Genomic DNA, 57,671 nt, shown 5'->3' on the forward strand with positions numbered 1-57,671 from the left:
ACAATTGCAATCCTTGCATCGCCTTATCAATCCGGACGTAAGCGCCTTCATCCTTGTCTTCCGCATAGCCGACCTTCAAGGCCCGTTGCCCGGCCTTGTCTAGCTGTGCAAGCAGCCTTTGTTCGAATCGCTCCTTGCTGATCTTCATCGGCAAGTCTTCTATGGATCGCTCAGTGCTTCCAAACTGGTAGTGGACCCGCACGCCGCTTGGCAGCACCTCGTAGCTTATCTGCTTGTGTGCAACACTATCCGTGAAGGAATTTACGGTGCTGCTCTGTCCGAGGCTGTTGAAGAAGCTGAGCTTCGTTTGTGATGACAAAAGGTCTTTGTTTATCCCGGCAGCAACCCCATCCTGCTCACGATCTGCAGGATTGCTGCGCCAGATCTGCCCGCTCTGCGTGTGAATCACTGCAATCTCGGCAGTCTCTTCGTTAATGAACAACTGCAGCGCAGCATTCTGCGCAATACCTACCATGCCGGGAAGGCGGACATCGCTGAACGATGATTTCAGTTTCTCTCCGGGAGGCAGGGAGGGAAAGTCCGTCTGATCAGCGGCAGTCACTGTCTCGTGAGCGAGCGGTGTTGGCGAGAATTGACAACCGCCCAGAAGCAGACTGCCCGCGAGCAGCATTCCTGTTATTTTTTTGGCTACGGTATAATTCATAACAAATTCCTCCTCCCTTAGCCCCGAAGCACTAATTCCTGATAGATGGTTACGACAAACGATACAATCTGCTGTACAAGACTGAAGAATAACAGGCACAGAAATGCCATAAACGCCATCGCCACAAGTGTCAGCAACATCGTGAGCACCGTTTTGGCTGGTGTGTACTGATGAACCGTCATATTCCCTACAAATAACAGATATACCGTCCACGCAATGGCAAGTGCATTGGAGAAATAATAAAAGGCAGTTTCCTGCGCAGAGATCACAAGACTCAGCCAGATCCATGGAAAATGAATGAGTAACAACGGTACCAGTGCAAAGCACGTTGACATGAAAATCTCGGAGAACTTGCCTTCCCCGTCCATCAATGTGGTTAACGACCAGTTAGCCACACACCAAAACAGTACCGGTATAATGACATATAACATTTCGAGCAGACTGTTCAGGTACTTTGGATTACTGAGATTAATGAGAAAACCGCTGTACTGGGCATGCAAAATTTTGGTGATGACCAGAAGCACCAGGATCATGAAAGCAATCAGCAGTGAGTTTCTCTGGTTCCGTTCATACTTCAATTCCCAGTATCCGTCAAACGGATGAAAAATCAGATGCAGCGGGTACTGGTATAGTTGCTTACTTGATGCCTGCATTCGTAGTCCTCCTTTTCTGCCTGCGAACAATGATGACGGTGACAATCGCAGCGACAGCCAGGAATATACCGGACATCATCCATGAAAAATGCTCACGCATCAGCTCTTTGCGGTACAAAAGAAAAGCTTTGGAATACCCTTTGGGCTCCATGCTGCGCTTGAAATATTTCGCAGACTCGGCGTATTCCTTCTGACGAAGCAATGCTTTGCCAATTCCCGCATACGCATATTCCAAGTTAGCGTTCATCTCGGCAGCTTGGGCAAACAGCACCGAAGATTGATCTTCATCACCGTTATAGTAGCTGCGCACCGCTTCGTGGAGTGTACGTCCGTATTCAGTTGTTTGAAAGACGGTGATTTCACCCAGCGCTTTATCCAGAACTAACATCCGGTCTCCCGCACGTTCCAGGGCAACAGGTGTATTAAACTGGCCCAGCCGGTTCCCGATGCCCCCATAAATATGGAGCAGATATCCGTCTCCATTGTAGGTAAAGATTCGGCCCTTGCTGGAATCCAGTACGGAATACATGTCACTGTCACCCACATCCACATCAATCAGGCGGGATGGCCCTGCTTCTTGGGTATACAGCAAATCACCCTGCGGAGTCTGATAGCCTTCTCTGCGCAAAATGTCTGTACCCTGGGCATTCAGCTTCTTGACCGGATCTTTGCCGCGATCCCCGCTAGTGGCGTAGATGAAGCCCTCTTCATCCATATCCAGATTGGTAAATTCCGTTGGAGTGAACATCACCATCTGGCTCCGCTGCTCCCGTGTTGCAAACCGTTTCCACAGATACTCCACCGGGTCCACCTGAACTCTGTTCGCTCCAATGAAGGAAGAGAACGTACCATCGGCGCTGAACTCCATGAATCCATCAAATACGCCTTCGGCCATGACGTAGATACGCTCCCCTTTGTCCATAACAATCCGCATCGGTTTAAACTGGAAGTCTGCTTTTAACAGATCCGATTTTGGTTCAGACACGATCTTGACCAGCTTCCCCTGTTCATCCAGATGCACCACCCGGTGATTATCCGAATCAGCGACCAGCAGATGGCCTTTTTCCGTGACGTACAATCCCTGTGGATTTTTAAAATGATCTTCCTTGCCTTCCTGCTCAAATGAATCAATCGTCCGTACCAGCTTGAAGTTGCGATCCATCTCAATGATGCGGCCATTGCCCGAATCGAGCACAAAGACGTGCTGATTGGCGGTAACATGCATGTCACTTGGCTCTTTCATAGGAGTTGTGTTCAGCTTCTTGCCGGTGATAATGGTTGTTGCCTCATATGCCGCCGGTGAAGGAACTGCGTCACCCCAGAAGGAATAATGATACGCATCCGTTTTACCGTCTGCATTCACGTAGGGCGCCTCTTGAACGAACAACAGGAGGCAGATCATGCCCATGATGATCGATTTACGTTTTTTCCATGTGCTTCTCCGCACCTCGCTGCCTCCTTTCTACTCTTTCATGCCCGAAGTGGCCATCGTCTGCATAACACTGCTCTGAGAGATGATAAACAGAGTGATCGGTACGATCATCAGCAGCAAAGCAACAGCCGCACCTACACCAGCTCTTGCAATCCCTCCCTGCACAATCTGACTGAGCGCATAATGCAGCGTTTTGAGATTTTCACTGTAAATGAAACTCCCGCCATCCGTTCCCCATAACGCTGGAAACTGCAGGATCATGAGCGTGAGCCATGCCGGCTTCACATTGGGCATCACGATGCTCCAGAATATCCGGTATTCATTGGCTCCATCGATTTTGGCTGCCTCCAGCAAAGCATCGGGAATCTGCTCCATGAACTGTTTCATCAGGAAAAGTCCCAGCGAGAACGCAAGTGATGGCACAATAATGGACGCATGAGTGTTAATCCAGCCAAGCCAGGACATGACCATGTAGTTCGGAATCGCCGTAACATGCGGCGAGAACATCAGGGACAGAATGACAATGGTGAACAACACTTTGGAACCCGGAAAACGATATTTCGCCAGCGGATAAGCCGCTGCAGATGCAAGCAGGATATGCCCGGCTGTGCCAAGTATCGTAATGAGCAATGTGTTGGCAATATAGCGGGATAACGGCACCCACGAATTGCCCATGAGGTTGATCAGATCGGCAAAATTCTCCGTTGTCGGATTGTTCACCCAGAAGCGCGGCGGGAAAATAAACAGCTCATCCAGCGGCTTGAATGCATTGTTGACAGCATAGATGAGCGGAAGCACCATAAAGGAGCCGAACACGCCCAGCAATGCAAATAACATCAGGCTGACGGTAAATGACCGATTAAGCCTTTTTGGCATGCCAAACACGGCACGTACTTTGCTGGTCATCGTCATTCACCTATCTTTCTAAGCATTTTTTGCGTGAAAACGTTTGTACCCAGCATCAGGGCAAACAGAACCGTTGCGATGGCCGAGGCATAGCCCATCTCGAAACGAATGGTTCCGAAGTCCATCAGATGTGTGACAACTGTGTGTGCCGCATAGTTTACGCTCGGGAAACCTGCCAGTGCGATGGAGATCTCAGCTACGGCGAAGGAAGCGGTAATCTGCATTACCGCACCAAACATCAGCTGCGGTCTCATCGAAGGCAAGGTGATGTACCAGAGCTCCTGCCAGCGATTTTTGATCCCGTCTACGGTTCCTGCTTCAACCAGAGAACGATCAATGGTTTGCAATCCTGCAATAAAGGCCAGGAAGCTGGTTCCCAGGCTCAGCCACAGCTGTACAATAATGACGATTGCCAGTACATACTTCTCGTCTGCGAGCCATTGGATCGGTTCCAGTACGACGCCAAGGCGCATCAGGAATCCGTTCATATACCCGTAGCTGTCACCCGAGAAGATGATCAGCCAGATGAAAAAGACGTTGCCCGATATGGATGGGGCATAGAAAACCAGCGTCATGACCGCCCGAATTTTAGGAGACAGCTCATTGATGATCCACGCAAACAAAAAGCAGGCTATATAACTGAGAGGGCCTGTAATTACGGCAAAAAGCAGCGTGTTTTTGAGCGCGATCAGAAATACGTCATCGTTCAGGAAAAGCCGGGAATAGTTCTGCCAGCCGACAAATCGCGGCAGCTCCAGCATATTGAAGTGAAAAAAGCTGAGCCCGAGTGAAATGCCGACCGGAATGACAGTAAACATGAAAAAAATCAGCATAAACGGTGCCATCAATACGTAATAATGCCTGCTGAGATACAGATCCCGCTTCAATAGGGACCACCAGCCGACCTGGCGGGTATGGACGGCAGGAGCGGCGGCTGTCTTGGTAGTTTTAGCTTGCAACCGTTACCCTCCCTTTCCTCTATTTCAGATTAAATTCTTTGCGTTTCAACTCTATTTCATCATCAATGTACAAGACATAATCCGATAAGGCTTCACGCGGATTTTCATTAGCATTGACAACCTTACGGAAGGCGTTGTCCAGATGTCGTCCCGTGAAATAACCTCCAGGAAGCTGCGGGATTCCCTGTACCCATTCCCATTGTTTCTCGAGATTTTGATAATCCTTCACAGGCCAAGGCAATTGCTTCAAGGCTTCGATATTGGCCGTTGGGTAACGGGCAGCCGCTCCCATAAGACCTTCCATTTCTCTCCCGTATTCAATCTGGGTCTGATCATCAGTCCACCACTTCATGAACTTCCACGCTGCTTCCTTGTTGTCCGCATTTTCGAGCATCATCACCGCACTCGTAGCGCTGGCCACTTCATGCCGTATGGATCCATCCGGAAGCTGTGTACCCGGAACAATCGTAAAGTCCCAGAGATTGCGGATTTCCGGAGCCATAACTGTCAGCATGTTATACGTGGTGTAATCAGCAATTCCGATCGGCATTTCCCCTGTACGGAAGCGGTTCGGAAAATCGGCTTTGAGCGGAAACTTGTAATTGGTATAAAATTGCGTCCAGCGTTTGAACGCGTCCATTGAAATCTCCGAATCCAGTGCACTTTTCTTCTGGTCTTCGGTGTAGAACGTTCCGTCATTCTGATATAACAACATCGCAAAGGTTGAATTCGGAACCAGGTTGGCATTGTTCAGCGTATCCTCTATCGGCAGATAAAACTCCATGTTATGCTTCTGCAGCACGGCGATGGCGTTATATACGTCTTGCCACGTTTTCGGCGGTTCGAGGCCCAGTTCATTCAGAATATCTTTGCGGTAAAAGAGCATTGGAAAATGCTGTTGCTCTGGAAGGGCATATACCCCGTCGTTGTAGCGGTAAGGCGTCAATCCGCTTTCACGGAACCTGCCCGAAATTTCCTCGAAATCGGGGAACTGGCTCAGATCCGCTGTTGCATTCCTCATCGCATAGTTCACCGGAATGTCTTCGCCCATCTGCATGGCTACATCCGGTCCTTCCCCCGAGAGTGTTGCGGGCAGCAAAATATTCGGCGGAACGAGACGTAACTGCACAGATACATCCGTATCCGGGGTAAACGAATCGTCGATCATGCCTTTCAGTACTTGGGCCTGATCTCGTCCGGTTGTGATCCATACGGTGATGGCATCCTTCTTTTGTTCCACGTTGCCAATGCTGTCGTAATCTTCGGTATACGAGGCAACATATGCACCCAGTTCGTGCTTCACCTGCTGGACGGTGCTCGCTTCCGCTTTTGGCAGCGATTCACCCGGCGGAGATACGACAAGGTAATCCAACGTAATCGGCTGTTCACGTACCGATAGAATCCATGTGCCGAGACCACCTACGTTAATTTTGAACGTATCCAGCCGTTTGGGAACCGTCTCTGGTCTGGCCGCCATATCTTCAAGCTGCAATACCATAGCGTGCAGTACGGCCACTTTGTCACTTTGCTCACCCGTGGCCTTTTCCAGGTAATCTGCAACGGAACGCAAGGTGTCAGCTTGTCGTTCAAACACCTCCATCATCTCCGGAATACGCCGTTCCAGCTGGTAATCCCGCAGTGGGTCCGGACTGTTGGAGGTAATCATTAATATTTTGCGATACATCTCATTCAGTTCCAGCACGCTGGATTCCACGGTCCGCAGCAGCGGAGCGATGTCGCCAAGTGTAACCGTCATTCGGATTCGATGTTTTCCTTTTTCCAGATGAAACTGATATGGCTGATCTTCTCCCGAACCCAAGACCTGAGTTTGCCAGGCCGGGCTGTAGTTAAATCGAATGCGTTTCATTTCCTTAAACGGAACTTCGCCGTTAATCGTCAGACTGCGGGTGGCATAGATGCCACGCAATTGATCCTGTTTCACCTTAAGCGCCAGTTGATACAGTCCGTCTTCAGGCACGTCAATTTCCCATTCAATCCATTCGCCCGGCAGTTTCCAGTTAATGCCCCCGATGGCGTTCATCCGAATTTTCGATACATTATAAGGCTCGAGTGAAGGACTTGATCGGTCCGAGATTGGTGCCAGTGTAGGAGATGATTTGCTAACAGCTTCCTCCCCCTGAACTTTCAGCATGACAGGAGCCGATTGTTTCAAACCGAGTGAGGCATAGGTTTGCTCCAGCTCTGCATAGGAAGGAACTTCGCTTTCTTGATATAGCTCAATATAATCGATCGCCATGCTTTCTCTTAATGAAGTAAGCGATAACTTCTGACTGCCTTTTTCAAAATAAAACTGAAACGGTTCCTCGAAGTACCCTGCGCTGTCCTTGAAGGAAGTCAGCTGCCATTCGGGCTGTTCCACTTGTCTTGGTCTAAGCTCGTTGCCACGATCGTCCTGCCGGACGTTGTCCTCGCGATTCCCCCATACCCTGTCAAACAGAAGAATATCGGCCCCTCTGAACGGGACCTTACCATTAAGCTCAAGCCTGCGTTCGATCCCGGAGCTTTTGCCTTCTACGGGATAATAGTGAATGCGAATGTTGTACAAACCGCTCACTTGAACGGGAACATCCCAGCGAATGGTTCCAGTTTCCGGCGTAATTACGGCATTTCCGTCTAATCCGGCGTACCCTTGCACAACCTCAAATTCTCCATCCTCTGCCTGAACATAAGATTCGCCTTCGATGCGTACAATTTCATCCGGTTTGGCCGTATTATCATTAGCAGTCAGATAATGCTCATAACTGAATGAATCCTCGGTTCCCGATACCGCCTCAAAGTCCTCAAGCGCATGTACCGTTCCCGGATTACGATCCCGCGATGGATATAGTGTCCATATGGAGAGCACCAAGGCCAGGACAAGCACCAGGATTAGTCCCTTTTTCTTACGTGACCGCATGTTTGAATGTATCCCCTTTCCTGTAAGCGTTGAGAGAACTGAACGATTGACTAACCCGGACAGACCGCACCTTCACTGGTGCGTTCTGCCCGTGTAACGTGATACTTATTTGTAAACCTCATCAATCGCAGCCTGGAAAGGAGCCTTGTATTTCTCGATCAGCGTAGATACGGATACCCCTTCTTTGAGTTCCCCATCAAAATCCCAGAACGGCAAGGACGGGAATGTGTTATGGTCGAGAACCAACATACCTTCCGCAACCTCTCTGGCGTTGTTGATATCTGCTTCATCGGTCAGATGTGTCTCCAGTGTGGATTGTCCTGGATACTCATAGATCGATTCGATCTCATTAATTTTCTCCCAGATGTACATCAGTTGTTCCGGATTCTCTACTGCTTTTGGAATCGTTATAGCTTGGTAACGTGACTCACCGGAGTGATACGCTGTTGCACTTGGACCTTTTGGAAACGGTACAAAACCAATATCGTAGTCCTTCATATCCGTCATAATACCTTCAACTTCGTACATGGCACCTGAATACATCAAGGTGTTGCCTTGACGGAAGAACGTGGATGGCTCTGTCCAATCGCCGCCCTCAGAAGCTCTACCGACCTTCTCGGTAGCCAGTTTGGACAGGAAGTTCAACGCTTCTTTCGTTTTTGGATCTTCCAGGTTCTGCTTATCCTCTTTGGTCAGAGAAGCCTCGTTGGAATACAGAATCGGTTCCAGCAAGCCCGTTTGAGCGAGTCCCCAAGTGTCTAGCTTGCCATCATTGTTTCGATCCTTGTTCGCTTGCTTGGCAACGCTGATAAACGTATCCCAGTTCCATTCATCGGCATCCACATACTCCTGAAGTGGCTTCAAGCCGAGCTCTTGCATGAGTGTGCGATTATAGAAAATCCCGTTGATAAACGAGGACTGGTCCTCGGTAAAGCCGTAACCTTTGCCTTCATACTGCATGTATTCCTTGGTTGTTTTCTGGTTGAATACCTTGTCGTTTTTAATATAATCATCCACCGGCCATAACAGATCCTGTTTGGTCAATGCCGGAATGGCATAGTTTTTGCCCAGTCTAACCAGATCGCCAAGCGGTTCACCGGCCATCAGGGAAGCAACTACTTTTTCCTGATATTCACCAAAATCGATGGAAACATATTCAATATTAAAGTTGTGTTTTTTCTTCAGCGCTTCGAGATTCTCAAGGCGTTGAATGTTGTCCGGGTTGTTCCCCTGTATTTCCATGTCCCACCAAGCAACAACCTTGATCGTTCTGCCACCCATGTCAAAGTCCATTTCTGGCGTGGAGTTTTCATTCTTTGACTCGGTTTCCGCGGGTTTTTGTTCCTCCTGTGGTGTTGTCTTTTCCGGCTCGGGTTGAGCGGTAGGTGCAGAACTGCATGCAGCAATTACCAACAAGACCGCAAATACCAGGCTCAGTAGCATGAACTTGTTTTTTCTCATCGTCTTCCCCCCTGATTGTCGTTTGCTATCACAGTGTATCGTTCAAATGAAAGCGCAAACAACCTGCCGAAATACAGATGTTTACCCGGGCTGAATATAGATTTGCGTAATTTTGCACGAGCAAAGTGCATTATAGGTTTTAATTGGTAAAGAAATGCACTGTCTACAAAAATATGCACATTGTATGCGCTTTCTTTTATTACCATAATGAAATTAAGTCAAATTTCAGTTAATCTAGCGCATTACAATTCAGCAGAAGGTGAGGTATTGCTTCATGTATGATATTTTACTTGTGGATTTCAGCCGTCGTTTGTGCGGAGAGTTGCAACAGATGTTGCTACGGAGCAAAGCTCAATATACTATCGCAAATTGTGTGTTCTCATCGGCCGAGGCTTTGACCGCATTGTCAGAACGAGACTTTTCCCTTGTTATGGTACATACAGAGAGGTTTGATACCGCGGGGCTCTGGTTATGCAATGACATCCGAAAAAAAAGTCAGATACCTATCCTCCTGATGGGTGGAAGAGATCACTTCAGGTTTGTACGCAAAGCCCTGACGTATCAGGTAAATGATTATCTCCCGTATCCTGTTAGTCCTTCTTCTTTACTTAACAGTCTGCATGGACTTAGGTCCCACCTTGAAACCGACCCGGCACACAAAACGTCGTCGTTCTTCAAAACACCCGTTCAAATGAACGGTAAACCCATGCACTCCAGTCATGTTATTCGTATCGTTAAGGCCTATGTACGGGATCATCTGAGTGATGAAATCACGCTGAAGAAGATCTCTGACATGCTTCATTTTAACTGTGCGTACCTTGGACAGAAGTTCAAGCTGGAAGAGAAGATGTCTTTCAATGATTATATGCTCCAGCAACGTATGGAAAAGGCACAGCAGTTGTTGTCTTCCACGAATCTGCGAATATATGAGATTGCTATTGAGGTAGGTTATAAGGATATTGATTGGTTCTATAAAAAGTTCAAAGCGTATGCCGGATCGAGTCCCAATGCTTATAGAAGACAAAAAATCCACACGGCCTAAAGGTGGATCGCCGAATCGGTTTGTTTATCAATTAGATAATAACCACAAAAAAACGCAGGATGTATTCTACTTCCTGCGTTTTTTTGTGGTTGTTTGGGTTTGGTCAATTCCAGAGTATTCACCGTTAACGTACCAAAAGGGATTCCCGGTATTCTTGGGGAGTCATTCCCGTTATTTTCTTAAAAAGTCGGGTAAATGAATGGGCAGCCTCGTACCCCACTTGAAGTGCGACCTCACGCACCATAAGATTTGTGTTCTGAAGCAATTCTTTGGCTTTCCGTATTCGGCAGTCGTCAATGAACTCTGACACGTTTATTCCCATTTCCTGCTTAAAGAATCGTGACAGATAGGATGGATTAAAATGATGGAGTTCTGCCAGTCTCACCAGAGAGAGATCTTTCTCCAGGTTCTCCTTGACGTAACTGCATAAGGAATGAATGATAACGTTAGCACGTTCCTGCTCATTTGATCTTTTGTAGCGGACTAATTCATCAGCAGCACGATATAGAAATTGTACTGCATCCTTCATGCATGTATACTCCCCTAAGTGCAGCAAGCTTCGTTGATCCGGGATCTTCTGTTGAAGACCCCAGCGATTGATCGTTGAATGCAATAATAAGGCCAGATTGTAGTATGTCTCCATGGCACGTTCCATCGTAATATCCTGTTGCATCAGTTCTCCTGCAAGCTCCTCAAATATATCGTAAAATGGCTGAATTCGTCCCGTTTCCAAATATCCTGACATAATCTCGATCCGGTTTGAGATCCGCATGGATTCTTTGGGTACATCAGATGAGAGATCATTGCGATGATCCGTGAGTACCATGGATACACCATCCCCAATTTTCATCCACTGGAGTAATCTCAGACGTTCATATTGTTTGGTTAACTCGGACCAATTGCAGCTGCGACTACTTAATGAAAAAGCAATGGATACGCCGAGTGATACCATGCATGCTTCCTGTACCAGTTCTAGTGTACCTTCTAGAAATCGCACAAGTTTATCATTTGTCATCTCTTCCTCCTGCTTCGGCTGAAGCAGCCAGATCGTATCCCCATAATGGTCCGTTACACTTGCGCACACTGTACGCTCATTCATCAGAGAAGAGCCGATAATGCGCACAGACTCTTGAACTTGTGTGAGGTCCGAACCTTTTTCTGGCAGATTATTGAACCGACCCAGTATGAGATAAACAGGCGAGTTGATCTGTAATCTTATATCTCGTTTGGATAATTCGTCCTGCATATCCATAGTAGAATCTATAACCGCCGTACAGTCTTGAAGTAACTTCCGTAAATACTCTTTTTGCTGTATCAGTGCAAGCTGCGAATTAACTTTATGAGAATGTTCCAACAACTCAACCATGCTGTGACTTTGCCGGATCTCTTCCATCACTTCTTCTACAACAGACATCACCTTGTCATAACCTTCCGTTTTGAGCAAGTAACGCACATTAGCCATCTGAAAAGCTTGATATGCATATTCAAAATCGCTATGTCCTGTAAGAAAAATGACGCGACAATTCGGCCAACTGGCTTGAATCCGCTCTGTCAGTTCCAACCCACTCATGCCCGGCATACGGATGTCCGTTAGAACAATGTCAATTCTCGACCGTTGCATCCAGGTCAATGCTTCTGTTGCAGAGTATGCCTTACATACATCAAGCTGGTCGGGTATATGTCTGGCGAACGTTTCATAGAGACTATCCGTAATAATCTCCTCGTCATCTACAATCAAAAGTCGATACATTCGTTTTCCCCCTCTTTCCACTGGATTCGAATTGTGACTTTTAACCCTTGCAGTTCACTTCTGGATAGGAAAAGGCCACTTCCTTCTCCATACGTCAGGACCAGACGTCGATGAATATTTATTAATGCCGTCATTTCGTCTGTACCTCCATCCTTATGCAAACGATGTTGAAGAGTTTGAATGTGTTGCTCTTCCAATTCATTTCCATTATCCTCTACGGTGATCTCGGCATATGAACCTTCCATATTAAACCCAATAATTAGAAGACCGGAGTCCGTATTCTTTTCAAGGCTGTGTTCGTAGGCATTCTCAATAATAGGTTGAATAATGAGTCTGGGAACTTTAATATGTTCCATCTCAGCAGGTAGTGGCCCAAAATCAACTTTGATTCGTCTGGAGAATCGTAATTGTTGAATCTCTGTATAGATTCGTGAATGCTCAACTTCCACTTTCAACTTCACATGATCTGTTTCATTCCGGGTAATGAACCTGAAATACTCTCCAAGCATGTTCGTGAATTGCTCAATACGTTCGGTTTCTCCTGTCCTTGCCAGTGAATTCAGAATAAAGAAGCTATTGTACAGAAAATGAGGATTAATCTGCGATTGGAGCTGTTTCAACTCGGCCCGCTGCATCATCAGTGTTTTCTTAAAATCTCGATCGATAAGGGATTGAAGATTTTCAATCATTAGATTGAAACGGGTGTAGAGGAAGCCAAATTCATCCTTTCGGTTATGCGCAATGGGGACATCAAGCATGCCTCCCTCCATTTTTTTGAATCTTTTCACCAACAACAGCAACGGGATATGAATCAACTTGTAACTTGAATAGAGATACGCCGTGATGGCAACAAATGATGTAATTGCAAACAGCCAAGCCCAATGATAGAACTTGCTAAGTGGCTTCGTAACAATTGCCTCGGGTAGATATGTAGCTACGGATAAGCCCAGGGAGTCCATATGCAACTGACTAACATGGTACATGGTGTCCCCCACCTTCATCCGAAAGCCATCAAGTGTACCCTTTACACTGTGCTCACGGTAATTCGCGAGAATAACACTAGCTTGTTGTTTATCTGTGATGGCATGCCCCGTTTTGTCCTCAATCAGAAACGTTGAACTCTCCGGGTACAAATTAAGCCGTGTGAGTTCATTCTGAAAATGGTATGTATCCAGCTCCACCTGAATGACAAAAAGCGGGGGTTCTCCTCTCGTGCCTGTCAGCCTGACGGCATTTAAGTTCAAGGCGTCCTCTTTCACCGTGAAACGTGTACCTTTTCCTTGCATGCCTGAACTGAAATATAGATAAGAACTTTTATCGAAATCATCGATGCCTTGGATCGCGGATATACTCTTGCCAACAGAAGGGATATGTACATGAACGTTTTTGATATAAGCAGTGCTATTCTTGAATGAAGCGAGTCGTTCAGTCAGGTAATTTAATGTATCACGCCGCTCAACCTGATCCATCATGTCCCAGAGAATCGCCAGACGATTGAGTTTTCGATCCTCAACGATATCAAACTGCTGTAATTCCATCCATTCTATCTCTCTGTTCAATTCCACCACATATTGATTCAACCGTCTCTCCGTTGACAACGATATCTCCTGGCTTGCATTGTCATAACTCCAATGATACAGATACACGCCAAGAAGAATAAGAGGAAGCACAAATACCAGATAGGTGATTATTAATCGCGCAAATATACTGTTAAACCATGATTTAGCAGGGATCTTGATCAATACATTCACCTCCAATGCCAAAGGCTGAGTGGGTTCCTTGTATGAATAAAGTGAACATTAGCGCTCCTTTGGCTTGGTGGCGCGAAACCACGCGTTAACCTCCGATGTGATCTGATCTCCCCCCAGCTTGCGCCAGTTCTCAACGAATTGATCAAACTCATCTATCGACCTGCCTAGAATAATGTTCATATAGGCTTCAAGCTGAAGATCCCGAAGAATAATTTGTCGATCAACCATCGTGTCCGTAATTCCGCCCGTGAATTGATCATAGAGAAGTTGGCCGTTCTTCTCGTAAGAAGCTGCAATGCTAAAAGCACCCAAAGGCCCATAGGTTTGTTTCCAACCCCAGCCGCTCTCTACATCTTCCAATTCATAGGCCACAATGCGTTTGTGAATGGCGAGAGCTTCATTCTGCAGAGCCGAGAAGTCTCCTATACTTCTGGCATCCCGAATTTGTTTGTATGCATCTATATTTTTATTACCGGGAAAAGGAGTTACCGGTGAAAGCATCCACACAGCTCGGGAGTCGTCATTGTAGTATGTTTCATACTGTGCCTGATCCCCCCAGTTGATGTCCAGATGCAGATTCATGAGCTTTACAACAACTTCCGGATTAGAGAATCCCTTTTTTACAGCAAAGTATTGCCCAGTGTTGGAACGTAGCGGTACGAACAGGTTCCGGTCCGACTTGGCAACAATGGGATATGCCTGCCATTCTACATCTATACCTGTATCTTTATCACGGGTGCTCTGAAGCATAAAGGATGTCCACTGTTCGCCGTAAAGCATCCCTATTTTTCCATCTTGAACTAGACGAAACGCCTTGTTTCCACTTTTATAACCAAAATCCGGATCAAGTTGGCCTTCACGATACAACGTTTGCAGTACTTTCAAAGCCTCCCGAACTTCAGGCTGTATACCTCCGTAAGTGAGGTTTCCTTCTGCATCTTTAACCCATATATTAGGGTAGGCACCATAGCCGGACATGAACCCTGCAGCTCCCATAACTGGATCCCATAGATGGTTCGTTAGCGCAAGTCCGTACGTATCATGCTCTCCGTTCCCGTCGGGGTCCTTCTCTGTAAACGCTTTCGAAACCTGGAGAAGCTCTTCCATCGTTTCAGGCGGCCGTAGCCCCAGTTGCTCCAACCAATCGCTTCTAATCCACAGGTACTGCGCTGTCTCAATGGAGGAAGATGATTCGGGAATAGCCATGAGTTTGCCATCAATGGTTGCCGCATCAAATGCGCCTCTTCCCTCCGCCTCCAATATACTCTTTGTAAGTGGGGAAGCATACTCTTGGTACACATGGGTTAAATCTTCGATCATTCCAGCATTGCTCAGTTGTCTAAGTTGATATGGATTAACTTTCACCACATCTGGAAAACGTCCTGCAGCGAGGGATACACCCAACTTCTGATTGTATACATCTCCATTAGCAGTCCAGTCATAGTGAATTTGAATACCTAGCTCTTTCTCATACAAACGAGTCCAGCGATTATCCAGTATCGTCTCACCAGGTAACTGACTAATCATGCGCTCAAGGTCATCTCCCGTTTCCCTGACAAAAGAGACCACGATGGGAGGAGAATACCTCTCAAACGTAGCGGGAAGTTGAATCTGCTGCCCATCTTGCTGCGGATGATGTTGTTTGCTATTACCTTCGGTATGACCTGCTGGTATGGATACAGCAAGGAACAGAATGAAGGTCCATCTTGTTATGTCCAGACATCTCTTATACATGACGACATGCCCCCAGTTCGGTTTGAACAACTCTCTTCTCTCTGTCAACTTTAATCCATATCATTGTACAACAACTTGTACTCATTGAATACGAAAAGCCGCCGTTGGGCGGCTTTTACGTATTTTCATTGTTTCTCATCAGGATTAATCACGCGATATTCAAAATTCGAAAAGTCAGCTGTTCCTCCAGCTATTTCAGTTGAATATACAAACAACCCTGTTCGGCAACCCATAAAATGATCCAGTTTATATATCATTTTGTGGACAATCCCTATATCTCTCCATTCAGTTCCATCGAAATAGGCAAAAGAGCACTCATCCAGATTGTTCTCAAAATTTCCGAATGCTTTTAGTTTAACTACTGAATCTGATACCGGGATACGTTCATGTTCAGTGGCTGGCTTCTGGTCGATCAGATTGCCAAATATGGTGGAATCCTCACTATCTCTGGCATGCATGACCAAGTAAAACTTGTTATCCTGCTTCGTAAGAGCGATCATACCGTACGAACCGATCAGAAAGCACAATCCGGCATAATCCCCATCATTCAGACGACTGCCATCAAGCGTAACTATTGATTCGGAAGCAGGCCCCATTGAACGCTGGGTTAGTGTGTTGACCGCAAACGTCAGATTTGGGCTGATCTGTCCCGTTCGAACACGATACACTCCCGGTTTCTCTGTAACGGACCAAAGTTCATGATTAGGTGTATGATTCCATTGCCAAAAATCACGGAGGCGGATGCTTCCATCTTCCTCGGGTTCATAATTGAAACTGTCGCTACCTACTAACGAGTTATAACGGTGCTCTGGTCTCGTGCTCGGGATATCAATCTGTTTCGGCGCTTTGCTTGCAAAGACCGGTTTACCTTGATCAAAGTGTAGCGGAACCAAAACAGGAACCCGGCCAACAGCCCCATGATCCTGAAACAGCATTGCATACCAGTCTCCATCCGGCGTATCGACGATACCGCCCTGAGCAACACCTGAATTGAAATAATCCATATCATCATTGAATACTTCTCCACCAGTGAAGACATCTTCCAGAGAGTCTGCCATATAAAACGCCTGTGTTCTCCGTCCGGAAGCTTTCGTTATATGAATCAGGAATACAATATATTTCCCATTGATCTTGTAGAAATGTGCCCCTTCATAACCAAGGTGATGAGGCTGCTCGTCTTTTACGATCATACGATGCACTCCACCAGGTTTGGGCCCGGACAAATCAGAGCTTAATTCGGTCAGATAAATCTCGGTATTACCGTACACGAGATAGGCTCGTTCATCATCGTCGAAAAATAAGGAGCAGTCATGGTAAAACCCTTCGACTACTTGTTTCTTCCAAACTCCCGAGATGGTGGGGGACGTATACAAGTATGTCTTACGAGTATCATTTGCAACAAAGATCACATAGAACATCCCTTGATGATAGCGGAGCGATGCAGCCCACATGCCTTTGCTATAAATATGCTGACCATCCACCAGCCGTTGGGCAGGTGTATCGTCCAATGTGTCGTATACATATGTGGCAACTTCCCAATGGATCAGGTCATATGAACGCAGGATGACACATCCCGGCATCATATGCATGGTTGTACTAACCATATAATATGTGTCCTCTACACGAATAACGTCAAGATCCGGGTAATCGGCCCAAATAATCGGATTAGGATACATGCTTCAATTACACCTCGTTTTTTCTGTTAAACTTCCATTCTCTTAAAAGGATGCTTGAGCTGTCTGTTGAATTTCTAAGCTTAATATACAAGTCTTGTACACCTTTTGCACCCGTAACTTTTGTTGTTAGTTCCACCCATTGAAGAGATCCGGTCGCGGGCGGAACAAGGATTTCTCCAATTAACGGGCCGTCTGCACGATCAAGTCGAAGTTCCAACGTGCCTTCGGTTCCTTGATTCGCAATCGTGGCTGTGAAGGTTGTGGGTCCTTCACTTTCAAAGTCGACCTTGGCTATAGCTATCCAGCTGTCATTTTGCAGCTTAGCGGACATCGTATTCGAATCCGATGCAGACAACTCACCAGAGTCAACATATTGCTCTGTTGATACTCCGCTACTCCATCCAATCGTGGAACCGCTTACCCGCCCATAGGGATCGAAGCATTTGATTTGATCTACGCCCTGATAATCTGCATGCACCTTCTTGATCTTACCAGTAGCCTCATCATGCTCGACTCGATTCAGATGTGTTGAACGGTAACCTTCGGGAATATTCATAGCTTGGCATAATGTCTGGGCATGATAGGCGATGTACCATTGATCCGCTAGTTGAAATATAGCATGGTGGTTGTTGCCGCCAATATCAAAAAAGTGTCCAGGATTCTGGAGTAGCGTTCCCTGATATGTCCATGGTCCCATTGGCTGAACACTGGTCATATATGCAATTTCACCGGGTGGTGGGCTGCCCTCTGGCCGATCACCTTCGACAAAATTGGAACAATACGTATAGTAGTAACTATTATTATATTTATGTATCCCTGAACTTTCAAACATATAAGGTGCCTGAATAACCTTCGCCTTGCCAACAACGCTGATCATATCATCTCCCAATCGCATAACTCTTGCTGTATCCGGTCTTTCTGCTTTCCCCTGTGGAATACCACCACCGAAGTATATGTAGGCCTGATGATCATCATCTACAATGACAGCCGGATCGAATAGCCAGGTTACTTCCTCCACTCCCGGAGTCTCTCTTGTAATAAGTGCTTTGCCTATAGGGTCTATCCATGGACCTACAGGTGTTGGTGCAGACAATACACCAATTCCACTGGCATTGTTAGCGAAATAAAGAAAGAAACAGTCCTTGCCATCCACGTTTCGATGAGCAGCTGCCGGGGCCCAGGATTGCGAAGCCCATGTTGCTGCGCCTTGAGGTCCAGCAACTCTGATCTCCCCATGATCGGTCCAGTTGATTAAATCATCCGAAGAAATGACCGTAATTCGGTTGATTGAACTGTAACTGTTTTTCTGAGGAAGACCGTCCTGATCATATTCCAGCTTATCACTAGTCATATATAAGTAAACTCGATTGTTAAATACCAAAGCATAGGGGTCGGCTCCAAATTTGTGGGCCACCAGAGGATTACCGTTGGGACGAAGTTTTCCAATATCCCCTGCAATACGCTTCAGATTGGCAGCTTGGTCTTGCTTTTGCTCACCAGCATGTGGTGTTGATTGATGATTCATCGAAAGAATCCCCCTATAATCGTTTTTAGTTGTGTCTTTTTACGCGAAAGCGTTTGCAATACAAAAGGTATCATGATAGGATGATTACATTTTAAGGTAAGCTGAGTACAATTTCATTGCGTTAACCGCTCTATTTATTGCGTGAAATGACGGGAGGTACTTCATGAGTGGATCCTCTGAGTGTTTTTATGATCCCATCCAGCCTGAGCTCTTATATCTACACAGCGTAACGACGTATAAGCTGGAAACGATCTATCATCGCCATAATGCATACGAGATCTACCTGTTTCTTCGTGGTAACGTTCACTTTTATGTAGAAAATCGATGTTACCATGTACAGCCTGGCGATCTGCTTGTGATGTCACCCGAGGAGATGCACCGAGCCTTTATTCTGGATGAATCTGAGTATGAGCGAATTACAATCAATCTCAAAAAAACATATCTGTTTCAGCTTTCCACACCATCAACCAATCTATTGTCATGTTTTGATCATCGCCCCAAAGGAACAGGCAACATCGTACATCTAGACGACGATAACTTGAAGCAGATGCTGCAATGTACAAACGAACTGGAAGGATTACTTGCTTCCGATGCTTATGGCACCGATATCAAAATAAATGCAGCCGTAGCCCAATTGTTGGTCATGATTAACGTCTGGTTTCATAACAATTCCTTTGTTCCCAATGACATTATGCCTGAACTGGTTCGTGAAACCATGGATTATATTGAAACACATCTGAATCAAGATATTACGCTTCGCAAACTTGCCGAAGTGTTCTACATGAACAGTACTTATATCAGCCGCCAGTTCAAAAAGCATACTGGATTGACCATCCGTTCCTACATTTTGGGTCGTCGTATTGAACGGGCCAAATTCCACCTGTCTGAAGGAATGAGTATTACGGATGCATGCTTTCAATCGGGCTTTAGTGACTATGCCAATTTTATTCGCAGTTTTACCAAAATGGTTGGCATCTCCCCCGGTAGATATATCAAACAAAGACGTGATGCAATTGAAGCACTGCCAAAATAATGGTGAGCTCATTCAATGTAAACTAAAAAAACATCAAGCCATCCTGCAGGCTCGATGTTCTTTAAGTTCTTGATATACTACTTCGGATCTGCAAACAATGCATTACTGTGATTATACGCCAGTTAATTGATCTCTTTACCCGTCCACAATCGAACGCGATCTTTAATCCACTCCGTATATTGCTGTTCCATGGCTACTGCACCTGCATTATCAAGTTCGGTAATCATATTGTCGTATATGCCTTCAAAGGCACTCGGAGAGGATGTAATCGCTTCGGCGATCCGTTTCTGAATAATATCCTGCGTTTTCTGATACACAACGTTATAATCCCCGCTATCCGAAGGAATCGGCATATTGTAAGCCGCGCCCCACTCTTTCACCGGAAACTCCTCTTCGGAAGGGAACAAATCCTTCCATGTGGTGATGCCATAACCTTTCAAAGCTTCTTTTTCCTCATCAGAATAACTTTGCTGAATCTGTTCAGGATAATTCGTTGTATAGTAGTTATCCGTTGAATCTTTAACGCCATCCCCGTAGTGAGCACCAAAAATGTAATACAAGCCTACTCCGGTTTCTTTGGTGAATGTGTTATTGTCTTTGTTTTTACGTTCCTGTACATCGGCCGGGATGGTGCGAACACCGTCTTCCACATTATATTGCTCGCCTTCAACGCCCCAGTTTCTCAATACTTGCCCTTCTTCAGAAGACATCCAATCCAAAAATTTGATGGCACGGACAGGATCTTCACAATCGACTGTTATGCCAATGCCATAACCATCAAAGCCGATATTCTGGAAATCTTTACGCTGAAAACGGTCATCTAACGTTACCGGATAGAATCCGTAGGTCATATCGTCTTTTCCTGCGCTTTTCAAAGCATTTTCCGCATCACTGAATCCCCAGCTTGGATCAAGCAAGGATAACACGCGACCACTGGCGATTTTGGACTTATACTGGTCATCCTTCTGAACAAAACTGTCCTTGTCCAGCAAGCCTTCATTGTACACCTTGTTCAACCACCGGAAATATTCCTTCTCCTCGGGACGTTTGTAATGCAGAACGGCTTCGTAAGTGTCAGGATTGATGAAATACTCACCATCTCCAGGTCCTCCAGTAGACATGACAGCGGGATCAGTAACCGTGATCATTCGCCGCCATCCATCTGCACTAAGCGTCAGCGGAATTGTGGGTTGGCCATCATCTGTGGTCGGATGTTTCTCGTAATATTCACGTAGCACATTTTCGAAATCGTTTAAGGTTTTGATCTCAGGATACCCGAGTTCCTTGACTACACGATGTTGAATAGCAGTACCATTCGTCGCATCAAAGCTGACCTGATCGATCGCACCATTCGTTGGAATCCAATAGATTGAAGGATCGTCATTGCTGTATTTCAACCGATTGAAGTGCTCACCGTAGATCTTTTTCAAGTTGGGGGCATGTTCTTCGATCAGATCTGTCAAATCAATCATTGCCCCGGCATCAACGAGTCTGGTCAAGTTCCCTTTGGGGAATATCAAATCCGGATAATCGCCGCTGGCAGCCATCAGGGAAATGCGGTCGTTTCCGCCTCCGCTCGAAATATCGAATTCTGCATCAATACTTACACCGGTTTCTTCCGTAATTTTCTTCCCTACCGCATCCTGCATTTTGTTCCAGTTGGGACTTGCATCTGCGCCGAAGAAGGTAAATGTGATTGGGCTGTTGGGGTCACTCGTATTTGATTCGGAATTCTCCCCAGCGTTTCCGCAACCGGCGGAAACTAACACAACACTTGTTACGAGACATGCTCCTAGCACTTTTGATACGGCTCTCATTATTTTTCTGCCCCCTAAATGATGTTAGTCGTAATAACCAATCCAGACATTACGATGGTTCACTTTGAGATAGTATACGCTTACATATTCAACCGTTAGTAAACGACTACAACCCTGCCTACCCTATTCCATGTTTAAAGTATAAGGAAGTCTAATAACCCCAACCTTGATTATTAAGCCATGAAAATAGCATGATCTAGACATGAGTCTCAGTAAAAATGTAAAGACCAAAAAAGCGATGGTTGCCCATCGCCTCATAAAGCCAAACCTGCTTTTCAATAATATAATTCCAACGTAAATCCTTGGATTTCTGCTTCAACTTCCCGCAACAATTCCATGACTTGATCAGCGTAATCTCCAAGAATTTCTTTACTTTTCTCGAACCCAATCCATTGAACAGTAATCGGCATGCTTACAGCCCCAGTCAAGACATCCCATAGAGCGTCCAAATTGCCTCCATAGCTCTCGTCTAACTCAAGCTGGTTCTGCAAAATTTGATGAAGCTCTTCCTTGCTGTGAAAGTCGTTTCCGTTAATCTGAATGATGCTCATATCATTTCCTCCGTTTATTTTAACTGTTCAAATGACTTGTAATGATCTGTCGTCTGGTAGATTAGACCGTCATTCGAGTATAGAATTCGGTCGCTTCCGCGCCGTCCTCCTGAGTAATTTATATCGGCTTCGTACCAGATCCGGCCTTTTTTGTTGGGGAGTAATCCTTCCCGGTTCCTGAACACGTCGCCGCCGATGCTTTTGCCTGGAGCAACTTCTCGCAGGTTACCTTCGCTTGGTTCCCATCCCAGATCTCTGGCCTCTTTCTTGGTAATGTAATTTGGTGGGAGTTCATTGTGTTCCGAGATATAATTGGCAACCTCATCAAATCCCATATCCTCCGAAACTTGAGGTGATCCGAGATCACGCAAAGACTCTGACGTACAACCTGAGAACAATAATGCAGCGAGGATGATCACTAACGTGTAAGCAAATTTTCTGAAAAACATAATCTTTTCTCCTTTTGATGTTCTTGCTCTTGCTGTCTTCCGTTTTGGCGCTATTTCGATGACAATGCTTCTAATGTTAACGATTTGTGGTAATTAAAGCAATTCTGTAAGCCTATTATGGAGTTGAAATTCAATCAATTAAAGCTGTTGCCTTGCTCCATTGAAGCATTATTTTTATTCTACAACAAAAAAAGCCGCTAAAATAGCGACTTTAATCGTACCACGATCATTACCATTCAACACATTCATTTAATAGTTTAATTTAATGTATCCATCCAGTTCTCTAGGGCTACAACAACCTCTTCCAACTGCTTATCTTCCGTAATGGCAGGTTGATTATCTCCTTTTTGCATGCCGTATGAGCCAAATTGACCGTGATTTCCACCCTCAATACTCACATATGTCGTGTCTTCCGGAAGATTTGCTTTGGAGTTCTCCCAGTCTTCCCAGTTAAGCACTCCGTCATCCGAGCCTGTAATCTGTAAGATAGACAAGTCCGTATTCTTTACGCTCCCTCCTTCATCTGCATAAGAAGCCAAGAAAAAGACGCCTTCCAACTTCTCATTGTGCTCCGTAGCATACCGTGATGCAAATGACCCTCCCAAAGAATGGCCACCAATAACGAACGCTTCGTCAGGATGTTCCTCGATAAAGGAATCAGCCTTGTTCTGACCGAAAATCGCCAAGTTTATTGGCATGTTCGCGATATATACGCGGTGACCCTGTTCTGCCATTTCTCTGGCAAGTGGAGAATAACTTTCAGGTTCAACCAGACCACCTGGATAAAAAATAATATTCGGTTTGATTATCTCTGTACCCACGGGTTCAAATCGGTAACCGTCCTTAATCTTGGTGACATTAACCTGAGCATTACTTGTCATCGCCGTTTCGGCTCGCTCCGAGGGACTATACGTAACCGAATTGAGATATACGAATACTCCGGCCACGAGGATAACGATGGACAAGATTGTCCACATGATTATTTTTTTCCAATTGTTAGTACGTTGTGCTGTTTTCAACCTTATAACCACCTTAATATGAGGATAATGATATGCCTTTTTTAACTCTTCATAATTATACTTACCGGTAAGTATAATTACAAGATGATTTTGCTTACTATCGTTATTTGTCATAAAATATTCATGGAGGGAAGTCCAATGACAGAAAAATCACCCAAACGATTGCCTGGAAGACCCAAACATGGCAACGATGATATCTCAATTCAGCAAACCATTATTCAAACCGCTTCACAGTTATTCATGGAGTATGGCTACGAAACAGTCACGCTTCAGCAAATTGGCAAAACATGTAGCGTGTCAAAACCAACCATTTATTATCATTTCACCAGCAAACCCGAGCTTTTTAAGGTTGCCTTTACAACGATGTTACAGAATGTGAGCCGGTTAACCTCGCATATCCTTGATCAAGCCGAGAATCTGGAGTCGGGGCTTGTGCGTCTGGCAGAGGCCAGACTGGGCAATCCACATGCGGAGATTGAAACCATGCTCAGAGAAGCTGAGCCTTTTCTTGAACCAGCTCAAATTCAGGATATACGCAACGCGGAGCATCAGATTCATGAAGTGTTAGCCTCCCATTTCCAACGGGCAATGGATGAAAACAGACTGCGAACGGACGATCCATTTTTCCTCGCAGAGACTTTCTCGACATTGATGTTAATGGGTAATCGGGAAGATAACCTGCATAAATATGGTTCCAATCTTTCATTGGGCCAAAAGCTAGTAGATATTTTCATTCGCGGAGCGCAGTAAAAATTCAGGGCAACAAGGAGAGCTGACATGAATATGCCTAGAGGAACCTATGGGTTTCGATTTGCGGAAGACAAGGAGCTCCAACTGTGTGTACTGTATGCGGCTGGGTGTGATTCAATAACCGATCCTTCTTATCATTGGGATGGACTCGAACGTTCGGACGGGCCTCTCCTGTTATTCCAATATACAATCTCGGGTGAAGGTGTATTTGAGTCGAATAATCGCATTCATCATGTTACCGCAGGACAAGCTTTTTTGGCAGAAATTCCAGGGCCACATCGCTATTACTACCATTCAGCATCAAAAGAACCTTGGGAGTTTCTGTTCCTGCTGTTCAGGCCCACTCTTATTCTGCCCCATTGGCGAAAATTTCTTTGTGAAGCAGGAGAAGTTCCCTATCTTCCCGCTGATTGTACACCCATCCGACTATTGCGGATGATCGTGACTGATGCGGCGGCAGGCAGAATCACTGATCCTCTGATCGCATCATCCAGCGTATATCAGTTCATGACAGAATTGACTCGATTACAGAAAACAACATTGCGCAACAGGGAGAATTGGTCTGAAAACATTCAAATAGCCGTTGAATACATAGAAAACAACTACTCCAAGATGATCAGTATCGATCACCTTGCGGAGCATGTTTCCCTTTCCAAATATCATTTTATACGTCGCTTTTGCTCCAGTACGGGCTTGACGCCTGGTGCGTATCTAACCCGTGTACGTACCGAGAAAGCAATGGAACTGCTGCGCGGAACTTCTCTTAGCATTGAAGTCATCGCCGAGCAAGTCGGGTATTCCAGCGGAAGTTATTTTATCAAAGCCTTTCGCAGCATAACAGGCGTTACGCCAGGTGAATTTCGTAGTGGCGGAGAAAGCCTTGTGTACCGTAAATTGTTCTTCGACTAACCGCAATATTTTGCCATTCGACACTCAACATTACTGTAGATATTAATAAAATCCTTTATTATGATGAATTGAGCGAGAGCAATAATTAATTCATAAAGGAGCATTCCCATGAATCATACACTTGCAGCATCAACTCCACCGCTTGGCTGGAACAGCTGGGATTGTTACGGCGCAGCCGTTACGGAAGACGAAATTCGTGGCAACGCCGAGTACATGGCAGAACATCTTAAAGACTTCGGCTGGAGCTATATTACGGTCGACATTCAATGGTACGAGCCTTTGGCCAATTCTTCGCAATATCGTCCGTTCGTTCCACTCATCATGGATGAATATTCGCGGCTTATGCCTGCCGAGAATCGGTTTCCCTCCGCTGCAGGTGGACAGGGATTCAAGCCATTAGCCGACTACGTTCATAGTCTTGGGCTGCAATTCGGCATTCACATCATGCGTGGTATTCCACGTCAAGCTGCACATGCGGCTACTCCGATTCTGGGAACAACCGCCACTGCGCGCGATATTGCTCATCCGAACTCCATCTGTCCGTGGAATACAGATATGTATGGTGTTGATAGCTCAAAAGAAGGCGCACAAGCCTACTACGATTCGCTGTTTGAACTGTATGCACAATGGGGCGTTGACTTGGTGAAAGTAGACGATATTGCTGCTTCCAGGCTCTACGACACCCATCAGCCTGAGATCGAAATGATATCCAAAGCGATTGAGCGCTCCGGTCGGCCCATGGTACTAAGTCTCTCTCCTGGCCCTGCTCCGGTGGAATACTCAGAATTCTTCGCTGATCATGCCAACATGTGGCGTGTCACGGACGATTTCTGGGACCTTTGGCCGCTGTTATTGGATATGTTCGACCGCTGCCGGACGTGGCAAGGCGTTCCCAAAGCAGGCTGCTGGCCAGACTGTGATATGTTACCTTTGGGTCATATCGGTATCCGATCTGTAGACGGTGGTGGAGCAGATCGCTGGACTCGGTTCACACCTGACGAGCAGTTGACGATGATGTCACTGTGGAGCATCTTCCGTTCCCCGCTCATCTTTGGTGGTGAACTGCGAGATAACGATGACTGGACACTATCCCTGCTAACTAATCGTGAGGTTCTGCGGATGCATCGCGAGAGTTACCGAGCCAGAGAATCCTTACGCAAAGAAGATCTTATTGTGTGGACTGCCCAGCATACGGATGGCTCCTCTTACGTCGCTGTGTTCAACACCGGCGAGAATGCTCTACCTGTGGATCTGTCCATTGATGAGGTCGGACTGTCCGGCATTACCGAAGGTACCGAATTGTGGAGCCAAGAAGCGGCTCAATTAACAGAGAATTCCTTAGTTACTACTGTACCTGCGCACGGTGTGCGTCTCTATCGGTTTTCCTAAGCTTGCAAAAGAAAAAGAGAGGTCTGTCGTTCATTAGACAGACCTCTCTCTCATTTCATCAGTATGTATCCATGGCTTGAACGGCCAGATGAAATGCTTTAATCCTTCTTTCTAGAAGAGTCTTTTGCGGGCTACCTTCTTTGGAATTGGCATACGTGCTCTCTAGAGATGGGAACAATCCCATCAAGACAAGGCGGGCTTCTGCGATATCTTCCTCCGTGTAGGGATGAGATTTCTGATTCCATATCTTTTCCAACAGTGCTAGGCCGATGTATAAAGCTTGGAGACGTTTCTGTAACAATGTTGTGTTTTTCCTTTTCTGAGTCATATTCACTAAGGCATTTTCCGATTTGCGGATGGTTGATTGAAAGGCTTTAATGGATTGCAGTTGATCTTCTTGTGACACGTTTTCCATAGAGTACTGACCTCTCTTTTCGCTTAGTCCAATCGTTTCTTCTATTAAGTAATTCACCTCTTAAATATAACAAAAAAAGCCGCTTAAAATAGCGACTTTCAATGTGTTCATTCTTGATTCAGTTCTAGAGTACCTTCTCCAAAAAGCTGATCGTCCGTTCATTCTTCGGATTTCCAAATATCTCTTCAGGAGTGCCCTGCTCGACAATATAACCACCGTCCATGAAGATCACACGATCAGCTACTTCACGGGCAAAACCCATCTCATGGGTAACGATCATCATCGTCATGCCTTCGCTCGCGAGGTCTTTCATAACACCAAGCACTTCTCCTACCATCTCAGGGTCCAGCGCTGAAGTCGGTTCATCAAATAACATAACATCCGGATTCATAGCAAGCGCACGAGCGATAGCTACACGTTGCTTTTGTCCACCTGACAGTTGTGTTGGGAAGCTCTCTGCTTTATCAGACAGACCCACACGCTCAAGTAATTTGAGTGCTGTATCACGCGCCTGCTGTGCATTTAATATCCCGAGTTCTCTGGGCGCAAACATGATGTTTTTAAGCACACTAAAATGAGGGAACAAGTTAAAATGTTGAAATACCATGCCAATATTTTCGCGAGCTTTGTTCAGATTGGTTTTAGGGTCATTCAAATCCTGATCATCCACGATAACCCGGCCTGCCGTAATCACATCTAATTGGTTGATGCAGCGCAAGAAGGTACTTTTTCCCGAACCGGAAGGCCCGATGACACAGACAACTTCTCCTTCGTTGACCGCCACATCAATTCCCTTGAGGACCTGATTCGAGCCGAAACTTTTCTTCAAACCTTCAACTTTTATTTTAGCCACGACGAACCTTCACCTCCAGATAATCAGCAATTTTGGTCAATGTGATGATGACAATCAGGTACATAACCGCAACCGTTAACCAAATGTCAAAAGAGGAGAACGTTCTTGCAATAACAATTTTACCCGATTGTGTCAACTCTACGAGACCAATAACGGACAAGATTGACGTATCCTTCAACGTGATAACCATCTGGTTAATGAAGGAAGGAATCATAACCCGCACTGCCTGCGGAATGACAATCTTTATCATCGCTTTGCGATAAGGAAGTCCCAATGAACGAGCTGCCTCCATCTGACCACGATCAATCGATTGAATCCCGCCTCGGATAATCTCGGTTACGTACGCCCCTGCATTCAGACTAAGTGTCAGAATAGCCGCCAGGAACAATGGCATTGTGAAGCCCATCGCCTGTGGAATCCCGAAATAAATAAAGAATGCCAGGACAATCAGTGGAATGCCGCGGAAGATATCTACAAATACAGTGGCAACACCACGAAGGAATTTGTTCTGTCCCACCTTCATGAATCCGAAAATCAGACCGATGATAAACGCGAAGAACAGGGATACAATCGTGTATAAAAGTGTGTTTCCCAGACCTTTAAAAAGTGCAGGAAGAGATTTCTGAATTAGCTCCCAGCGACCTTGATTAGCAACAGTCGGAGCGTTCTCACCCAGATATGTTTCGGTAATGCGTTTATACTCACCGTTAGCTTTGATGTTCGCAAGACCTGTATTAAACATCTCCAGAAGCTCCTGGTTTTTCCCCTTGCTTACTGCAAAACCATAAGGAGCGCCATCTTCTTTGTCGGTAACAATTTTCAAACCATTGTTCTGATTAACTCCATAGGCCAGTACAGGATAATCTTCAAAACAGGCTACGGAATTACCGGTTTTTACATCTTCATACATTTGGTATGACTCATCAAACGGAACGATCGTAAATCCATACTCTGAAGCGATGGACTCTGCAAAACTAAACCCTTCTGTTCCGGTTTTCACGGCTACCTTCTGTCCACGAAGGTCTTCATAACTCTTAATTGTGTCATTGTTGGCACTAACACCCATAACGACACCTGATTCAAAATAAGTATCCGAAAAATCAAATTTCGCTTTTCGCTCATCCGTAATACTCATCCCTGCGATCACACCATCGACTTGATTCGCCTCAAGTGCCTGTACAGCTGCGTTAAATCCCAGGGATTTGATTTGATACTTGAAATTTTGATCTTTGGCGATGGCATCCAGCAAATCCATGTCGATACCAACAAAATCACCATTCTCATCTTCATATTCGAATGGAGCAAATGTGACATCAGTTCCGATAACATAGGTTTTACCGGAATCGGACGCTGCGGCAGCGTTCCCTACCCATCCTGATAGACCGCTCACCAGGAGCAGCATCAGTGAAAGTATAAAAAATGAGATCTTCGTTGTTTTCATGTGTCCTCCCCGTCTCGGTATTGTCCGAATAATCATTATTTTCTTTGGAATCGGTATTACGGTTATGCTTTTTGTCGATCTTCTGCCCATTTGATTGTTATTATTTACTGTATATTAACAATCAATGCTTTGCCTTTCCACTTGCAACATTTTCCTCCATCATTTTTTTCCAACCAGTAAAAGTCCTTTTAATACTTACCCTTTAGGTAAGCTTCGCGAAACCCAATATTACATTGTGAATCTGAAAAAAGGTACATTTACTTTAAAACGTATTATTTAAAATTTAAAACTCAAAAAAAGCCGCGATTTCCGCGACTTTTTATTGTACAGTTTTTTATAATCTATTAATTTGCTCTGGTTGTCAATACAATCTCGAACTTCGAACCAGCTTCACCCGCGAATACAATAGTTCCGTTCTCAGGCAACACAATTTCGTTTTGTCCACTGACCACTGTATGATTAATGCCTATGCCAGCTTGGTTATATACAGCAAATGCGCTGTTTGCAGACATCTTGACCGTCATTTCTTTACCTGCAGCTGATGCAGGAATCGAATACCATGTGGCATGACCATTCGCCTGAATCGTTGTCTTTGATTGTTTTCCCGCATAGATCGGTTTGATGATGTCTTGAGCAACATAAACGTTGCCTCCAGCTGTAACATATTCCACGCCATTTTCCTCATAGAAATTAAACTCCATCGTGTCACGGCCCGCTAATCCAGGAATTTGCAATTGGTTCACAGCTTGGTTAGCTCCAACGATTTTATTCGTGTAGACATAACCCGGCAGCTCATTAAAAGTATGAATGGGAATCATCGGCATCGCTGCGTTGTACAGTGTTGATGTGTATTTTTCATTGACCAACATGTAGGCTTTGCCTTCCCGTTTCTGCCATGCGGCCTTTACTTCTTCCGACAATTCATTGGTTTCAAGCTTTTCTGCCTTATATTCAGAGGAAGCAACTTGCCCAAGCCCAGGAACAGACTGATACGAGCGAGACCACAAATATGTGTGCCCGTTGACTTCCTGAACGAACTTCAGCTTTTCCGTAGCCGCATCATTAACAAATGAGCCATCAGCGGTGTACGTATAGGTCTGATCAGAACTGTTAGGAGACGACAGATTAGATAGCGTTAATTGCCCATCATCTTTTACGTCCAGCTTCATTAACATGTTTGCCCCACCAGCGTACATGCCTGTATGCTGTGAAAGTTCTGTTGGCATAGTTGTTTTCACAGGTGCATCATGTGACTTCTCCGGCTTACGATCTGGAATGATATTCTTCTCCTCAAGCGCGCCAAGCAACAGCTCAGTTGCCAGCAATTGATCCGTTGAGCTATGACCACCCGAAGAGGTTACGGCAGCAGCCATATTATATTCCGGTAACACAATCAAGGAGGAATGATAGGTTATTGTATTGCCACCTTTGCTTACTGCCTGGATGCCGTAATCATTAAAAGGAAACAGGTTCACGCTGTCCCAGCCCAGGCCGTAACCAATAGAAGAATCGCCTTCTTCCGGCCACATGCCTCTCTTGTATTCTTCTTGCTCCATGGCCTCTACGGATTCCTCCGAAAGAACACCTTCAACCTCACCTGTAAAGATTTTCGAGAACTGAACCAGATCTTCAGCGGTGGAATAGATGCCTCCCGAGGCAATCATATTTGTAGTCTCTAATGGAAGTTTCTCCTCATCCGAAGGGGCATATGTTGCTGCCATCTTGCTAAGCTCTACAATATCCTGCGGTGTTTTGGTATGCTCCATACCAAGAGGCTCGGTTATGTACCGGTGCATGAAAGTTGTGAAGTCCATGCCACTGACCCGCTCAACCAAAATTTCAGCTAATGTAAAACCGTCATTACTATACACCGAGTATGCGCCAGGATCGGCCTTCAGATGTTGCGTCGCCAATTGTTCCAGTAACGTATCATGTGCATAGGTATCATTATCTCCAAACAGTATTGCACTGTTACTTGACGTTCCTAGAAGCCCGGATGAATGATTCAGTAACATGCGTGGTGTAATCTGTTGGTAACGCTTGTCTTTCATTTTAAAGTCCGGAATATACTTCACGACAGGCTCATCAAGATCGATCTTGCCCTGGTCCACTAGCTTCATTACGGCGGTTGTGAGCATCATTTTGCTGGTTGAACCAATGCCATACATAGTATCTGAAGAAAGCGGGATGTTGTTTATCAGGTCGCTTTTTCCTGCCTGACCGGAGATCACAATCTCACCCTCATCCATCAGTGCGTACTGCACACTTGTCGTAGCGTATGATTCAGTGAGTACCTTGGCCTTTGCACTTACTGCCTTTTTAGTTAGATCATACGTAGAGCTACTACCGTTACTGGTAGCGGGTGTGGCCATGGCCGACATTGGGGACATCATTGCAAACACCAAAGTTATGGCGGCGATAGACGTTCGTTTCTTTCGTGTCAATCTCATCTTCTCCTGTCTAGTCTATGGATTAGGAATCTCTGTGTTCGTACTCCCGTAGTGTAACCGAAGAAGATGAACTGTCTGTGGCTTGAATATGAATCGAGTATGAACCAAGCAGGACCAACCCAAATAGGTTGGACACACGGTAAAATCGCTTTAGTCCATCTTTGTTTTGTTTGCAAATTAAACTTTTGCTATAATGGTATATCAATCAATGGAGTGCCAATAACATGGCTAAGTACATAAATAAATGCAGTCCATAATTCAGCATGAGTAATGGAGTTGAAGCAATGCTAAAAGTTAATCGGAATGACCAACGCCCGATCTGGCAGCAACTTTTGGATCAAGCGATTCATAATATCACAACCGGGAAATGGCAACCAGGAGAATTGCTACTCCCCTCACGCGAACTTGCTCAATTAATTGGTGTTTCACGCTCAACCATACAGATTGTGTACGAGGAATTATTCAGTCGAGGGTATACGATAACCTCCCGACGAGCCGGGACAAGAGTTAGTGATTGGACATATGCACCTCGTTCATCAGAAGACGTCACGATGCAAGGGCCTATTCCGCCCGAATTGCCTACACTAAACGAATCGATTGGTCATCTGCATAGTTGGTTTGGCAATAGAGACAATCGCAAAATAGAAATTGATTTTAATCCCCACGAGCCTTATCTGGATGAAAGTTTCACAAAAGCCTGGAGGCAATCCTTTTTACAAGCTTCCGCTGAACCTAATTTGGATATATGGGCTTATGGCGATGCCAGAGGGTTACTGGCGTTAAGAGAGCAGATTCAACGTTATTTATCACTTGAACGAGGCATTCATATCGATGTTGATCAAATCTTGTTAACCTCAGGTGCACAACATAGCATTGATTTAATTGCCCAGGCTCTCTTAAGTGAGGGAGACAGAGTTTCGGTTGAAGATCCCGGCTTCCCTGCCGCTTGGATGGCGATGAAATACCGCCGGATGCAAGTCGATCCCGTTCCGGTTGATGAGTATGGATTATGTGTAGATCATATTCACCCACAGACGAAACTCGTATTTGTCACACCTTCTCATCAATGCGCCGTTGGTGTTATTATGTCGGAGCCACGCAGGCAACAATTGATGCACTTGGCAACTCATCATCGATATTGGATTGTTGAGGATGACTACGATAGCGAATTTAGGTACCGTGGAGATCCACTTCCAACTATATTTAGTCAGCAACCTCAGAATACGCTTTATATGATGAGTTTTTCCAAAATGGTTGCACCTGGCATTCGACTATCCGCTATCATCGGCCCCAAAATAGCCATCGATCGCCTTACCCAAGTTCATGAATTAACCTATCGTCATCTGCCGATTATGGAACAATTAACGCTAACTCATTTTATTGAGCGTGGTCATTTTATGCGCCATATGCGAAGAGTTCGGAACATATATCGACGCAGACACGAAGTCATGACCAAAGCCATTGTTGCTTCTGGGCTAGGCTCACGATTTACATTAAGTGGTGTGGAAACGGGATTACATATGCTTCTAGAATCTGAAACGTCATTTGACGAAGAAGCGCTGACAAATGCTGCCCTTGATCAAGGTGTACGCGTGTATCCGCTTAGTAGATATTGCTTGGAGAGTCATCGAAAAGGATGGATATTAGGTTTTGCGAAAGTGGATGAGGAGCAGATTGAGGAAGGCATACATCGGCTTGCAAAGATTGTATTATGATGGAGAACATGCTCTCCAATCGGATTCGAAAGGATGTTTTTTGTAATGAAAATTTTAGTGTTAGGAGCCACCGGACGGGTTGGAAGTCATTTCGTCTCTAATGCCCTACGTTCCAATCATCATGTAACTGCACTGGTTAGAAGCCCGGAAAAGGTACAAATCAACGATGACAATTTCGTTCTACATCAAGGAAACGCTTTAGTCAAAGAGGATATTCATCACGCCATACAGGGTGTGGATCTCGTTGTTAGTTCCTTAAGTACCGATGGAACAACTACATTATCGCAATCCATGGGACATATTGCTGAGGCTATGGCTCAGGAGCGTATCAAAAGAATCATTACCATTGGTACAGCAGGAATATTGGAAAGTCGAACGGATCCTGGCTTGCTTCGTTTTCAATCCCCTGAGTCCAAACGTAAGTCCACGCGAGCAGCTGAAGAGCATCTGGAGATGTACAACATTCTGAAGGCTTCAGAGTTAGAATGGACCATCGTGTGTCCTACCTACTTATTTGATGGAGAATCTCTTGGTAAGTACCGGGTTGAGCGCGACTATTTGCCTGACGGTGGAACTTCTATATCTGTAATCGATACTGCGGAGTTTGCTTATCAGCAATTAATGTCTGATGAGTATGTACAGTCTCGTGTAGGTATAGCCTACTAGGGCTGTCTTAAGTTTCAATATAAACAAGCACATTACGAGCCTGCAATTGTTATCCATTAGGAACAATTGCAGGCTCTATTTGTGTCTGCTGTTGAGCTATTTAAGTCCTTCATATAGAGGAAATTGCGAAGTGATTTCACGGACACTACCTAATATTTGATTTTTCACATCCGAGTTCTTTGGATTTTTAAAAGCAAGCCCTATCAGCTGAGCAATTTCTTTCATTTCCCTGGCTCCAAGCCCTCTTGAAGTCATAGCCGGAGTTCCAAAACGAATACCGCTTGTAACCAAAGGACTTGCCGTATCGTGAGGAATTGCATTTTTATTCGCCGTAATCCCTACTTCATCCAGTAAAGCTTCGGCTTCTTTGCCTGTAAGGCCCATAGTCCGTAAGTCAACCAACACGATATGATTATCTGTTCCTCCCGATACAAGGGTAAGTCCTTCATTCATTAAAGTTTCTGCCAATACGTTGGCGTTATTCAGAACACCTTCAATATATGTTGTGAACTCGGTTTGCAATGCCTCGCCTAATGCCACCGCTTTCCCCGCGATAACGTGCATGAATGGCCCGCCCTGAGTCCCCGGGAATACAGCTTTGTCTATCGCCTTTGCCCAGGACTCCCGGCACAAAATGGCTCCCCCTCGTGGTCCTCGTAAGGTCTTGTGTGTGGTGGTTGAAACAAAATGGGCATGTGGTACCGGGTTAGGATGCAAACCTGCCGCAACAATTCCTGCTATATGCGCCATATCTACAAAGAAAAGAGCTCCCACTTCGGCGGCAATCTGGGCAAATAATTCAAACTCAATGGTCCGCGGGTATGCACTTCCACCTGCAACAATCATGCGTGGACGATACTTATAAGCAAGTTTACGTACTTCGTCAAAGTCAATGCGGCCCGTCTGTGCATCGACACCATATGAAACAAAATTGTAAAACCTACCTGAAAAATTAACAGTACTTCCGTGTGTTAGATGACCACCCTGGGATAGATTCATGCCAAGTATTGTGTCCCCAATCTCAACCGAGGCAAAATATACTGCCATGTTGGCCTGAGAACCGGAGTGAGGCTGCACATTCGCATGTTCAGCGCCAAAAAGTGCTTTAAGGCGGCTATTTGCTATCTCTTCGACTGTATCGACATGCTCACACCCGCCATAATATCTTCTGCCCGGATACCCCTCCGCATATTTATTGGTCAATACCGAACCTGTTGCTTCCATCACAGCTTGACTTACAAAATTCTCTGATGCAATCAGTTCTATCTTATCCCGCTGCCTTCCAAGCTCTTGCTGGACAGCCATTCCTATTACTTTATCTTGCTTCTCCAAATGTTTCATGAACATCTTCCTCTCCATATTACGGTAATTTATTCGTTCCAAGTTGTTTTTTGGGAAATTTACTATTCATCAGTAGATGTGCCATCATTCCTGCAAACAGTCCCCAAAATGCACCACCCACACCAAGCAAAGTCACATTCGCTGCTGTCGCCAAAAACGTAATCAATGCAGTTTCACGTCCCTTAGGGTCCGTTAATGCATTGGCAAGACTGCCACCGATCGTTCCAAGTAAGGCTAATCCCGCTAATGTTGCAATAAAGGTAGCAGGAAGAATCAAAAACAGAGCAGCCAATGTTACGCCAAAAATGCCGACAAAAATATAAAAAACACCACAAGCAATACCTGCAATATAACGTTTGGTTGAATCCTCATGTGCATCCTTTCCTGTACAAATCGCTGCTGTAATAGCTGCCACATTAAAAGCATGTGATCCGAATGGGGCTGCAAGAAGCGAACCCAAACCTGTTACAGCTAAAATAGGATTGGCACTTGTCTTGAATCCATCATTACGCAGAACAAGCATTCCGGGCATATACTGCCCCGTCAAGGTAATAATGAACAGCGGTAGCGCAACGCCAAGTAAAGCATTTAACGAAAATGCTGGAACAACAAATACAGGCGATGCTACAGCCAATTGGATCGTACTGAAGTCTGCTTTCCCCATGCATATCAAATAAATCAAACCGATTGCCAATATGCCAACAATGGCGTAACGGGAAGTAAACCTTCTTAGCACGATATAGCCTGCAAACAGTACAATCACAAGCAAAGGATCTACCTTCGCCCCTCCAAAGGCCGAAATACCAAACTGTAGTAAAATACCGGCTAACAATCCGGAAGCGATGCCTGGGGGAATAAGTCGAACGAAACGTTCAAACATGCCTGACAAACCTAAAATAATAAATCCGACTGCCGAAATCATGTAAGCGCCAATAGCTTCTGGATAAGGAGTTACCGCTAATGCTGAAACGAGAAACGCCACACCTGGTGTAGACCAGGCTGTAATAATCGGTTCCTTATATCGATAACTGAGCCAAATCCCCGTTACGCCTACCCCAATCGAGATGGACCAAATCCAGGAAGCGGTCATTTCCGGGCTTAAACCAGCCACTTTTGCAGCTTGAAAAACAAGGATAAACGTACCCCCGTAATTAACAATTACGGATATTAAAGCGGCGATCACCGGAGATATCAAATCACGGCCGCGTAACGACGGGGATGCTGTCTTCATATTTAACACTACCTCTCACTTAATCATCGATGCGTGTGTTTTCATTCCAGTAATACTCGTCCGGTAAATAGCGTTGACCAAATACACTTGTCCCTACACGTATCATTGTAGCTCCTTCTTCAATGGCGACTTGGAAGTCACCAGACATACCCATCGATAAAATATCCATTTCTACGCGTGGAATATTTTTCTCTTTAATCTGTGTACGGATCTGGTTTAACAATCGAAAACAATGTCGTGTTTCTTCGTTTGTCGCATTCAGTTTTCCAATGGTCATTAAACCTTTCACGTTTAATGTCTCGAATTGACACAACTGTTCTACAAGCTCAACGGCTGTTTCTGGAGAGGCACCAAATTTACTTTCTTCGTAGGACGTATTAATTTGCACAAGAATGTCTAAGGTCTTATTCTCTTTGAGAAGCTGGTTATGTAACGCTTGACCCAGTTTCAGACGATCTACGGAATGGATGAGAGTAACATATTTAACTACGTCCTTTACTTTATTTGTTTGCAGATGTCCGATAAAATGCCATTCCACCTGCTTGCTTTGTTCCATGAGTGGGAATTTGTCTCGGAGTTCTTGAGCTTTGTTTTCTCCAAACAGGACCTCACCTGCTTGAATAGCTATTTGTAATTTCTCTAGCGGTACCGTTTTGGTCGCGAGCAACAACTTGATGTCCTCTATGTTGCGACCTGAAGCCTGGCAGGCCAATCCCATTTGCTGTCTTACAGCTTGAAGATTTTCTTCTACTAGATGTTTCATGTCAGCCACCTTCTTTCTATTCCGAACAGGAATGAATCAATGAGATTAGCTCCTCCTTATGTATTGTGAAGACTGTGTGGAACGTCATGCTAGTATAGCAACGCATGGATTGGATATACATATCCAAAAATGCTATTTTGGAACAGTCCAAAACGACAAAGTAGACATTAATTCAATTGGTGTTCCTTTAATACGCTTTTAAAAGTCAATAATCTGATTGATGTGATGCCCGCACGCTTCTTCCAAAATGAAAAAAGCCGCTAAATTAGCGGCTTGGTTTAGTTCTATGTTCATGTCCAAGAAGATACATGTTTTATGATGATTTACTCGTTCACATTTTCCTTGGTTACCAGCTTCAATTCAGCGGGAATCGATGACTCCACCTGCTTGCCACTGAGCACATCCAGAGCTGCTTGCAGCGCCAGTTGCCCAATCAGTATAGGCTGCTGAGCGACTGTTGCTGTCAATTTACCATCCTGAATGGATTTGATTGCATCATCATTGCCGTCGAATCCGATGACCGGAATGTCTTTACCTGAGCTTTGAATCGCTTCAATCGCACCAAGTGCCATCTCATCGTTATGGGCAAATACTGCCTGTACGTCAGGATTACCTTGTAGCAAGTTCTCCATGACATTTAATCCTTTGGACCGATCGAAATCAGCAGATTGTTTGGAAACCACATCAAGTTGCTTGTCGGCCACTTCATGGAAACCTTTACCCCGTTCTCTTGTTGCGGAAGCGCCAGGTACACCCTCAAGTTCAATGACTTTTGCTCCCTCACCCAGTTGTTCCACAAAATATTCAGCTGCCATGCGTCCACCTTTAACGTTATCAGATGCCACTAGTGCCGCCACTTCGCCTTTATCTGCGGAGCGATCCAGCGTGATCACAGGAATGCCCACACTATTAGCGGATTGAACCGCTGTGGAGATCGCTGCAGAGTCCGCAGGGTTAATTAGCAGTGCACTAACGCCTTGCTGAATGAGATCATCAACATCATTGGTTTGTTTTGCCGAATCGTTCTGCGCATCCACCACGATGACCTGTATTCCCTGTTTTTTGGCTTCAGCCATTACCCCGTCCTTCAGTGATACAAAGAATGGATTGTTTAGTGTAGATATCGACAAACCTATTTTCTTCTGTCCATTACTTTTGTTTGGGTTAGGTTTCGCCCATTCCGGTGGCTCCAGAGAGCACCCGGCCAGAACGATGATCATCAGCATACTTATGAGTGTTACAGTCCACTTTTTCATATTCGCTTCTCTCCTTATGCTGTTTTCTTGCGGTCCAGCAGGACGGCAATGGCAATGACGATACCTTTTACAACCATTTGATAAAATGAGTTTACTTCAAGCAAGTTCAATCCATTATTCAACACGCCGATAATCAGAACACCGATCAGTGTACCAACGATGCGTCCGCGTCCTCCAGCAAGGCTTGTACCACCCAATACAACTGCTGCGATTGCATCCAGCTCGTAGGATGTACCTGCCGTTGGTTGCGCTGAATTCAAACGCGATGTCAGAATTGCACCTGCCAGAGCAGCGAGCATACCTGTCAGGGAGTAGATCATAATTTTCACGCGATTAACTTTGATACCCGAGATAATGGAAGCTTTCTCATTACCGCCGATGGCGTACGTTTTACGACCAAAAGCCGTTTTATGCAAAACAATCCACAGAATCATGAAGGTAATCAGCATCGTGATTGCAGGTACCGGAATGCCCAGCAGGTAACCGCGGCCAAACAGTTGGAACAACAGGTTATCCCCGAGCCCTGTAATTGGATTACCATTGGTGTACACCAATGTCAGTCCTCTGAATATCGTCATGGTTGCCAATGTAGCGATAAACGGAGCCATTTTACCTTTGGTAATCATTAGTCCGTTCACCATACCCATGACACCACCGAGTGCTACACCAATAATGATGGACAAGATCGGATCGAGACCAGACAACATCATATTTGCTACAAAAGCACTGGATAAAGCCAGGATTGAGCCGACCGACAGATCAATTCCACCCGTCAGGATAACAAACGTCATACCAAAGGCAATTAGCGCATTAATCGAGACTTGACGCAATAAATTCAAGATATTGAGCGGTTCCAAGAAACTTGGATTCAACACCGATACGATGAGAATAAGAATGATTAAGCCAAGCAGCGGTCCCAATTTTTGTATCACGTTTGAGAAACGGAATCCGCTTTTAGCCGTTTTGTTTTCCTGCATTGTTGTCATATCACTGTCCCCCTGTGGCCAATGTCATAATGTGTTCTTGTGTTGCTACTTCCCTTGCAACCTCGCCACTGATGTGTCCCTCATGCACAACCGCGATCCGGTCGCTCATGCCAAGCACTTCAGGCAGCTCCGACGATACCATGATGATTGCAACGCCGCGGTCAGTCAGTTCATTCATCAATTCATAGATTTCGCGCTTCGCCCCGACATCCACTCCGCGGGTAGGTTCATCCAGGATAAGTACGCTTGGTCCGATACCAACCCATTTCGCGATAACCACCTTCTGCTGGTTACCCCCGGATAGATTCCTTGCCGCCGTCTCGGAGGATTGCGTTTTGATCTGTAGACGTTTGATCAGTGTATCTACGAAGTCTTGTTCTTTTGAAGTTGAGATGAAACCTTTGCTCGAGAAACTGAACAGATTTGGCAACGCCATATTCTCGCGAATAGAGAAGTCTAATACCAGCCCTTCATCCTTGCGGTCTTCTGTAATAAACCCGATTCCATGTTTCACTGCATCTGCCGGTTTACGAATGTTCGCTTTTTTGCCGCGGATGAAGATTTCACCGCTATCCAACGTATCCAAACCAAAGATGGTTCTCATGATCTCTGTTCGTCCAGAACCCATGAGTCCTGAAAAACCGAGTATTTCCCCCGCTCTCACGGTGAAGTTAATATTCTCGAATAGACCTTTGCTACTTGCATTCCTTACTTCGAGGACAACTTCACCATAAGAAGGATTCCGGACAGGATAACGCTCGGTAAGTTCACGACCTACCATTTTCCGCACCACTTCATCAAAGCTTGTCTGCGGAATAGCTTGTGTGTCTACCGTTCTTCCGTCACGCATGATGGTAATCCGGTCACAGATCGTGAATATCTCCTCCATTCGGTGAGAAATATAGACGATGGATACGCCTTCCTTCTTCAGCGAGCTGATTACACCAAACAGCTTCTGGATCTCACGCTCCGTAAGTGCTGCTGTTGGCTCATCCATAATGATGACCTTGGCATCTGTCATTAGCGCTTTGGCAATCTCGATCATCTGTTGCTGCCCGACAGAGCACTCTCCCGCAGGACGTTCCAGTGGTATGTCTACGGAAAGCTTGGCGAACTGTTCTTTGGCAAGCGCTTTCATTTGTCTTGTGTTGAGCAATCCGAATGATGATGTCATTTCCTTACCAATAAAGAGATTATCCAGCACCGTCATTTCAGGCCATACGTTCAGCTCCTGATGTATGAATGTGATCCCCAGTTTCTCGGCTTCCTTTGGACTTGCAAAATAGTTTTCTTCTCCGTCTATGGTGATGGTTCCCTGATCACGCTGATGAAGACCAATCAGGATGTTCATCAGTGTGGATTTGCCGGCTCCATTCTCCCCCATCAGGGCATGAACTTCACCATCTTTTAGTTCAAAATCCACTCCGCTCAGCACCTGATTCGTTCCAAACGCTTTATGAATGTCTTGCATCTGAATGTGCATTACGCAACCTCCTTTTAACCGAAATGGACTCCCGATTGTAAAATGCAATTGGCATAAGGTGTGGCTTCACCTGTGCGGATGACCACTTTCACCTGCCGTGTTAATGCTTTGAATTGTTCGTGGCTGACGGAAGCATCGATTGCTTCTACCCCAAATTTCTCTGTGATGAATTGCATCGCTACGGGATTGCCTTCGCAAATCTCTTCAGCCACAATGACTTTCTCAATGACCATATCTTCAGCGATCGCTTCCACCACTTCGCGAAAACTTGGTGTTCCCAGTTTGAGGGCCAGATCAATTTTGAGTACCCCGTCCGGTACCGGCAGACCTGCATCCGCAATCGCAATCATGTCCGTATGGCCCAGATCAGACAAAATCTTGGAAATGTGACTATTCAACATGCCATTTCTTTTCATTACAAGCTCTCCTCTACTTCATCACGCGTCGGCATGCCGCCCTGCGCTCCGAACTTGGTGACGGACAACGATGCAGCCCGATTGGCGAAGCGTATACTCTCTTGTAACGCTTTTCCTTCAGCCAAAGCAACTGCAAATGCGGCGTTGAACGTATCCCCTGCCCCCGTAGTATCAACAGCCTCAACTTTATAAGTTGGGACTAGAATTTCGTCAGTGCCATCAAAGTACCGTACACCTTTACTGCCCTCCGTGATGAACAATTTGTTAGGATACTGACGTAATGCCTGTGCCGGACTCATGCCCTGAAACAAAATCTCAGCTTCATGCTCGTTCGGTGTGATATATGCAGCGTTGTCGATCACTTCTTGCGGCAATGTTCTCGCCGGAGCGGGATTAAGCAGCAGCGGTGTTCCGAATTCTGCACACAATGCACTCACATGCACAACCGTTTCCTCCGGAATTTCCTGCTGAATTAATACGATATCTGCGTTTCGAATTACTTCAGCTGCCTCATCGACATATGCAGGAGTGACTTCCCGATTCGCCGCTTCAACCACTACGATACTATTATCACCTTCTGCCAGAATGATATGAGCCGTACCACTTTCTAAATGTGTAACCGGTTTCACATTTTGCGTATTTACAGCATTTGCTCTAAAGTTCTCTACAATATCTTTGCCAAAAGCATCGTCGCCTACCCGGCCGATCATCGCAACCTCGGCACCCAGTCGTGCAGCGGCAACAGCCTGATTGGCTCCTTTGCCACCAGGAACCGTTTTGAAGCTATCGCCAAGAACGGTTTCACCCGCCCCCGGCCGTCTTGACGAAGTAACAACCAGATCCATTGAACTGCTTCCAATTACACATATTTTAGCCATCTGATCTCACCTTTCTCGTAGTGCCCCGTTCGATGAAACTCACGGGCAACTGTATGTTTTTATTCTCTATTGCAGCTTGTTCCACAAGCTGGATAAGTAATCCCGCCGCTTCTCTTCCCATCTCGTATGCTGGCTGATGGATGGTGGACAATGCCGGCGATAACAGGCTGCTCATCGGAATATCATCGAAACCAATCACTTGTACGTCATCAGGAACCTTTCTTCCGATTCGTGATGCCTCATGCAGTACTGCCATGGCTGCGATGTCATTGCTGGCAATGACCCCATCTGTGTCCGCATACTTTCTGAATAATTCTTCAGCCCATACACCTGCCTCGTTAATTGAAAATGAGGTCGTCTGGATTACCCGGTAGTCTAACCCAGCATCACGGATGATTTCAATCGCCCCTTCAAAACGATCCTGAGCGGGTCTGATCTGTGACGGTCCCTGCATAACTGTGATCCGGCGACTGCCGCGTTTGATAATCTCCCTTGCAGCTAGTCTTCCACCTTCCCTGCCGTCCGCATACACGGATGGACGATCCAGTGAAGTTCTGTCCAGAAACACGACGGGAATCTTCAGTTTTTCATATATTGAAGAATGAGGATAGTTCGTTGAAGAGATCACACCAACCACGTTGTTCTGGATAAACGTCTGGATGTAATCCTGCTCCTTCTGTTCATCCTCATCACTATTTCCAAATATCAGTCTATAATCCTGCTCCTGCATCCTGTCCTCTACGCCGCGGGCCAACTGCGGGAAGTAAGGGTTCGTAATATCCGGCAACAACAGGCCAATCAGTTTGGACTTGCGTTTATATAATGAGCGGGCCACTTCATTTGGCGAAAAATTAAGCGCCTTCACAGCATCTTCCACTTTCTTGCGTGTGTCGGCATGAACATAACCTCTATCATTAATGACTCTGGATACGGTGGCAACAGATACGCCAGCCAGTTGAGCTACGTCTTTAATTGTTGTCATAAGTTGCTCTCCTCTATGTGTAACCGGTTACAGACATTAAATTATCATATTATTTTCAATTTGACAAGCGTTTTCATTCTGGAAATTTCTCCAAGTATACATAAAGTGCACTGGAATTCATCTATATCATGGTTTTCTCCTGCCAGGGAGATTGATACTTCATAGACGCAAAGAGGCCATCACTCGATTAAACTCAGAGTGATGGCACCCAGATCAACATAAGAATCAGCAATCTCCTGAACTTAATTAGCCTTTAATTTAACAAATTAAACAGTAACATTTTCGAATAAATCAATTCATAGCGTTTATTTTATAACTCCCCGTAAACTTCATCTGTCACTGGTTCCAACCATTCTGGTGTACCCGCAGTGATTGCAATGTGTTCAAACCAACTATCTTTAGCGGCACCATGCCAGTGTTTTACACCATCATGTGTCACAATAACATCGCCGGCTTTTAGGAATTGAGCGGGTTTTCCTTCTTCCTGATACCAACCTTCCCCACCAGTCACTAACAACAGCTGAAATCCACCACGATGGATATGCCAGTTATTTCTGCATCCCGGTTCAAACGTTACATTCCCAACACCCACATTCACTTTGGGATCAGCAACCAAGGATTGGAGATAACTTTGCCCTATGAAATATTGCGAAAATGCTTCGTTTTTTTCTCCTACCGGGAATATCACTCCATCTTTAACTTCTTCATGTTTAGCCATTTCATTTCCTCCAATGTGATCTTATTGATTAATCCGTCCTGCTCCTATGTTGACCTAAATATGATTACACACATACGTGCGATATCGCACATTCGTGTATAATATAAAGTAATTGCACTGCCTCTGCAAGGATCAAATGAACTCGATCTGTGCCTTATGGCGCAAGAAGACAACATTTGTGCAATTACTCTCTGGAAAGAATGGTGATTACTATCGTTTCTATCACAGATCGAAGAATACTTAAGTCTCAGGAAGCGATCAAATCCGCCTTTATCAAACTCATGAACGAGAAACCTTTTGATACCATTACGATGCAAGATATCTCTGATTATGCAAATGTCGGCCGCAGAACGATATACCATCACTATTCGGACAAATTTGACTTGCTGGATAAATTAATTGAAGAACATATCGATGAACTAAGAAGATTGTGCAAGGAAGCATCCGATCTGGATTTTATAGAAAGCAATGTACTTTGGTTCGAATATTTTGAAGTTCACTATTCATTTTTCTCGGCTATGTTACTGAGTAAAGGAGCCCCTTTTTTCCGCAATCGCTTCCTGGCTCTTGTCATTGAAGAACTGGAAGATGAGGTAAATGTAACGGAGGGGAAAAATAAAGGACTAACAAAAGAAGTGATTCTCACGTTCTTTGGTACAGCAATCGTGGGTATCGTGGAATCCTATTTCACCAATGGATTACCCCGGCAACCTCATATTGTCGCAGAACAAGTAGGGATTTTATTAGAAAGGAATCTATAACATAGACTCCTCATGAACCGTTCCTTCTTGATATTCTTATCAGCTGAGGAGCGGTTTATTAATTATCATTACAAAGATTAGCGATATGTGATATGGTCAGTGAGGATATTAATAGATTCATACATACATATGTACATGAAATGTGAGGAGAAGATCGAAAGTGATAGAGAGAAATACCCTTGAGAAACCGAGTAAATTTAGTGATCCCATTTTTGTCATGCTCGTGGCAAGCCTGTGTTGCTTGTTATGGGGAAGTGCGTACCCATCCATCAAACTTGGATATATCGCGTTTAACATTCTGCCGGAAGATATTGCTTCCAAGTATGTATTTGCTGGATACCGGTTTACACTGGCGGGTATGCTGCTCTTGCTCCTGTCTCGTATCGTTAGAAAACAGAAACTCCAATTAACCAAGCCTCAGTGGACAGGCCTCATCATGTTAGGTATATTGCAAACCGGTTTGCAATATATGTTTTTCTACGTTGGCGTAGCCAATACGACAGGTGTCAAAGGCTCTATTATGAACGCAACTACGACCTTTTTCAGTGTTGTTCTGGCCCATTTCATCTATAAAAACGACAAATTAAGCAGAAATAAAATCGTTGGTTGCTTGCTTGGATTCGTTGGTGTAATCATCGTAAACTTCCATACGGATCTGCTTGCTTTTTCCTTTTCATTCACAGGCGAAGGGTTCGTTATTATAGCAGCACTTGTTTTTTCTGTTACGGCCCTTTACGCAAAACGTCTCACCGCCACCATCGATGTTCTGATCATAACAGGTGTCAGCTTATTCGTCGGGGGACTGGTACTTACGCTGTTAGGTCTATCACTCGGCGGTCGTGTCACCCATTTCACCTTGGAATCCACCAGTAACTTAATCTACCTGGCTTTGCTGTCATCTGTCGCATTTTGTCTATGGAATATGCTTCTCAAGTACAACAAGGTCGGAAGAGTGTCTGTCTATAACTTCCTAATCCCTGTATTTGGAGCTTTATTATCAGCGTTATTTCTGGGGGAAACGATCATGGAACTGAAAAATCTGGTCGCATTACTGTTCGTGTCAGTCGGCATTTATTTAGTCAATCGTGTACGTTCTGTGCAAAGCTCTAATAACACTCCAATGAAATAGACTACGCGTCCCACTTTCATGGATAACAAAAAAAGCCGCTAATTAGCGGCTTTTCATGTAAATGTGATTAAGCTATGCTTCATTTCTTTACGATGTTATACCTTAATATATATTCGTAAAGTCAATTAAGTCTTCTTCTTCCAAATAATTAAAAACTATAGTGTGCTTACCCAGCTCATATTCCATCTCATAACCACCCACAACTTCATTATAATATTCCGAGGTGGGTTTTCCCATCCATCGTTTCACATTCCATGGTGAGAGATACTGCTTTTCATTGTACAGCTGGATAACCGCAATACGTGATTTCTTGCTAAGCTCGTGCATGTATGAATCAAACCCGATGCCGAATTTAGAATAATAATAGTACGCTCCCCATTCCCCGTTTGAACGAGAATTGGGTTTCCCCAATTTTTTTTGCATTGCTTGAAGCGTCATACCAATCTTGATGTCCGTCCGGCCTGGCAACACACCCTTTAAAGCGGCTTCCTTCAGGCTTTTCAGGTAAGCGCGATCGCCAACACCCGAGTTCGGCCAAGCTTTTGAACGAAGGTTACGCGTATCTTCCAACCGCATTTCCAATTTATTCACATTCAACTTAAATGTATCAACCCCATAGACGAATTGAAGGTTGTTGTAATTTTTGAACTGCACTCGAGCACCTGAAAGAGTACGGATTCCATCATCTCTGCTTGCAGAGTAGGAATCGTCGATTTTTTCCCCCTTATTATCGACATATGTTACACGGCGCAATTCCCCGGAACGAACAATATACGTTTTCACCTCATTGAAATTAGAAGTTCCCCAATCGGTGATCATCAGCATGTCTGGTGTACTAGCCTCTTTGCTTTTCACAACAAAGTTCCAGGTTTGAGGCAAAATAATCGTACTCAGATCCAGTTTTGCTGCCTGAACAGTTCCGTATGCTGCACCTTTTTTCAGCAAGGCTGCACGATACGTTCCTGAATAACTCTTGTCGCCTTTTTTATTGTTGGTCCAACCATTTTCTTCGGTTAGTGTACTCTTCTGTTCATCATAAGCAAAAATATAAACGGTGTAAGCCGTTTGCTTGGCATCACGAAGCGTAAATGAAAGCCGGCTCATACTTTCGAGCTGTTTGGCGGAGATTTGCTCTCCTTTGGCAGCGGCATTAGGTGGTAGCAGAAGCAATGCGCTCAGAACATAGGCGATTAAGGTAAGTAAGGCCAGAGAAGCCCATTTTGCATTGTGTTTAGGGTGTATCATCGATGACTCTCCTTTGAGTAAAAAAATAAAAATCTAACATCGCTTTTCTAATATTAAACCGTGCACAATCTCAACATTCAAACAGGTACTTGCTAGAGTATAATCTTGATCAAACTATGTAATGAATTTAAGTTCATGTTCAATAAGCATATCCTCCTACTAGTACTATTTTCCTAAGAATGATAACATACCCTTTCTAATAAAGAAATAACAAACTAATTAATAGATTTCGACTCATATAACATAAAAAAGCCGCTATTTAGCGGCTCTTCAAGTAACTTCGAATACGATATGATTTACAGGCAGGAGTATACCACATTTCGTAAGCGTCGTTGAACGTACGGCTCCTGACTGTTCAGCAGGTGCTGTGCATACATGACTGTAAGCTCTGAATCCGGATCAATAATAGCCATACAACCAGCAGCGCCGCTCCATCCAAATTCGCCAATTGGACTCAGTGAGCCGCTTCCTGCTTTGGAGATATGTGTGCGAACACCCAGTCCATAGCCGTATCCATACATATGATCCCAGGAATAATCAGCACGAGTCATCTCGTTCAGGTGGTCCGTTCGCATCAGTTCCACTGAAGCTTGTGACAGAATGCGCACGCCTTCGGGACTCGTACCATGCCCAGTAAGCGCGTTCAGAAAACGTGCATAATCGCTAACGGTTGATAGCAACCCTGCACCGCCGCTTTCCAGCTCCGTACCCACACGGAATCCATTGCCGTCCAAACGTACAGCCTTTTCAAGCTCATCATTGTAAGCATACTGTGGAATCAGACGTGTCTGCTGCTCATCGTTCAGATTAAACGTTGTATCGTTCATGCCAAGGGGTCCGGTGATTTCGTCCCGCAGATACGTACCAAAGCGTTTGCCACTTACCACTTCCACCAAGGCTCCTAGCACATCATGGCACATGCTGTAATTCCAGTGTGTCCCTGGTTCAAACAGCAACGGTTCTTTCGCAAGCGCTCTCGCGAAGTCACGTGTTGGCAATGTTCCATCGGTGCTTTTTACAGCTTCTTGAATGCTTGGACAACCCACGTCATACGAGAACCCGGCAGTCATGGTGAACAAATCACGTACTGTAATGGCTCTTGTCGCCTTTTCCAGTCGGATCTCCCCGTTCGGCATCGTTTTCTTAACCGTCATCTCAGCGTACTCTGGCAGATAATCAGATAAGGGATCGCTTAACAGCATTGCCCCTTTCTCCACCAGTTGCAATCCTACCACGCAGGTCATAATTTTGGTCATGGAATATAGATTGAAGATCGCTCCATCACCGATAGGTGTTTTCTCTTCCAGATTGGCGTATCCATTACGATAATGGAAAACGGTATCATTTCGATGCATCACCAGCACCTCTGCCCACGGTATACGCCAGGATGTAATGCGGTCGATAAATGAAGCAAGCGGTTTAAAGTCCATTTTTTCCCGTCCTTCTATGTAAAATCGTTTATCATTTTGCGATGTGGTACATGTTCACTCCCACAATCGACATATTATTAATATACGACCTTTTACAACGATTGACTACCACCTATATGGCCTCAACCATCCATTTATTGACCGCCGAATTTGTATTTCATTTCGTTCATAATTTGGCAGGCAGTGTGAGATAACGTTAATCAGAAACAGTTTGAACTCCTCAATGTCTGACATCCAATCAACATCGATATTCAATTATGCAAAAAAGCCGCTATGTTCGCGGCTTACAATGGGTTCGTTTCACAGCTCGGAACCGTATGAAGTATCGCTACTACTGTACTTCTGCTCTTGCCGTGGAGACAAAGGTCATCAATTCTTCTACGGGTGTGCGAGGACGAGGTTTGGGAGCCTTGTTTGTATCAAAATACCCCAGATGAAGTGTGCCAATGATTCTCTCCCCTGCTTTTACACCTGTCTTGGCGTAGAAATCAGGGTCAAAATTATATTCATTTGTCTTCCACACTACCCCGATATCCTGCTCCCATGCCAGGAGTTGAATATTTTGAATAAGGGCAGCACTAGCCCCCACAGCATCTTCCCATACCCGTTGTCTCGGATCAGCCTCAATCACAACCAGCAGATGGGCTTGGATAGATTCGCAATAGTCCTTTTGCAACTTCTCTGTCCAGCGCTCCCGCTCATCTTTGGAAAACGTATGTAGCACCGCATCAGCAAATTGCTTCCGACCTTCTTCTACAAATAATATGAAGCGCCATGGCTCTTTACGGGAATGAACAGGTGCCCACACGGCCGCTTCCAGCAAGTGCATGATCGTTTCTTTCGCCAGCGGTTTGCCATTGAACTGACGAATGGTTCTTCGTTCACGAATGAGCTTCTCTACGACGGACGTTTCCATATGCATTAATCCTCCTGTCTAGTTTCCTTATTTATTGGGTAAGGAAATTTACCGCTTCGTCGATAATCTTGCTCTGTCCAATGGGTCCTCCCGGACCTTGGAACCACAAGCCGTAGTCAACGATGTAGACATTGTTGTTTTTAACAGCATTCAGGCTTTTCCACACTGCTGTTTTTTGCAATTCTGTCGTTTCATTCTCGTCTGATGACAACAGGAAAATATGATCCGGGTTAATCGATGGTAACGACTCCATGGAGATTACTTTCATTGAATCTGTCGGGTCAGGTATGGATACAGGAGGTGTCAAGCCTAGATCGTCGTACAGAACCTCGTAGTTTCTTTTACTGTAATAACGCACTTCTTTATCGGATAAACGCAGGAACATCACGGTCTCGTCTCCGATGGATTGCTTGATTTTCTCACGGGCTTCTGCAGCCTTCTTTTCGTATTCTTTAATGACCTGTTTGGCCTGATCCGTCTTCCCTAACATATCTCCCATATGTAACAGGCTTGTCTTCATACGAATAATACCTTGCTCGTCCTGCAGCTTCTCTGCCAGCAAGGTAGGGGCAATTTTGCTAAGGCTGTCATAGGCATCACTCATGAAATCCTGACCGATAATCAGGTCTGGCTCTGCCGCCAATATGCTTTCGTAGTTGGGATCAACCTGCCAGCCCAGATTTTCTTTTCCTTGTAGTTGATCGGACAGGTAGGTAGGAAACTGATCACTCCCCTCCTCATTACTGGATGCTGCCTGGGGTACAATACCGAGTGCTAACAAATAGTCAGTTGCAGCCGGGAACAACGAAATAATATGCTGAGGATCACCTTTGATGACAGTTTCTCCCCAAGGATGTTTAACAACACGCTCCTGTACTGCTGATTCGGTGGATTGCGCGACTTCGGTGGTTGGAGCATTGTTACCGCTTGTTCCATTACTGCTTGTTGCTGAACTGCCCTGAGAAGGGGAACAGGCTGATATTAATAATGTAAGGCTGAGCATCAAAAGCAATGCAACGGGTTTTCTCGATCTCATAGATGTAAGTGATTCTCCTTTTGAGTTGTATTGATAATAATTATCATCATCAATAGGATCATAACCGTGATGCATGGGACTGACAATGGACAATTCTGATTCTTGGATAGCATTATTCTGACCGGTTGGCATGGCGATACATTTTTGTTTGAACCGACCTGGTGAAAGGCCAACATGCTTTTTAAACAAACGATTAAAATAGATCACATCTGGAATGCCGATTGCCTCGGCAATCTTCTGAAGAGATGCATCTGTGTGCAACAGCAACTCCTTGGCTTTGTACATCCGTATCCGAGTTAAATAGGTAATCAGACTGCTGCCTGTCTCTTTCTTGAACGTTCTCGACAGATGCCCTGCACTGCAGTCCAGAAGTTCTGCGAGCGGATCGACCATAACGGGCAACATGTAGTTCTCTTGAAGATAACGAACGGCTTGAGCTACCAGATCAGGCTTGGCAGTCTCAATTCCTTGTGCACTTAACTGTCTCATTAATTCATTAATAAATTGATAAAATAATGTCTTTACCTGAAATTTCGAGAACGCATCCGTCCGTTCCCAATGTTGCTCTATTCTTTGGACTTTATCATATAAGTCAATGGGATAGCTTGGGGCGAAAGCATATTGCACGTGAAACGGGACATGTCGCCTGAGCAGAGCTTGATTCTCACGAGTATTGGATAACGACAAATTAGCCCGATAAAACATCAAATAAAATTCGAATGAATCCTCGTTCAGGGAAATATTCATCCATACCCCCTTGCCTCCATGTAAGACTTGCATCTGATCGATCGCGTACATCGTATCATCCAGTGTAATCGTTGCATTGCCGCGAACTGTATATATAAAACCGCTAATTGGAAATCGATAGGCATGGATGGGTTCGCCAGCGCGCACGACGACGTGACGCACTTCCCATATTTTAATTGAGGCCAGATTCCATAACTTCACATGCTCTTCTACGTGCATCTCTTCCTTCACCTTCCACAACCCATTAAGTTAGCAAAACATCAGCAAAATCAGCGGATATTTTCACTTTTCTCCATTCTATCGATAATCATTCTCAACTACAACATATATCTTCCTATTCGATAAAATGCTACGCACGAATAAGCCGATCCATGAAAGGATCGGCTTATGTTGTAACGTTTTAGACTTCGCCGCGTCTGTTCTCAACCGATTTCATACGGTTTTGGTCATCTGGCACTCGGTCAACACTGAACTCTTGACCAGCTTCAACCTCACCATGACCTGAAATATTTCGGGAAAAATTAGTGAACTGTCTTTTTTGATCATCCAGTTCATGTTTTTGCTTCAAAAGCTCTTGCGGGTCCTGCTTTGTCACTATGCTAACCTCCCATACATACTTGAAGTCATGCAATTTAATTCGTACTACAGAAGTTTTCCCATAAGAGAGCTGTACTTATGCATGAATATAGATGAGATGGATATCGTTCCGTTGTTAGTACAGCTAATTTATCCAGTTAAGAGACTAGTTTCAATCCCACAATACTGACGATAATCCCACTAACGATAGCCAATTTCTTTGCATTTTTGGGCTCTTTGAATACATACATCCCCAATAGTACACTGCCCGATGCCCCAATACCTGTCCAGATTCCATAACCAATGCTGATTGGGATCTCTCTCAAAGACAGGGAAAGAAAAATGAAACTTAATCCCAGAAACATAGCGAACATCAATGTATGTTTCAATTTGGTGAATCCATCTGAAAGTTTCAGAAATATTACACCACCAACTTCAAATAAACCAGCTAAGATCAAGAAAAACCAACTCATATTCTATACACCCGCCTTTGGTTTAGGTTCATTGGATACAAATTTCAGACCGATGATGCAACTGATTAATATCATGACCAGCACGATTTTGATTGCACTTACGGAGTCCCCCAAAAAAATCATTCCCACAATTGCGGTTCCAAATGAACCAAGTCCGGTAAACACCGCATACGCCGTTGATACAGGAAGTACTTTAGTGGATTTTGCAAAGAAGTAGAAGCTGCCAATCATTAAAATAACCGTGGGGATTACGATCTCGATTTTGGAAAATCCATCGGAGAATGACAAACCTAATGCCCAACCTACCTCTAAAATCCCTCCAAGAATAAGGAATAACCACGCCATAATACATTCTCCTCTTCTGCATTCATGTTGTTGTTTTGTAATCAACATTCACATTCAATAATGATAGTATTTTGTATCATTTGATATAATAATAAACCATCTTTATTTTATTTGCAAATTTAATATTCGTATCAAACTAATAAGAAAATCCGCCTGTTAAAACTCCAAGTTCCGCTGTGGACATACAAAAAAAGCCAACCAGATCCTGGTTGACCAACTACGTATAAGTTAATTTTGTTTTTCGGAATCAGTGAATATCTTTCTTTTTGAAATTGCCGCCTCTCACTTCAGCTACATCGTATACGACTACAAAAGCAGTTGGGTCAATTTCGTGAATGATATCTTTAATTTTACTCTCTTCCATCCGGTTAATGACACAAGTAATTTCCTTGAATTGCTCATTAGAGTAGCCACCGTAAGCCTCGGTATACGTTGCTCCACGGCCTAAACGGTCCCGAATGGTTTCAACCATAATCTCAGGTTGATTCGTAATAATTTTAAACGTTTTGGAGCCGCTCAAGCCCTCTTCAACAATATGTATTACTTTAGAAGCAATAAAATACGCAAGTCCTGACAAGATCGCGCCTTGCAGACCAAACACGGTAGAAACGACAATAAATACAAACATGTTGAGAAACAGGATGAGATCACTGGTTCCAAAAGGTACTTTTCGCGAAAGGAGTACAGCCAGCATATCTATGCCATCCAATGCACCGCCATTACGTAATGCAAGTCCCATACCAAAACCGATGATAATCCCGCCGACAACCGTAACAAGCAAGGTATCACCTTCAATGATGGTTGGTATATGGTGCATCAGACTGGTGCTGATTGCGAGTGAAGCAATACCGATGATCGAATATAACGCAAAGCTTTTTCCGATTTGCTTGTACCCGAGCCACACAAATGGAATGTTAATAATCCCGATGAGCATCCCCAGTGGTAATCCGAACAGCTGTGATCCTACGATACTCAGACCTGTGACACCACCATCTGAGACATTATTCGGGATCAATATGGCTTCCAGGCCATATGCCGTTATAAATCCCCCTATGATAATCAATAATACTTTGGAGAGGATCTTTAACTTGTTTGACTTTTGTTTTCTGTTTTGATGCATTGCATTTCCCCCTTGATGAACAACCGATAAAAAACAGTCTATAATAAAAATCACTGTTTTGGCAATAGATCGTCATTTGTGTGTGTTAGTTCATTGTCCGATGAGCGTTCGATACGACGAAATTTTATGCTCAAGCATCTCATCTGCTGTGTGAAGTATGTGCATCTGTTTTTGAATCGACTCTTTATGCTCCTCCAGCAGCTTTAAACGATCCGCCGCCGTATGCTCCCCTTCCTGAAACAAGGACGCATATTTCTTAATAATAGCAATGGGCATTTGAGTCTCTTTTAATTTGATCACAAATTGCAGCCACTTCAGGTGTGACTCGTTGTATCGCCTGTCTCCACTGGCATCTCGGAGAGGAGTTACAATCTGTTCCTTCTCATAATAACGCAACGTATGTGCACTGATATGGAGTAATTCTGCCACTTCACCAATGGTATGCATGGTTAACCTCCCCTCCATTTTCCCGCTTGACTTAGAGTAAGCTCTAATCAGTATAATCAACTCGTGGTCACATCACAATAAAAAATGAAATCAGATCCAGGAGGAATTCCCATGAAATATACAGTGATTACCGGTGCCAGTTCAGGCATTGGATATGAAGCGGCTTTAGCTTTTGCAGCTCGTGACAAAAATATAATTCTGGCAGCACGCAGAACCGATGAATTGGACAAGTTAAAAGCAAAAGTAGCTGAAATCAATCCTGCTCTGGATGTTGTCATTCGTACAGTGGATTTGTCCATTGCCGCTAATGTGCATGAATTCTATGAGAGTCTTCACGCTTACTCCATTGAGACGTGGATTAACAACGCCGGATTCGGAAATTTTGCTTCCGTGGGCGAACAACATCTGCCCAAGATTGAACAGATGCTTCATCTAAATATAGAAGCTCTTACGATTCTTTCTTCCCTGTATGTACGTGATTATGCAGATGTTGATGGCACACAGATCATTAATATCTCCTCTGGTGGTGGATATACGATTGTAGCCGATGCAGTAACCTACTGCGCAACCAAGTTCTATGTAAGTGCCTTTACGGAAGGACTTGCGCAAGAGTTAAAAGGTAAGAACGCAGCGATGCAAGCCAAGGTTCTCGCACCGGCTGCAACCGAGACAGAATTTGCGAAACATTCTTTTAATGTAGATGAGTTTGAATATGAAGGCAGAGTTCCCAAGTTCCATACGGCGGAACAAATGGCTGGATTTTTGCTAGAGTTGTATGACAGTGAAAGTGTAGTCGGCATTGTGGATGGGTTGACGTATGACTTTGAACTAAGAGAACCGATCTTTCCATACGCTGCGAGAGCATCCTCGAAACCACAAAATTAACCCAAAAACTGAAGTCGAAGCTAAGTCGGCTTAATACCGGAAAACATTCACCTAACCCCACTGATAAACATCATTGAATCTAATCGTTAAACTTCAGTTAACGTTAAAAAGGGAACCTGTCTCCAGGTTCCCTTTTTTGTATTTATTTTCAATTCTATATTAATACTTACTATATAATGAAGTAATTATGCCAGCCTCATTTTGAAATCCTGATATCCGAATTCACGGACAACTTCACAATCGCCGTCTTTTCTTTTGACTGCAATCGCTGGAAGCGGCATGCCGTTGAACGTATTGGTTTTCACCATGGAGTAAATCGCCATGTCTTCGAATACCAGACGGTCGCCTTCTTGCAAAGGCTGATCGAATGAATAATCCCCAATCACGTCACCAGACAGACAGGTTTGTCCACCTAGACGATACAGATGAGCCTTCTCACCCACTTCTCCCGAACCGATGAGCGGCGGGCGATATGGCATTTCCAGCACATCCGGCATATGACACGTAGCTGAAGTATCCAGAATAGCGATGTCCATACCGTTTTTATGGAAGTCCAGCACAGAGGTCACCAGATAACCCGCGTTCAGCGCAACAGCTTCTCCCGGCTCCAGATATACTTCCAGGCCATAATCATTCTGCATACGTTTGATGCATGCTTCCAGTCTTGGAATATCATAATCTTCACGTGTGATATGGTGCCCACCGCCGAAGTTGATCCATTCCATTTGTGGCAACCATTGTCCGAATTTATCGACCACTGCATTCAGCGTAGTCTCCAGATCATCGGAGTTTTGCTGACACAGTGTGTGGAAGTGAAGTCCGGAGACACCTTCCAACAAGTCTGCATCGAAATCCTCCAGTTTCGCACCAAAACGCGAACCCGGAGAACACGGATCGTAGATCTCATGTCCTTCTTGAGTAGAGCATTCAGGGTTGACGCGCAAGCCGACCTTACGGCCAGCTTGAAGCGCCTTATCCTTGAATTTTGCAAGCTGTGAAAATGAGTTGAAAATAATGTGGTCGCAGATAGAGATAATCTCGTCGATCTCTTCTGCACGATATGCTGGAGCAAAGACATGATTCTCTTTGCCCATTTCCTCATGGCCCAGACGCGCTTCATACAAACCGCTCGCCGTTGCACCGCTCAGGTATTCTCCAATCAGCGGATACATCGCAGTCATGGAGAATGCTTTTTGAGCCAGCACGATTTTGGCACCTGTACGCTGCATAACACCGTTCAGGATTTTCAGGTTTTTCTCAATAAGCGCCTCGTCAACAACAAAACATGGTGTCGGTAATTGCTCGAACCGCATTTTAGCGAACAAGCTCCGATTCTTTAACTTCTTCTGGCAGCTCATCAACGAGTACCGGGTTGAAGTCTTCTACCCATGGGAGGCCCCATTTGTTCAACTCTTCCATGAATGGATCTGGGTTGAACTCTTCTACATTATATACGCCTGGTTTGTTCCATTTGCCTGTCATGACCATTGCTGCACCGATCATTGCTGGAACGCCTGTAGTGTAAGAGATCGCTTGGGAACCCACTTCTTTATAACACTCTTGGTGATCACAGATATTGTAAACATAATATGTTTTGTCTTTGCCGTCTTTTTTACCTTTGAAAATACAACCGATGTTTGTTTTACCTACAGTACGTGGTCCAAGGGATGCTGGATCAGGCAGTACTGCTTTCAGGAATTGCAGTGGAATAATTTGTTTACCTTCATATTCAATAGGCTCAATTGAAGTCATGCCTACATTTTCAAGAGCTTTCAAGTGAGTCAGGTAGCTTTGACCAAATGTCATGAAGAAACGGATACGTTTCAGACCTGGCATGTTTTTTGCCAAAGATTCCAGTTCCTCATGATACAACAGGTACATGTCTTTCTCGCCAACTTCTTTGAAGTCGTAGACACGTTTGATTTCCATCGGCTTCGTTTCGATCCATTCACCATTTTCCCAATATTTTCCGTTCGCAGATACTTCGCGAATGTTGATCTCAGGGTTGAAGTTGGTTGCGAACGGATAGCCATGGTCGCCGCCATTGCAGTCCAGAATGTCGATGTACTCAATTTCGTCAAAGTAGTGCTTCAGGGCATAAGCGGAGAATACGCCAGTCACACCTGGGTCAAATCCACTACCGAGCAATGCAGTGATGCCTGCTTGTTCAAAACGCTCTTTGTAATCCCATTGCCAGCTGTATTCAAACTTCGCTGTATCATGTGGCTCATAGTTAGCTGTGTCCATGTAATTTGTTTTAGTTGCAAGACAAGCATCCATGATTGTCAGATCTTGATACGGCAAAGCGAGGTTCATAACGATATCCGGTTTAACTTCGTTGATCAGAGCGATCAGTTCGTCAACATTGTCAGCATCAACTTGTGCTGTTGTAATTTTTGTTTTTCCGCCGTCCAGCTTGGCTTTGAGTTCATCACATTTTGATTTTGTACGACTCGCGATGCAGATTTCCTCAAAAACTTCGCTGTTTTGAACGCATTTGTGTACTGCCACGGAAGCAACGCCGCCGGCGCCGATGATTAGTGCTTTTCCCATTTTACATTCTCCTATCCCAATATGTAT

Annotated in this window: 51 protein-coding genes (1 of these 51 only partly in view); 10 read left to right on the forward strand and 41 right to left on the reverse strand. The window is 44.8% G+C overall.

Annotated elements, in window-relative coordinates; all coding sequences use genetic code 11:
• From MKY28_RS11245 to MKY28_RS11275, 7 genes are all read right to left on the reverse strand, one after another.
• A protein-coding gene (locus MKY28_RS11245) for a DUF5696 domain-containing protein (RefSeq protein ID WP_340935994.1) crosses the window boundary here: on the reverse strand, nt 1–664 show its start. 1,913 nt of this gene lie to the left of the window's left edge; only the first 664 of its 2,577 coding nucleotides appear in the window; it begins with the start codon at nt 662–664; its stop codon lies off the left edge, out of view.
• Between the two features lie 17 nt (nt 665–681).
• A complete protein-coding gene (locus MKY28_RS11250; protein ID WP_036615901.1) occupies nt 682–1,317 on the reverse strand; it encodes a YIP1 family protein in 636 nt (211 codons plus the stop codon).
• Complete coding sequence (locus tag MKY28_RS11255; RefSeq protein ID WP_036670947.1) at nt 1,301–2,764, reverse strand: NHL repeat-containing protein; 1,464 nt, start codon at nt 2,762–2,764, stop codon at nt 1,301–1,303. The genes MKY28_RS11250 and MKY28_RS11255 overlap by 17 nt, the downstream gene beginning before the upstream one ends.
• A 15-nt stretch (nt 2,765–2,779) precedes the next feature.
• Complete coding sequence (locus tag MKY28_RS11260) at nt 2,780–3,655, reverse strand: carbohydrate ABC transporter permease (RefSeq protein ID WP_026081082.1); 876 nt, start codon at nt 3,653–3,655, stop codon at nt 2,780–2,782.
• A gap of 2 nt (nt 3,656–3,657) precedes the next feature.
• Nucleotides 3,658–4,614 (reverse strand): carbohydrate ABC transporter permease, encoded by a 957-nt coding sequence (locus MKY28_RS11265; RefSeq protein ID WP_036615906.1) that lies wholly within the window; start codon nt 4,612–4,614, stop codon nt 3,658–3,660.
• Nucleotides 4,615–4,633: 19 nt separating this feature from the next.
• Nucleotides 4,634–7,531 (reverse strand): extracellular solute-binding protein, encoded by a 2,898-nt coding sequence (locus MKY28_RS11270; protein ID WP_340935995.1) that lies wholly within the window; start codon nt 7,529–7,531, stop codon nt 4,634–4,636.
• A 105-nt stretch (nt 7,532–7,636) separates the two neighbouring features.
• Complete coding sequence (locus MKY28_RS11275) at nt 7,637–8,992, reverse strand: extracellular solute-binding protein (RefSeq protein WP_340935996.1); 1,356 nt, start codon at nt 8,990–8,992, stop codon at nt 7,637–7,639.
• A 274-nt stretch (nt 8,993–9,266) separates the two neighbouring features.
• On the opposite strand from MKY28_RS11275, the gene MKY28_RS11280 reads away from it, so the two are divergent.
• Entirely contained in the window at nt 9,267–10,034 is a 768-nt protein-coding gene (locus MKY28_RS11280; RefSeq protein WP_047842955.1) for a helix-turn-helix domain-containing protein, read from the forward strand.
• 124 nt (nt 10,035–10,158) lie between these two features.
• Here MKY28_RS11280 and MKY28_RS11285 read toward each other — a convergent pair whose 3' ends face one another.
• The 5 genes from MKY28_RS11285 to MKY28_RS11305 form a co-directional block, all read right to left on the reverse strand.
• Nucleotides 10,159–11,784: a response regulator gene (locus tag MKY28_RS11285; protein ID WP_340935997.1), complete on the reverse strand. Its 1,626-nt coding sequence runs from the start codon at nt 11,782–11,784 to the stop codon at nt 10,159–10,161.
• Nucleotides 11,769–13,535, reverse strand: coding sequence for a sensor histidine kinase (locus tag MKY28_RS11290; protein ID WP_340937906.1), 1,767 nt, complete (start codon nt 13,533–13,535; stop codon nt 11,769–11,771). Before MKY28_RS11290 ends, MKY28_RS11285 begins: the two co-directional genes overlap by 16 nt.
• A 48-nt stretch (nt 13,536–13,583) precedes the next feature.
• Nucleotides 13,584–15,269, reverse strand: a complete 1,686-nt coding sequence (locus tag MKY28_RS11295; protein WP_340935998.1) for an extracellular solute-binding protein — start codon at nt 15,267–15,269, stop codon at nt 13,584–13,586.
• Nucleotides 15,270–15,394: 125 nt separating this feature from the next.
• A complete protein-coding gene (locus MKY28_RS11300; protein WP_340935999.1) occupies nt 15,395–16,945 on the reverse strand; it encodes a glycoside hydrolase family 43 protein in 1,551 nt (516 codons plus the stop codon).
• 7 nt (nt 16,946–16,952) lie between these two features.
• Entirely contained in the window at nt 16,953–18,470 is a 1,518-nt protein-coding gene (locus MKY28_RS11305) for a glycoside hydrolase family 43 protein (protein ID WP_340936000.1), read from the reverse strand.
• A gap of 163 nt (nt 18,471–18,633) precedes the next feature.
• On the opposite strand from MKY28_RS11305, the gene MKY28_RS11310 reads away from it, so the two are divergent.
• The gene (locus MKY28_RS11310; RefSeq protein ID WP_340936001.1) at nt 18,634–19,503 is read left to right on the forward strand and encodes an AraC family transcriptional regulator; all 870 of its coding nucleotides are present in this window, start codon (nt 18,634–18,636) and stop codon (nt 19,501–19,503) included.
• Between the two features lie 122 nt (nt 19,504–19,625).
• On the opposite strand, the gene MKY28_RS11315 is transcribed toward MKY28_RS11310, so the two are convergent.
• From MKY28_RS11315 to MKY28_RS11330, 4 genes are all read right to left on the reverse strand, one after another.
• Entirely contained in the window at nt 19,626–21,320 is a 1,695-nt protein-coding gene (locus tag MKY28_RS11315) for an ABC transporter substrate-binding protein (protein ID WP_340936002.1), read from the reverse strand.
• A 275-nt stretch (nt 21,321–21,595) separates the two neighbouring features.
• Nucleotides 21,596–21,871: a barstar family protein gene (locus MKY28_RS11320; protein ID WP_340936003.1), complete on the reverse strand. Its 276-nt coding sequence runs from the start codon at nt 21,869–21,871 to the stop codon at nt 21,596–21,598.
• A 14-nt stretch (nt 21,872–21,885) separates the two neighbouring features.
• Nucleotides 21,886–22,320, reverse strand: a complete 435-nt coding sequence (locus MKY28_RS11325) for a ribonuclease domain-containing protein (protein WP_101313754.1) — start codon at nt 22,318–22,320, stop codon at nt 21,886–21,888.
• 257 nt (nt 22,321–22,577) lie between these two features.
• Nucleotides 22,578–23,339, reverse strand: coding sequence for an alpha/beta hydrolase (locus MKY28_RS11330; protein WP_340936004.1), 762 nt, complete (start codon nt 23,337–23,339; stop codon nt 22,578–22,580).
• Nucleotides 23,340–23,477: 138 nt separating this feature from the next.
• Here MKY28_RS11330 and MKY28_RS11335 point away from each other — a divergent pair, with 138 nt between their 5' ends.
• The 3 genes from MKY28_RS11335 (at nt 23,478) to MKY28_RS11345 (ending at nt 26,387) form a co-directional block, all read left to right on the forward strand.
• Nucleotides 23,478–24,089: a TetR/AcrR family transcriptional regulator gene (locus MKY28_RS11335; RefSeq protein WP_036615941.1), complete on the forward strand. Its 612-nt coding sequence runs from the start codon at nt 23,478–23,480 to the stop codon at nt 24,087–24,089.
• 27 nt (nt 24,090–24,116) lie between these two features.
• Complete coding sequence (locus MKY28_RS11340; protein ID WP_076327605.1) at nt 24,117–24,998, forward strand: AraC family transcriptional regulator; 882 nt, start codon at nt 24,117–24,119, stop codon at nt 24,996–24,998.
• 108 nt (nt 24,999–25,106) lie between these two features.
• Nucleotides 25,107–26,387, forward strand: coding sequence for a glycoside hydrolase family 27 protein (locus tag MKY28_RS11345; protein WP_340936005.1), 1,281 nt, complete (start codon nt 25,107–25,109; stop codon nt 26,385–26,387).
• A gap of 58 nt (nt 26,388–26,445) precedes the next feature.
• On the opposite strand, the gene MKY28_RS11350 is transcribed toward MKY28_RS11345, so the two are convergent.
• The 4 genes from MKY28_RS11350 to MKY28_RS11365 form a co-directional block, all read right to left on the reverse strand.
• A complete protein-coding gene (locus MKY28_RS11350; protein WP_340936006.1) occupies nt 26,446–26,802 on the reverse strand; it encodes a hypothetical protein in 357 nt (118 codons plus the stop codon).
• A 124-nt stretch (nt 26,803–26,926) separates the two neighbouring features.
• Nucleotides 26,927–27,655 carry an amino acid ABC transporter ATP-binding protein gene (locus MKY28_RS11355; RefSeq protein WP_036615952.1) on the reverse strand — a complete coding sequence of 243 codons (729 nt, stop codon included), beginning with the start codon at nt 27,653–27,655 and terminating at the stop codon, nt 26,927–26,929.
• A complete protein-coding gene (locus MKY28_RS11360; RefSeq protein ID WP_076327609.1) occupies nt 27,648–29,096 on the reverse strand; it encodes an amino acid ABC transporter substrate-binding protein/permease in 1,449 nt (482 codons plus the stop codon). The genes MKY28_RS11355 and MKY28_RS11360 overlap by 8 nt, the downstream gene beginning before the upstream one ends.
• A 344-nt stretch (nt 29,097–29,440) precedes the next feature.
• Nucleotides 29,441–31,546 (reverse strand): serine hydrolase domain-containing protein, encoded by a 2,106-nt coding sequence (locus MKY28_RS11365; protein ID WP_340936007.1) that lies wholly within the window; start codon nt 31,544–31,546, stop codon nt 29,441–29,443.
• 284 nt (nt 31,547–31,830) lie between these two features.
• Between MKY28_RS11365 and pdxR the strand changes: the two genes are divergently transcribed.
• Both pdxR and MKY28_RS11375 read left to right on the forward strand, forming a co-directional pair.
• On the forward strand, nt 31,831–33,261 hold the full coding sequence (gene pdxR, locus MKY28_RS11370) for a MocR-like pyridoxine biosynthesis transcription factor PdxR (protein WP_036615960.1): 1,431 nt from the start codon (nt 31,831–31,833) through the stop codon (nt 33,259–33,261).
• 45 nt (nt 33,262–33,306) lie between these two features.
• Complete coding sequence (locus MKY28_RS11375) at nt 33,307–33,927, forward strand: NAD(P)-dependent oxidoreductase (protein WP_036615963.1); 621 nt, start codon at nt 33,307–33,309, stop codon at nt 33,925–33,927.
• A 96-nt stretch (nt 33,928–34,023) separates the two neighbouring features.
• Here MKY28_RS11375 and glyA read toward each other — a convergent pair whose 3' ends face one another.
• The 10 genes from glyA to MKY28_RS11425 form a co-directional block, all read right to left on the reverse strand.
• Complete coding sequence (glyA, locus tag MKY28_RS11380) at nt 34,024–35,268, reverse strand: serine hydroxymethyltransferase (protein WP_076327916.1); 1,245 nt, start codon at nt 35,266–35,268, stop codon at nt 34,024–34,026.
• Between the two features lie 19 nt (nt 35,269–35,287).
• Nucleotides 35,288–36,499, reverse strand: coding sequence for a benzoate/H(+) symporter BenE family transporter (locus MKY28_RS11385; RefSeq protein ID WP_340936008.1), 1,212 nt, complete (start codon nt 36,497–36,499; stop codon nt 35,288–35,290).
• 19 nt (nt 36,500–36,518) lie between these two features.
• On the reverse strand, nt 36,519–37,262 hold the full coding sequence (locus tag MKY28_RS11390; RefSeq protein ID WP_340936009.1) for a YggS family pyridoxal phosphate-dependent enzyme: 744 nt from the start codon (nt 37,260–37,262) through the stop codon (nt 36,519–36,521).
• A 323-nt stretch (nt 37,263–37,585) separates the two neighbouring features.
• The gene (gene rbsB / locus MKY28_RS11395; RefSeq protein WP_036615972.1) at nt 37,586–38,518 is read right to left on the reverse strand and encodes a ribose ABC transporter substrate-binding protein RbsB; all 933 of its coding nucleotides are present in this window, start codon (nt 38,516–38,518) and stop codon (nt 37,586–37,588) included.
• Nucleotides 38,519–38,532: 14 nt separating this feature from the next.
• On the reverse strand, nt 38,533–39,495 hold the full coding sequence (locus MKY28_RS11400) for an ABC transporter permease subunit (protein WP_370511443.1): 963 nt from the start codon (nt 39,493–39,495) through the stop codon (nt 38,533–38,535).
• A 10-nt stretch (nt 39,496–39,505) separates the two neighbouring features.
• Entirely contained in the window at nt 39,506–40,987 is a 1,482-nt protein-coding gene (locus MKY28_RS11405) for a sugar ABC transporter ATP-binding protein (RefSeq protein ID WP_127548486.1), read from the reverse strand.
• A gap of 14 nt (nt 40,988–41,001) precedes the next feature.
• On the reverse strand, nt 41,002–41,403 hold the full coding sequence (rbsD, locus tag MKY28_RS11410) for a D-ribose pyranase (RefSeq protein WP_036615977.1): 402 nt from the start codon (nt 41,401–41,403) through the stop codon (nt 41,002–41,004).
• Nucleotides 41,403–42,281 (reverse strand): ribokinase, encoded by an 879-nt coding sequence (gene rbsK / locus MKY28_RS11415; protein ID WP_101313742.1) that lies wholly within the window; start codon nt 42,279–42,281, stop codon nt 41,403–41,405. Before rbsK ends, rbsD begins: the two co-directional genes overlap by 1 nt.
• Nucleotides 42,274–43,263, reverse strand: coding sequence for a LacI family DNA-binding transcriptional regulator (locus tag MKY28_RS11420; RefSeq protein WP_340936010.1), 990 nt, complete (start codon nt 43,261–43,263; stop codon nt 42,274–42,276). The genes rbsK and MKY28_RS11420 overlap by 8 nt, the downstream gene beginning before the upstream one ends.
• 310 nt (nt 43,264–43,573) lie before the next feature.
• A complete protein-coding gene (locus MKY28_RS11425; protein ID WP_076253026.1) occupies nt 43,574–43,981 on the reverse strand; it encodes a cupin domain-containing protein in 408 nt (135 codons plus the stop codon).
• Between the two features lie 281 nt (nt 43,982–44,262).
• On the opposite strand from MKY28_RS11425, the gene MKY28_RS11430 reads away from it, so the two are divergent.
• Together MKY28_RS11430 and MKY28_RS11435 are read left to right on the forward strand one after the other, a co-directional pair.
• A complete protein-coding gene (locus MKY28_RS11430; protein WP_445670894.1) occupies nt 44,263–44,742 on the forward strand; it encodes a TetR/AcrR family transcriptional regulator in 480 nt (159 codons plus the stop codon).
• Between the two features lie 160 nt (nt 44,743–44,902).
• The gene (locus tag MKY28_RS11435) at nt 44,903–45,871 is read left to right on the forward strand and encodes a DMT family transporter (protein WP_340936012.1); all 969 of its coding nucleotides are present in this window, start codon (nt 44,903–44,905) and stop codon (nt 45,869–45,871) included.
• 102 nt (nt 45,872–45,973) lie between these two features.
• On the opposite strand, the gene MKY28_RS11440 is transcribed toward MKY28_RS11435, so the two are convergent.
• The 9 genes from MKY28_RS11440 to MKY28_RS11480 form a co-directional block, all read right to left on the reverse strand.
• Complete coding sequence (locus MKY28_RS11440) at nt 45,974–47,116, reverse strand: DUF4309 domain-containing protein (RefSeq protein WP_340936013.1); 1,143 nt, start codon at nt 47,114–47,116, stop codon at nt 45,974–45,976.
• A 296-nt stretch (nt 47,117–47,412) separates the two neighbouring features.
• On the reverse strand, nt 47,413–48,546 hold the full coding sequence (locus MKY28_RS11445; protein WP_340936014.1) for a serine hydrolase domain-containing protein: 1,134 nt from the start codon (nt 48,544–48,546) through the stop codon (nt 47,413–47,415).
• A 331-nt stretch (nt 48,547–48,877) separates the two neighbouring features.
• The gene (locus MKY28_RS11450; RefSeq protein ID WP_340904538.1) at nt 48,878–49,462 is read right to left on the reverse strand and encodes a nitroreductase family protein; all 585 of its coding nucleotides are present in this window, start codon (nt 49,460–49,462) and stop codon (nt 48,878–48,880) included.
• A 31-nt stretch (nt 49,463–49,493) separates the two neighbouring features.
• Entirely contained in the window at nt 49,494–51,446 is a 1,953-nt protein-coding gene (locus MKY28_RS11455; protein ID WP_340936015.1) for an AraC family transcriptional regulator, read from the reverse strand.
• A gap of 199 nt (nt 51,447–51,645) precedes the next feature.
• Nucleotides 51,646–51,840: a hypothetical protein gene (locus tag MKY28_RS11460; protein WP_245838061.1), complete on the reverse strand. Its 195-nt coding sequence runs from the start codon at nt 51,838–51,840 to the stop codon at nt 51,646–51,648.
• Between the two features lie 139 nt (nt 51,841–51,979).
• Nucleotides 51,980–52,294 (reverse strand): DMT family transporter, encoded by a 315-nt coding sequence (locus tag MKY28_RS11465; RefSeq protein WP_100526216.1) that lies wholly within the window; start codon nt 52,292–52,294, stop codon nt 51,980–51,982.
• A gap of 3 nt (nt 52,295–52,297) precedes the next feature.
• The gene (locus MKY28_RS11470) at nt 52,298–52,639 is read right to left on the reverse strand and encodes a DMT family transporter (RefSeq protein WP_076327622.1); all 342 of its coding nucleotides are present in this window, start codon (nt 52,637–52,639) and stop codon (nt 52,298–52,300) included.
• Between the two features lie 247 nt (nt 52,640–52,886).
• Complete coding sequence (locus tag MKY28_RS11475) at nt 52,887–53,759, reverse strand: YitT family protein (RefSeq protein ID WP_017688526.1); 873 nt, start codon at nt 53,757–53,759, stop codon at nt 52,887–52,889.
• Between the two features lie 90 nt (nt 53,760–53,849).
• Entirely contained in the window at nt 53,850–54,206 is a 357-nt protein-coding gene (locus MKY28_RS11480) for a MerR family transcriptional regulator (RefSeq protein ID WP_340936016.1), read from the reverse strand.
• A gap of 111 nt (nt 54,207–54,317) precedes the next feature.
• Between MKY28_RS11480 and MKY28_RS11485 the strand changes: the two genes are divergently transcribed.
• On the forward strand, nt 54,318–55,091 hold the full coding sequence (locus MKY28_RS11485) for an SDR family NAD(P)-dependent oxidoreductase (RefSeq protein ID WP_340936017.1): 774 nt from the start codon (nt 54,318–54,320) through the stop codon (nt 55,089–55,091).
• A gap of 185 nt (nt 55,092–55,276) precedes the next feature.
• Here MKY28_RS11485 and nspC read toward each other — a convergent pair whose 3' ends face one another.
• Together nspC and MKY28_RS11495 are read right to left on the reverse strand one after the other, a co-directional pair.
• Nucleotides 55,277–56,404, reverse strand: coding sequence for a carboxynorspermidine decarboxylase (gene nspC, locus MKY28_RS11490; protein WP_340937910.1), 1,128 nt, complete (start codon nt 56,402–56,404; stop codon nt 55,277–55,279).
• 1 nt (nt 56,405) lies between these two features.
• The gene (locus tag MKY28_RS11495; protein WP_036616010.1) at nt 56,406–57,644 is read right to left on the reverse strand and encodes a saccharopine dehydrogenase family protein; all 1,239 of its coding nucleotides are present in this window, start codon (nt 57,642–57,644) and stop codon (nt 56,406–56,408) included.
• Nucleotides 57,645–57,671: the final 27 nt, after the last annotated feature.

The organism is Paenibacillus sp. FSL R5-0473, assembly GCF_038004565.1.
Taxonomy (GTDB): Bacteria; Bacillota; Bacilli; order Paenibacillales; family Paenibacillaceae; genus Paenibacillus; species Paenibacillus amylolyticus.

Excerpts from the sequence above, each read along its gene's own strand:
- MKY28_RS11250 (WP_036615901.1), bottom strand. The coding sequence starts at position 1,317 with ATGCAGGCATCAAGTAAGCAACTATACCAGTACCCGCTGCATCTGATT.
- MKY28_RS11260 (WP_026081082.1), bottom strand. The coding sequence starts at position 3,655 with ATGACCAGCAAAGTACGTGCCGTGTTTGGCATGCCAAAAAGGCTTAAT.
- MKY28_RS11270 (WP_340935995.1), bottom strand. The coding sequence starts at position 7,531 with ATGCGGTCACGTAAGAAAAAGGGACTAATCCTGGTGCTTGTCCTGGCC.
- MKY28_RS11275 (WP_340935996.1), bottom strand. The coding sequence starts at position 8,992 with ATGAGAAAAAACAAGTTCATGCTACTGAGCCTGGTATTTGCGGTCTTG.
- MKY28_RS11280 (WP_047842955.1), top strand. The coding sequence starts at position 9,267 with ATGTATGATATTTTACTTGTGGATTTCAGCCGTCGTTTGTGCGGAGAG.
- MKY28_RS11285 (WP_340935997.1), bottom strand. The coding sequence starts at position 11,784 with ATGTATCGACTTTTGATTGTAGATGACGAGGAGATTATTACGGATAGT.
- MKY28_RS11295 (WP_340935998.1), bottom strand. The coding sequence starts at position 15,269 with ATGTATAAGAGATGTCTGGACATAACAAGATGGACCTTCATTCTGTTC.
- MKY28_RS11300 (WP_340935999.1), bottom strand. The coding sequence starts at position 16,945 with ATGTATCCTAATCCGATTATTTGGGCCGATTACCCGGATCTTGACGTT.
- MKY28_RS11305 (WP_340936000.1), bottom strand. The coding sequence starts at position 18,470 with ATGAATCATCAATCAACACCACATGCTGGTGAGCAAAAGCAAGACCAA.
- MKY28_RS11310 (WP_340936001.1), top strand. The coding sequence starts at position 18,634 with ATGAGTGGATCCTCTGAGTGTTTTTATGATCCCATCCAGCCTGAGCTC.
- MKY28_RS11315 (WP_340936002.1), bottom strand. The coding sequence starts at position 21,320 with ATGAGAGCCGTATCAAAAGTGCTAGGAGCATGTCTCGTAACAAGTGTT.
- MKY28_RS11320 (WP_340936003.1), bottom strand. The coding sequence starts at position 21,871 with ATGAGCATCATTCAGATTAACGGAAACGACTTTCACAGCAAGGAAGAG.
- MKY28_RS11325 (WP_101313754.1), bottom strand. The coding sequence starts at position 22,320 with ATGTTTTTCAGAAAATTTGCTTACACGTTAGTGATCATCCTCGCTGCA.
- MKY28_RS11335 (WP_036615941.1), top strand. The coding sequence starts at position 23,478 with ATGACAGAAAAATCACCCAAACGATTGCCTGGAAGACCCAAACATGGC.
- MKY28_RS11340 (WP_076327605.1), top strand. The coding sequence starts at position 24,117 with ATGAATATGCCTAGAGGAACCTATGGGTTTCGATTTGCGGAAGACAAG.
- MKY28_RS11345 (WP_340936005.1), top strand. The coding sequence starts at position 25,107 with ATGAATCATACACTTGCAGCATCAACTCCACCGCTTGGCTGGAACAGC.
- MKY28_RS11350 (WP_340936006.1), bottom strand. The coding sequence starts at position 26,802 with ATGGAAAACGTGTCACAAGAAGATCAACTGCAATCCATTAAAGCCTTT.
- MKY28_RS11360 (WP_076327609.1), bottom strand. The coding sequence starts at position 29,096 with ATGAAAACAACGAAGATCTCATTTTTTATACTTTCACTGATGCTGCTC.
- MKY28_RS11365 (WP_340936007.1), bottom strand. The coding sequence starts at position 31,546 with ATGAGATTGACACGAAAGAAACGAACGTCTATCGCCGCCATAACTTTG.
- pdxR (WP_036615960.1), top strand. The coding sequence starts at position 31,831 with ATGCTAAAAGTTAATCGGAATGACCAACGCCCGATCTGGCAGCAACTT.
- MKY28_RS11375 (WP_036615963.1), top strand. The coding sequence starts at position 33,307 with ATGAAAATTTTAGTGTTAGGAGCCACCGGACGGGTTGGAAGTCATTTC.
- glyA (WP_076327916.1), bottom strand. The coding sequence starts at position 35,268 with ATGAAACATTTGGAGAAGCAAGATAAAGTAATAGGAATGGCTGTCCAG.
- MKY28_RS11385 (WP_340936008.1), bottom strand. The coding sequence starts at position 36,499 with ATGAAGACAGCATCCCCGTCGTTACGCGGCCGTGATTTGATATCTCCG.
- MKY28_RS11390 (WP_340936009.1), bottom strand. The coding sequence starts at position 37,262 with ATGAAACATCTAGTAGAAGAAAATCTTCAAGCTGTAAGACAGCAAATG.
- rbsB (WP_036615972.1), bottom strand. The coding sequence starts at position 38,518 with ATGAAAAAGTGGACTGTAACACTCATAAGTATGCTGATGATCATCGTT.
- MKY28_RS11400 (WP_370511443.1), bottom strand. The coding sequence starts at position 39,495 with ATGCAGGAAAACAAAACGGCTAAAAGCGGATTCCGTTTCTCAAACGTG.
- MKY28_RS11405 (WP_127548486.1), bottom strand. The coding sequence starts at position 40,987 with ATGCACATTCAGATGCAAGACATTCATAAAGCGTTTGGAACGAATCAG.
- rbsD (WP_036615977.1), bottom strand. The coding sequence starts at position 41,403 with ATGAAAAGAAATGGCATGTTGAATAGTCACATTTCCAAGATTTTGTCT.
- rbsK (WP_101313742.1), bottom strand. The coding sequence starts at position 42,281 with ATGGCTAAAATATGTGTAATTGGAAGCAGTTCAATGGATCTGGTTGTT.
- MKY28_RS11420 (WP_340936010.1), bottom strand. The coding sequence starts at position 43,263 with ATGACAACAATTAAAGACGTAGCTCAACTGGCTGGCGTATCTGTTGCC.
- MKY28_RS11425 (WP_076253026.1), bottom strand. The coding sequence starts at position 43,981 with ATGGCTAAACATGAAGAAGTTAAAGATGGAGTGATATTCCCGGTAGGA.
- MKY28_RS11430 (WP_445670894.1), top strand. The coding sequence starts at position 44,263 with ATGAACGAGAAACCTTTTGATACCATTACGATGCAAGATATCTCTGAT.
- MKY28_RS11440 (WP_340936013.1), bottom strand. The coding sequence starts at position 47,116 with ATGATACACCCTAAACACAATGCAAAATGGGCTTCTCTGGCCTTACTT.
- MKY28_RS11445 (WP_340936014.1), bottom strand. The coding sequence starts at position 48,546 with ATGGACTTTAAACCGCTTGCTTCATTTATCGACCGCATTACATCCTGG.
- MKY28_RS11450 (WP_340904538.1), bottom strand. The coding sequence starts at position 49,462 with ATGGAAACGTCCGTCGTAGAGAAGCTCATTCGTGAACGAAGAACCATT.
- MKY28_RS11465 (WP_100526216.1), bottom strand. The coding sequence starts at position 52,294 with ATGAGTTGGTTTTTCTTGATCTTAGCTGGTTTATTTGAAGTTGGTGGT.
- MKY28_RS11470 (WP_076327622.1), bottom strand. The coding sequence starts at position 52,639 with ATGGCGTGGTTATTCCTTATTCTTGGAGGGATTTTAGAGGTAGGTTGG.
- MKY28_RS11475 (WP_017688526.1), bottom strand. The coding sequence starts at position 53,759 with ATGCATCAAAACAGAAAACAAAAGTCAAACAAGTTAAAGATCCTCTCC.
- MKY28_RS11480 (WP_340936016.1), bottom strand. The coding sequence starts at position 54,206 with ATGCATACCATTGGTGAAGTGGCAGAATTACTCCATATCAGTGCACAT.
- MKY28_RS11485 (WP_340936017.1), top strand. The coding sequence starts at position 54,318 with ATGAAATATACAGTGATTACCGGTGCCAGTTCAGGCATTGGATATGAA.
- nspC (WP_340937910.1), bottom strand. The coding sequence starts at position 56,404 with ATGCGGTTCGAGCAATTACCGACACCATGTTTTGTTGTTGACGAGGCG.
- MKY28_RS11495 (WP_036616010.1), bottom strand. The coding sequence starts at position 57,644 with ATGGGAAAAGCACTAATCATCGGCGCCGGCGGCGTTGCTTCCGTGGCA.